Genomic DNA, 57671 nt, shown 5'->3' on the forward strand with positions numbered 1-57671 from the left:
GCTCAGGCGCATAAACCGGCACCCCGGCGCGCTCGCCGACAACCTGGAGCTGGGTCACGGCGTTAGGCCGCTGGAGATCGGCAGCTACAAGCATAGGCGTATGCCCAAGGTCTTTCAGCCAATATCCGAGTTTCCCTGCAAGCGTTGTCTTGCCGGCACCTTGGAGGCCTGCCAGCATGATGATTGTAGGAGGGTTTTTGGCGAAATTAAGGGGGCGGTCTACATTGGCCCCCAGTATTTCGGTCAGCTCATCATTAACGATCGATACTACCTGCTGCGCAGGGTTTAGGGCCTGCGAGACTTCTTCTGCGAGAGCCCTCTCGCGCACCCGCGCAGTAAAGCTTTTGACGACGTCCAGCGAAACGTCAGCGTCAAGAAGCGCACGGCGGATTTCGCGGACCGTACCGTCAATATCTGATTCTGAGAGTTTCCCTTTGGACCGAAGATGCTTGAACGCCCCGGTCAGACGGTCTGTAAGTGAACTAAATGCTGCCATAATCCTTTATTTTAAGATAGAGAGGGGAATTTCTAAAGTTTCCATGCAGGGCCGTGCGGGGTATCTTCAATAATGATACCTGCTTCTGCGAGCATATCGCGAATAGCATCCGCGCGGGTAAAATCCTTGGATTTCCGGGCTTCTTCGCGTTCCCTGAGCTGCGCGGAAACAAGGGCATCCAAAGCCTGTGCAGCCTGTGACGGGGAAGATGCAGGGGAAGGATAAGCTGCCTGCGAAGGAACAGGGGAAGATTCCCGCACGGATGACAGCTGGCCACCGGTGAAGGAAGCAGCGGCTGCAAAACTGTTCCCGCCGGAGAGCCACTGGGGATCCAGAGGGTCTAATCCGAAGGCATCAAGCATAGCCCGCACAGATAGCACCGTATTTTTCAGATCGCTGTTCAGGCTGCCCGGTGTTCCGCTCTCTGACCCCTCCTGGCTGCTGATGCCGGCGGCTGACGCCATGCTGGCCATCAGCGTATTCCCTCTGCGGATCTCGCTGAATATTACTGCGATTGCGCCCGAAACGCTGAAATCGTCATTCATGGCGCGTGTGAAGCTTTCAGGCAAGTCGTCAGCGCCTACGGCAAGCACCTCTTCGCGGGTAGGCCGGACTGCTGCCGCAGCAGCGTGTTCAAGGAAATTCATGATCCGGCTGTATGCGCTTTCGGCTTCCTGCAGTGTTTGAGCGCTCCACTCCAGCATAGACCGGTATTGGACGGCTGCCAGGGCGTACCGGGCGACCCACGGGGTATGGCTGGACAGTATGGATCCGACAGATAAGCCGTTCCCCAGCGATTTGCTCATCTTTTCGCCTTTTTGTGTCACCCATGCAGAATGCATCCAGTGGTGGGCAAATCCCCATCCGGCAGCACGGGACTGTGCCATTTCATTCTCATGATGGGGGAAACGCAGGTCAAGCCCGCCGCCGTGGATATCGAAATCATCGCCCAGATACCGCCTACTCATAGCGGAGCATTCCAGATGCCATCCCGGGCGCCCTGTGCCGAAAGGGGTTTCCCATCGTGCAGTACTGGGGTCTGTATCTTTGGAAGCTTTCCATAAAGCGAAATCACGCGGGTCATGCTTAGCTTCCGACTGATCAGCAGCATCAGCGGGGTTGTATTTATCTTCACCTGAGGCATCTACTGAAGGGCCGAGGGCGTCAGCAACGCGGGCTGCCTCATCAGCTTCCCCTGTCTGCACGCCGCCTTCCTGGTGTGTCAGTGCGCCGTATTCTTTCCACGAGGGTACGTCAAAATATACATTCCCGGAAGGGGTACCGTCAGCGTTAGCGGTTATATAAGCGTGCCCGCGGTCTATGAGCCGTTCAACAAGGCTGACCATATCAGTGATGTGGCCGGTTGCGCGCGGCTCATAAGTGGGCGCAAGGACCCCCAGGGCATTGTAGGCATCTGTGAACTCATCCTCGTAGTAGTGCGCGCGCGCCCACCAGTTCTGGCCTTCTGCGGCCGATCTGTTCAGGATCTTGTCGTCAATATCGGTAACATTGCGTACAAATACGACTTCGTATCCAAGCTTCATCAGCCAGCGGCGGATAACGTCAAAAGCCACACCGGCCCTGAGATGCCCGATATGCGGGGAGCTCTGCACTGTTGCCCCGCACACGTACATAGTGACCTTCCCGGGGACGATAGGTGTAAAATCAACGGTCCCGTGGCGGGCAGTGTCATAGATGCGGATATGCTCCGCTGCCTTCGCGAGTACGGTGTCAGGGTGGATAGTCAAACCATTGGTTGTACTGGCCATAAGCTCAGGGATCCTCTGCTGTTCGTATGTGTGCCGTGCCTCCATCTTTTCCGGGTGCCGGCATCGTGCTGCAGCCGTTGCGGCTGTATACCTGTCTGCTCATACTCTACCTCATGGAGGCAACCTGGCTGATGCCATCCTGTATCCTTAATATTTTCCCTTGTATCCTTTTATTTTTCTGTTACCTTCTCTGCGTATTTCCGAAGATTTTCATCGCAGTGGTGTAATATATCCTGTGCACAATAGAATTATGGGTGAAAGATTATGGGTCGATCTGAAATTATTATTTTTCAGCATGTAGAGTGGGAGAAGCCCGGCCGTATCGCATATGCTTTTGAAGACAGCGGGCTGGGTTATTCGGTCCTTAATATTTCCAAAGAAAAGAAAGCTGATCTCCCGGATATCAGCGGTATTGCAGGGATAGTAATAATGGGCGGCCCTATGGGGGCCAGGGATTTCGATGCATATCCCGGCCTCAGGGATGAAGCCAGGCTTGCGAAAGATGCTGTTTCTGCCGGGATCCCTGTGCTGGGCGTATGCCTGGGGCATCAGATCATCGCAACAGCCCTGGGCGCAAAGCTTAAACCCGCAGGGGCGGCAGAGCTCGGCTTTGCCCCAGTTGATCGCGTTTCGCGCGATGAATGGCTTCCTCTGGGAAAGAAACCGGTCTCGGTCCTGCACTGGCATTCTGATACTGTTGGCTGTCCCGATGGAGGGACTGTGATCGCCTCAACGAAGAAAACGAAAAACCAGGCGTTCCGTTGCGGTTCGGCCCTGGGACTGCAGTTCCATCTCGAGGTTGATACTATGCTTTTTGAGGAATGGCTCAATACCAAGAAAATGACAGGGGACCTTAAAAAATCGCAGATATCGCGCATGAAAGATGATTTTGAGAAGGAATCCCCCGCACTCCAGGTGCTTGCAGATACGGTCTTCTCAGGTTTTGCGGCGCGCTGCACAAGTTTTGCCAGGGACCACGAGTGATGCCGGTTTTTGATATAGGGCTTGAACAGGTTTCCCTGTCATACGCTACAAAAAATATATATGACAATGTGACTGTAGGCGTTAACGAGGGCGACCGTATCGGGATCGTGGGGCGCAACGGTGACGGCAAAACCACCGTGCTCCATCTGCTTTCGGGATCTCAGCAGCCGGATTCAGGGCGTGTTTCTGCGCGGAACGGGCTTTCGCTGGGGATACTTGAACAGTATGACAGCCTGGATGATAACGGTACTGTGCAGCAGGCTGCGCTTGGCGGGCAGGAAGAGTATGAATGGGCGTCCCGGCAGCATACCCGGGAAATAGTTGAAACGCTGCTCAGCGGTATCGGGCTTGACAGCCGGATCGGCAGCCTGTCGGGCGGGCAGCGAAGGCGCGTGGACCTGGCCCGGCTGCTGCTCGGGGACTGGAATATCCTCCTCCTTGACGAGCCCACGAACCATCTTGATATGGCGACTATCCGCTGGCTGGCAGAGCATCTGAAGAACCGGTGGCAGCGTGGTGCCGGGGCGCTTCTGGTGGTCACTCACGACCGATGGTTCCTTGACGATGTCTGTACCCATATGTGGGAGGTCCATGATGGGGGCATTGACCCTTTTGAAGGGGGATACAGCGCATATATCGAGCAGCGGGTGGAGCGGGACCGCCAGGCGGATGCAGCTGAAGCCAGGCGCCGCAATCTTGCCCGCAAAGAACTGGTGTGGCTTGCCAGAGGCGCCCGGGCCCGTTCAACCAAACAGAAGTTCCATGTGAAGGCTGCCCGCGAACTGATCGCTGATGTCCCTGACGCCCGCAACACCCTGCAGCTGAAGCGGATGGCGGTCTCCCGGCTGGGCAAGATGGTCGTTGACCTGGAGGATGTATCAGTAGCGTATCCCGGCAATAATGGCGCGGACGAAGAAACGTCCGGCGGCTTCGGGCATACAGTGCTTGATAATATTACATGGCTTATCGGCCCGGGGGACAGGTTCGGTATCGTAGGCGCCAACGGTGCCGGGAAGTCGACCCTCCTCCGTGTTATTGATGGGTCACTGGAACCTTCCTCCGGGCGTGTCAAAATAGGCAAAACTGTCAAGTTTGCCGTGCTCTCGCAGCGCCTCGATGAGCTGGAGGGGCTGGGGGAGTATACAGTCAACGAAGTGCTGGGCAGATACAGGTCGGTCTATCTGGTTGACGGCAAAGAGACGACGCCGGTGCAGCTTATGGAGAGGCTCGGGTTTGGATCTGCGCAGCTTATGACTCCGGTCAGGGATCTGTCGGGCGGCCAGAAAAGGCGGATGCAGCTTCTGCTGATCCTTCTTGACGAACCGAATGTCCTGATCATGGATGAACCGGGCAATGACCTTGACACGGATATGCTTGCCGTTATGGAGGACCTGCTGGATACCTGGCCCGGCACCCTTATTGTCGTATCCCACGACAGCTATTTGCTGGAGCGGGTCACTGACCAGCAGTTTGCTCTGGATAACGGGAAGATCGTCCATCTCCCGGGCGGTATCAATGATTATTTCGATATGCTTGACCGCTCTGCGGATAATAGCCGCCATCTTGGTGCTTCGGCAGCGGTATCCCGGGAAGCGCCGGGGCAGGATGGGGACCGGGGGAAGGCTTTGCGGGCGGCTAAGCGCGAGGCTTCCAGGCGGGCAGGTTCAATTGAGCGGAAAATCAATAAACTCAATGCTTCCAGAACAGGGATCGAGGACCAGATGGCAGCCTGGGATCCCGGCGACTATGAAGGCCTCAGCAGGCTTAACGTCCAGCTGCACGGGATCGAAGCAGAGATTGCCGCGCTGGAGGAAGAGTGGCTCGGGCTTCAGGAATTTATGGAAGATACGGGTCCGAATTTTAATACGGAGAAATACGGAAATTGAATAAATATACTAAAATAAAGTTCCGGCGCACGACTACTGTAAGAGAGTAATATAGTAGAGCAGAAACACGGTTACAGAAAGCAGGAAGCAGGTACTTATGGCTGATATAAATAGATCTGATACGGCCCAATACGGTCATTCCGGCAGCCCATATCAGGATGCCGTACATATCACTTCTGAGATTGGCCCGCTCCGCAGCGTGATCCTGCGCAGGCCGGGGGCAGAAGTGGAAAACATCACCCCTGATCTGATGGACCGCCTCCTTTTTGACGATATCCCTTACCTTCCCGAGGCGCAGAAAGAACACGACGCTTTTGCACAGACCCTGCGTGATGCCGGTGCGGAAGTCCTCTACCTTGAAGACCTTACGGCACAGGCGCTTGCCGATGATACAGCACGCGGGAAGTTTATCGACCAGATACTGGCTGAATCGCATTATCGGGTAGGGTATGTGCACGACGGGCTGAAACGTTATCTTTTAAGCCTGGAGCCAAGGAAAATGGTTCAGAATATTATGGCGGGTGTGCGCAAAGATGAGATCGACATCAGCATCGCCAGCCTCGAAGAGCTCGCTGAAAACGCGAATTATCCTTTCCTCCTCGAACCTATGCCCAACCTTTATTTTACAAGGGATCCTGCGGCAGTGATCGGCAACGGTGTGCTTATCAACCATATGGCTTTCCACGCGCGGAAGCGCGAGTCCCTTTTTATGGAATATGTGCTTAAATACAATCCGCGTTTTGCCGGGCAGGATATCCCTGTGTGGAGGGGGCGGAAGGTCCATTCCCGTATTGAGGGCGGGGATGTCCTGGTACTGAACGGGCATGTGGTTGCAATCGGCATTTCAGAGCGCACCTCTGCCAATGCAATAGAAGATGTTGCGCGCTCCCTGTTCGGACGTTCCGCGTATGACACGGTGATTGGCATCAATATCCCGCACGGCCATGCTACTATGCATCTGGATACTGTTTTTACAATGATCAACACTGACCAGTTCACTGTCCATCCGTCGATCATGGATTCGGGCGGGCGGATAGATACGTATATTATCCGGCCTTCCGCTCAGGCCGTGCGTGAAGGCAATATCAGCAGCGGCCAGGGCAGCTACGGGGATGGGAGCATCCGGATCACCCATTGCACAGACCTCACCGATGTCCTTAAAACTGTTCTGGGCAAAACTGAAGTAGATCTTATCCCTACAGGCAACGCGGATCCGGTGGTCGCCCCGCGCGAACAGTGGAACGATGCTTCTAACACTTTTGCGGTGGCGCCGGGTGAAGTCGTCACCTATAACCGTAATTATGTGTCGAATGACCTGCTGCGCCGGCATGGGATAACTGTGCATGAAATCGATTCCAGTGAGCTTTCCCGGGGGCGCGGGGGTCCCAGATGCATGACCATGCCTGTTGTCCGGGATGATGTGGCTCAGTAGTGTAATGTGTATGGGGCTCAGCAGTGTACCTCGAATGCGTTACAAGCATGTTTAGAGCTGTTTAGAGCGCGTTTCGTAAGGTTGCGTTTCGTAAGGGTTGGCTATTTGTCCATCATGTAGCGATATCCCTGTCCTGAAGCCTGAAATAAGTAAGCCCTGCTAATCTTGGAGCGGTATAAAACAATAAACAGCAGCGGGCACAGGAGGCCCGGCATAAAAAGCGTGCCGGGTGCCCGGTACGCAGCTGCACTGCAAGGAGATCGGAAATATGGAAACTGCTACAGCATCAGAAAATGTGTTCCAGGGACGGAGCTTTTTGGCATGCAAAGATTTCACCCCTGCGGAGATCATGTATCTCGTAGATTTTGCCCTGCATCTGAAAAGGCTGAAAAAAGACCATATCCCGCACCGATACCTGGAAGGGAAAAATATTGCGCTGCTGTTTGAAAAAACTTCGACACGTACCCGCTCAGCTTTTGTTACTGCCGCCAATGATCTGGGAGCTTTCCCCGAATTTATGGGGGCCGACAGTACCCAGCTGGGGAAAAAGGAGTCTATAGAAGACACCGCGCGTGTGCTGGGGAGTATGTTTGACGGGATAGAATACCGCGGTTTCGCCCATTCCGACGTGGAGGCGCTGGCGCGGAACGCCGGTGTCCCCGTGTGGAATGGGCTGACGGATGAATGGCATCCTACGCAGATGATTGCCGATCTGATGACGGTCAAAGAGAAATTTGGGCGGCTGAAGGGGCTGACGCTCACTTTTGTGGGCGACGGGCGCAACAATATGGCTAACAGCCTTCTTGTCGCCGGTACTATGGCCGGGATAAATGTGAGGATCCTTGCGCCGAAGGAATTGCAGCCTTCCGGGGAAGTTGTCAGCATTGCTGGGCAATTTGCCCGCCAGACGGGAGCCCGGTACCTGGTGACTGATGACATAGATGAAGGGGTACGCGGTGCGAATATTATTTATACAGATGTGTGGGTTTCCATGGGAGAGGACAACTGGGAAGAAAGGATCGGGCTGCTTGCTCCGTATACGGTTACGCTTGATATGATGCGCCGTACAGGGACGCCTGACGGCGAGCTGATCTTTTTGCATTGTCTTCCGGCCTTCCACGATGTCAAAACAGCGTATGGCAAGGAGATTTTTGAGAAATTCGGTATGGCGGAGATGGAAGTTACCGATGAGGTGTTCCGTTCTGATCTCTCGTGGCAGTTTGTGCAGGCTGAGAACCGCATGCATTCTATAAAGGCAATCATGGCAGCAACTTTGGGGAATCTCTTTATTCCCAGTGTTTAAGAAGGTTAACAGGCAGCAACCTGAGGGCCTGCTGTCCGGCAGGCCTGTTCCCTTATTTTTAAAGCTCAGGGGGCCAAAGGTTTCTGGGGCTTTTTTTTGGGGGGGGGGGAGCTTAAAACATGGAGCTTTGGCAGGTGTTACCTTTTCGCTCATCCGCGACCTGTTATCTCTTCGATTATCCTTTAAATTCATCTATTCTTCACCTATTCGTTGGCTCCCTTACCCCTTGAATGCCTATTGTCCTGCTCGTGCTTCATTAGTGATGCAATTCTATCGCTGATTAACATTAGCCTGTCTCCACTTGTCACCGTGGTGCTTCCTCGTATCATTATCCCTACATTAATTTACGGTTCCTTACCTGTCCACTCCTCTCATCTATCCGTTACCCTCCTTCCCTCAACCTCGTCTGTTTGTTGTCCCCTGCCTGCTTATTCCCCATCTGCCCGTTATCCCTCACCCAACACGACAATACATAACGATAAATGGCCTGAACACTCACAGCCATAAACGCATCGTCGAGTTGGGTGAGCACGCACATAGAATAGGTGGTATGACAAGCAACCAGAGTACAGACACCCAGGCGCCATCGCCCGAGGCAGAGGAACTGTTCAATGCCCTTGGGGCAGCGATAACCCCGGATCTTTTCATTGAGGCGCTTACCCACCGGTCTTTCACGAATGAACACCCGGGCGCGCGTAACTATGAACGTCTTGAGTTTCTTGGAGATGCGGTCCTGGAGCTGGTAGCTACGGAAACCTTGTATAAGATGCATCCAGACTATTCAGAAGGGCAAATGTCGCGCATCCGGTCAAAGGCGGTTTCCGAAGAATCTTTATCAGAAATCGCGCGCGATAAACTGCATGCGAGCCAGTTCATCCTTCTGGGCATTGGGGAGCAGCGCGATAATGGGGCGGATAAAGACTCGATCCTCTGCGATATCGTGGAAGCGCTCATTGGCGCAGTTTTCGTTGAATACGGCATTGAGAAAGCGCGGGAGGTCGTCCATAACCTCATTGATGACAATCTCTCGTATTATTCGCACAGAGGCCCTGCACTGGACTGGAAGACAGCGATTGTCGTCAAAGCGCATGAAATGGATCTTGGTGAAGTGTCATACCAGATGGAAATGCGGGGGCCCGAGAATAAACTTGAGTTTACAGCCCATCTGTTTATAGAAAACCCGGCAGGGATCGCGAAGGATACCGGTGAAAAGGATGAAAGCCCAGCTGCCGGAGCCAGCGGATCATCGGAAAATACCGGTCTCAGCCAGCGCCGCGAGCTTGCTGTGGGCCATGGAAGCAGCAAAAGGAAGGCACAGCTTGATGCGGCCGAAAAGGCCTGGCGCATTCTTGATACGCGCTGATATATCACCGATAACAGTACAAGTATTCATAAACTCCCGTAAGCCGTGCTGCACAACGACGTGACACGCTAATGCCCATTGCAATTATTTTAGCTGGCTCACCCCTTAGCCGGCTCACCCAACTCGACGATGCGTTTGTGGATGCGGGCGTTCAGGCCACCCGTTGGTGCGTATCGCCGTGTTGGGTGAGGAAGTAATGGGTACGGGGAGGGGTGAGGAGGGGGAGGGGGTAACGAACAGGAGAGGAGGATGGGAGGAGGGTCACGGATAAGTGTTGGGTAAGTTGGGTAAGGCAGGAGTGGATACAGGGTAAGACAGGGATGGGTACGGAGTGAAGTGGTGAGAAGCAGTAACAGGCAGGTACGGGGGAGTGAGGAAGGGTATCGAACAGATGAGGCGGAGGTGGTAACGGGGCAGGCGTGCGGCAAACAGGCAAACGGCAGCACACGGGAACAGGAAGGCAACAGGGAGAAACACTGGACAAGGACTTTATGTGATGTAGTAATGCGGATAAATGCGTGAGGCGATGTAGAATCAAGAATACAAACAGGATATTAAGGAGTTGAGCCATGACTTATGTTTCACAGTCGGCTGTGCGTAATGCGTTTAATAAGGCCAGTACGGGGATGTTCCAGTTCGCTTATAGGAATGCAGTCAAAAAGTATGTGTTCAATCAGTCGCCTGATGATGCGCACGACCAGATGATCCGTTTTTGCCAGGTGAGCCAGAAAATCCCTCCGCTTATGTGGCTCCTTCAGCAAATGATTGATTATACGGATCCGGTATTAGAAACACGTGTTATGGATATCGATTTCCGTAACCCGTTCGGATTGTCTGCAGGCCTGGATAAAAATGCTGATCTGCCTCTCGTGCTGGAAAAAGCTGGCTTCGGCTTTGAAACGGTCGGATCGACGACTTCCCGCCCGTGCGCAGGGAATCCGCGTCCATGGTTCCACCGTCTGCCTGAGTATGCGTCAATGATGGTCCACGTCGGGCTGGCGAACAGCGGATCGGAAGAGGTCATACACCGTGTTGAGGATGCTTACAGAAAATCTCGGACTATGCGTTTGTCGGTATCAATCGCCCGTACTAATGATGATTCATGTGCGGGTATTGATGAGGGGATTGAGGATTACCGCATTTCGCTTGAGCGTGCAGTGAACCGCACGCATATGGTTGAGGTCAATATTTCATGTCCGAACACCCGGGTGGGCGAACCTTTTACGGAGCCTGAGAACCTCAACAGGCTTTTTGATGAGCTCGATAAGGTGCAGCATGATCAGCCGATCCTTGTAAAGATGCCGCAGGATAAGCCGTGGCCGGAGTTCAGGGATCTTCTTGAGGTGCTTGCTGAACATAATGTGCAGGGCGTGACGATTGCTAATCTGCGTAAGGACCGCAACGGCCTTGAAGTCCCCCCTGAATGGCCCGGCGGATTATCAGGCATGCCGTGCGTCGCCCCGAGCAATGGACTGATTGCCCGCACGTATCGTGATTTTGGCGGTAGGCTTGAGATTGCCGGTGTAGGGGGCGTTTTTACGCCTCAGCAGGCATATGATAAGATCCGCGCGGGCGCAAGCCTCGTGATGTTCATATCTTCGCTTATGTATCGCGGGCCGCAGAATATTACTGTTTTGAAGCGCGGCCTGGCAGACCTGCTTCGTGCAGACGGATATAATTCGGTTTCTGAAGCGGTTGGCGCAGCCGTCCGCTAGCAGGGCTACCGCGTTATCCCATATGCACCGCGGGCATACTGCACCGGATAAGGCGCGTCGTGCCTGTCGAGGCCCAATTTTGCTGCTGCCCTCAGCGGCCAGTAGGGATCACGCAGTGCGGCACGTCCAATCTCGACTGCATCTGCCCGCCCCTGTTCAAGGATCTTTTCTGCCTGCTTCGGCTTGGTGATCAGCCCGACAGCTGTTACGGGAATATCAGCTTTCGCCCGTATCTCCTGGGCAAAAGGCACCTGATAGTTCGGCTTTGCGGGGATTTTTGCCCCTGATATTATGGCGCCTGTAGACACGTCGATCATATCTATGCCATGGTTTTTGAGCACTTTCGCGAGTTCAACGCTTTGGTAGAGGTCCCATCCGCCTTCGACCCAGTCGGTAGCGGACAGGCGCATTACTACAGGAAGGCTGTCTGGCCACACCTCGCGCACTGCATCGGCTACTTCCACGGCGAAGCGGATCCGGTTTGCGAAACTGCCGCCGTATTCGTCTGTGCGGTTGTTGATAAGCGGATCCATGAACTGTGATATGAGGTATCCGTGTGCGCCGTGTATCTCGACCATGTCGAATCCGGCGGCGCGGGCGCGTTCTGCAGCGCTGCGGAACTGTCCGACGACCTGATGTATCTCATCGCTGCTGAGCCCCCGCGATGGTGCAAAGTTCTCGTTGAACGGGGTATCTGTCGCCCCAACGGTTTCCCAGCCGCCGGCCTCAGCGGGTACGCTGGCATTGATGTATCCCAATCCTGAGCAGCCGGATGACCCTTTCCTGCCGGCATGGTTGATCTGTATCGCGGGCACAGCCCCGGCCTGCCGGATCCCGTCAGCGATCCATGACCATGCGCCGATCTGTTCGTCATCCCATAGCCCTGTGTCATACGGGGAAATACGCCCCTCAGGGCTGACGGCAGTAGATTCCGCAATGACCGTTCCGAAGCCGCCCAGCGCCCGCGAAACATAGTGCTGGTAGTGGAATGATGTCGGTTTACCGTCCCGGGCGAATACGGAATACATATCCATTGGCGGGAGCCATATCCGGTTGCGGGATGTTACAGAGCGGATAGAAATTGGCTCGAACAAGTGCGGGCGGGGCTGTTTCCCATCCGGTGCCTTGCCTGCCGGATGCTGCAGCCCCCTGAAGTGTTTGGCTGCGGTTTTAATCCGTTTCGCTTCTTTCAGGGCTTTCCTGTCGATAACTTCGTATGCGTCCTTTGCTGCGCTTTCCGCCAGCCTGAGTTCGCGGTCTATCTTGTTTTTCTTCTTATCCTTTGACATAGCAGAGCCTCTTATTCCATTGGATTTCGCCGTTAACACTGCGGTATCGTATATGCTGTATATGCGTATATACGGACCGCCTGCTATTAATGTACACCAAAATGCCCTGCATTTTCAACGGCGTAGGATTTTCAACGGGGGCAGGTCTGGGACAGAAGATTTCCCGCGCTGTACCCTGTATTGCTTCGGCTATCCCCGTCATTCCAGCTGTTCGGCCGGCTTGGCTGTCCGGTTCCTGCCGTTTTGATTATTCCGGCCCGGCTGTTTCGGTTCTTTAGTTCTGCTTCTCTGGCTGCCCGATCCGGATGTGCCGGCTGCTCCAGGCCTTATCTCAACAGTACAGATCCGTGTTTGGCAAGGATAAGGGTAATAAGGATGATGATCCAGACAGCGTCGGCAAGCAGGTCAATATTCAGCCGGTAATATGTGCGCAGCACCCGGCCGGCAGATGATGAAGGGCTGGGGATGCGCTGGATACAGACCGTGGCATGGGTAAGCGACATGAACTGGACTGTTGTTGCGAACATAAGGCCCAGGCACCATGGGCATAAAGCATTGATAACGTACATTGACTGTGTGAAAAGCCAGTAGGCATACAGCAGTGCTGCGAGCCCGCCAAGCCATGTGCACAGGGCAAACCATCGCGGTACTGCTATGCGCGAAATCCCAAGGACGGCAACCGTTACAAAAACCGATTCGGCTGCTATGCCGAAGAAGGCATTGGGGAAACTCATCCCGGCGAAATGGATGAATTCTGCCTGCCAGCTTTGCGCTACTGTTGAACAGGAGACCGCCGAGCTGATATCGCAGGAAAGCTGCTGATGGGGATGCCGTGCAAGCTGGAGGGTTTCTGCGCTTAAAGCGAAAGAGACAATAAGGGCAGCCAGTGACGACAGCAGCATGATCAGATATGTCCACGCTGCGGTATGCCTCCAGCCCCTGACAGGAGCTGTGCCGGGAGTTGCGGATATCCCGGCGGGCGCCTCTGCGGGTACCCTGGAATTCTCTGATGCATTGGGAGTCCTGGGCTTACCGGATGCACCGGGTGTTCCGGAAGTTCCAAGTATTCCGGGTTTCCCAGGTGCTTTGGGGGATCCCGGCACAGTGTGCCGGCTTCCCGTTGTGGCGTCAGGCGTTGACGCAGCCTTATTATGTGTCGTGCTCATAGCTGTCTCCGTTTTATGGCGGCCGGGTGATATGCCGGACAAAGCCATATCAACTATAGCAGGAGACCGCAGCAGGGATGGCCAGGACAGGAGTTCTCTGCTGCTAGTGCCGGTGGCAGTAATGAGGCAGCTGTTATATGCCCATCATAAGTCTGCTATATGCCTGCGCTGATACATACCTGCAAATTCCCAGTAGCGGCTTAGAATAAGTGTATGACGCGCAATGAATGGGATATGCATTGCCATACTGTGTATTCTGACGGGACTTATTCACCCGAAGAGCTGATTATCCAAGCGAAGGAAAAAGGCCTTGCAGGGGTTGCAATCACAGACCACGACACCACAGCAAGCTGGCAGGATGCTAAAGCTGCGTCGCTCGCATTCGGTTATCCCCTTATCCGGGGGACAGAGATTACCGCAGAATCAGGAAAAACAAGTGTCCACGTACTGGCATACCTGTTCGACTGCGAAGATGAAGCTGCCCTGGGCCTTTTTGCGCAGACGCGCCGGGCACGACAGGAGCGCATCAGGACGATGGTTGACAGGATTGCGCGCGATTATCCGATAACGTGGGAGAGTGTCAGGGCGCAGATCAGGAACGGTGAGGATACTACCGTCGGGCGTCCCCATATTGCGGATGCCCTTGTTGAGGCAGGAGTCTATCCGGACCGTTCTGCGGCGTTTGCAGGGATCATCAATACGCACAGTCCATATTATGTTCCTGTGTTCTCGCCTGATGTAGAGACAGTGGTGTCCACTATGAAACAGGCGGGCGGCGTTGTCGTTATTGCGCATCCCGGGGCTGTTTCGCGCAACCGTTTCCTGCTTTCGGACGGGGAGATCGGGCGCCTCGCGCGCCTTGGGCTTGACGGGCTTGAGGTATACCACCGCGATAATCCCCCTGAGCAGGCCCGCCGCCTCAGTGCCCTCGCAGATCGTTTCGGCCTTCTTGCGACCGGCGGGTCGGACTGGCATGGCAAAGGCAAGCCTAATGAGTTGGGCGAGAACACTACCGGCATTGAAACTGTCGATGAGATCATTTCCCGCAGCGCAATCCGTGTTTTACCCTGAGCCCCTGCAGGGCACTCCGGCTATTGCGGCCTATATCCATCTGATTTGACATCAATACTTCCCTTGTTATACTATTGCGGTAACGTTTTCGCATTGATATTACGAAAAAAATAATAAAAATGCGGGTACGTTTGCATAAAGCGGATGCATATACAGGCAGGATCAGGGATGATCATGGAAAGCATATGCAGCCCGGCACGGCGGCAATTTCCAATACGGTTATTGTTTCGGTGTAATGCACTACAGCATGGCTGCTGAGGGTGTGCTTGGCAGTCAGGATAGCGGATAAAAGGACAGCATAAAAGGGCAGCACAGCAGCAGGATCCGGCAGCGCGTAAAGCGCGGGTTTGGTCCGGATAAGGCCTCAAAGCCGTAGACCCCCTGTTATGCTACTTTAGTTCGAAGGGAGGTGCGATGGCATACGTTACTATCCGTGATGTTGCTCAGCGCTCCGGGACCTCTGTTTCCACAGTGTCCCGCGCATTGAACAACAGAGGTAGGATTTCCCGGGAGACAAAAGCCCTTGTTGAAAAAACTGCCCATGAACTTGGGTATATACCGGATTCCAGGGCTCAGGCAATGCGGTCAACCAGGACCCGGCTTGTCGGGCTGCTTGTCCCCGATATCCGCAACCCATATTTTGCGGATCTGGCGTATGCGATTCAGGATACTTTATTTGATGCGGGCTATTGCACATCAATCGGAACGTCTTCAGAAGACAGCGTAAAGCAGGATGCCTATATCATGAATATGCTTTCACAGCATATCGATGGGGCAATAATCGTCCCCCGCGGCGGCAAAAGCAAGGCGCTCAAAGCCCTTGTCGATATCAGCGTACCAATGGTTTTCGTTGACCGTCATGTGAACGATATGCCCGAGGTCCCTGTTGTAGATTCTGATCCGTCCGAGGGGCTGCTTAAGGCGCTTACGGACCTGCATTCACGGGGTTTCAGGAAGGTTGGGTATATTTCAGGCCCTATTCTCGATTCCCCGACTTTGCAGGAAAGGGAATATGCCTTCCGTTCGGCAGGCCGCGCCCTGTTCGGTGAAGACAATCTTTTTGTGGAATCGACGAGCTTCGGCCATGTTTCATGCCTTTCGGTGATCAGGAAAATGCGCGGTTCCGGTGTCAATGCTTTTATCTTCGGATATTCGCAGGATGCGGTACAGGCAATTTCTGCGCTGGGGTATCAGGGGCTGGCAATAGGCAAAGATATTTCTTTGATCTCTTTCGACGATCTGGAAATGTTCCGTCTTATGACGCCGAATATTTCAGTCATATCCCAGCAGGTGCATGTTATCGGTTCCCTTGGGGCACAGCTGTTCCTGGACATTGTTGAACGCGGCAGGAAGGCCGGTTCCCAAAGGGTGGAAACAGTTTATATCCCCCGGGGTTCCGTTGGAGAAGCACGCTGACCGGTATTAACCGGTATTGAGCTGTACCGGCGTACAGGCCGGCCATTGCTGCCGGTTACCGGCAGGCCTCTTGGAGGGGCCGGTAATGCAACGCTGCACAGCTGGAAGCCCCGGCTGACAGAAATACAGCCTTGATGTGATACAGATATCATCTTTCAAAACAATAGCCCTGCCATTATGAGGATCAGCGTATCGAAGTACTTTAGCGGTGTAATACCGGGGTACCGGCATACGCAAGGCGTGAAAGTGGGTAAGACGATGACTGTCTTCCAAGAAAGTAGCAAAAATGACTCAAATATCCCTTAAAGGGGTTTCCAAAATATTCGGGAACACCACAGTGGTAGATGATGTCTCCCTTACCGTTGAACCGGGTAAAGTACATGTCCTCCTTGGTGAAAATGGTGCTGGAAAATCAACGCTTATCAAAATGATGAGCGGCATTTACCAGCCTGATAAAGGCCATATCGAGGTAGACGGCAAAACTGTCAGGATCCCGGATGTGAACGCGGCCCGTAACCTTGGGATTGCTGTGATCCATCAGGAGCTCAATCTTGTCCCTGAGCTGTCGATCATGGAAAACCTGTTCCTGGGGCATATCCCGGCGACTGCGGGCTTTATCAGCATGGCTCAGATGCGCAGAAAGGCGCGCGCAGCAGTAGAGCGTATAGGGCTGAGTGAGGATATTTCTACCCCGATGGGCGAACTGGGTGTTGCCCGGCAGCAAATGGTCGAAATTGCCAAGGCGCTTATGCAGAATGCCTCAGTACTTATTCTGGATGAGCCTACCGCTGCTTTGACACGCAGGGAATGCGAACAGCTTTTTACGATTATGGAAGAGCTGAAAAAGCAGGACGTGGCCATGGTCTTTATCTCGCACCATCTGGATGAGATAAAACGTATCGGCGATGTTGTTACTGTCCTTCGTGACGGCAAATATATTGATACCGTAAAAGCCGATACCCCTGAAAAAGAGCTTGTCCGCCTTATGGTCGGCAGGAACATCGATAACCAGTTCCCCCATACCGGATATCCGCAGGGGGAAGTCCTGCTGAAAGTCGACGGGTTGACAAGGCAGGGGGCTATAGACAATGTTTCTTTTGAACTCCATGCAGGCGAGGTAGTAGGGCTCGCGGGCCTGGTTGGTGCGGGGAGGACGGAAGTCATCCGGGCAATTTTTGGAGCTGATCGCTACGACTCAGGCTCTGTTTATGTGGAGGGCAGGAAACTGCGTAAAGGGAATATCTCCCGGAGCATTGCCGCGCATGTAGGGCTGATCCCTGAAGACAGGAAGGTACAGGGGCTTATCCTCGAAGCATCTGTAGCGGATAATCTTGGGCTTGTCACTATGCGGCCCTCTTCCAGGCTGGGGTTTGTTGACCAGCGCGGGCAGCGCAAACGTGAGAAAGCAGTCGCCGAACAGCTGCGTATCCGCATGGCGAATATCGACCAGCCGGCGGAATCGCTGTCTGGCGGAAACCAGCAGAAAATCGTATTCGGCAAGTGGACCACCGCGCACGTGAAAATACTCCTGCTCGACGAACCGACCCGAGGGGTCGACGTGGGCGCACGGGTTGAAATATACGAGCTTATCGACGAGATCGTATCGCGCGGAGGCGCAGTGCTTATGGCATCTTCAGACCTCCCCGAGGTCCTCGGCATGTCGGACAGGATCCTTGTTATGAGCAACGGGAAACTCAGCGGGCAGCTGTCCGCCAGTGAGGCCACACAGGAGAAGATCATGGCCCTTGCAGTCTCCCATATGGATAACGGTACCGGCAATTCACATGATAATGATGACACAGAAAAGGAAAATTAAAATGTCTTCTTCCCAAACAGATACGGCACGCACAGGTGGAAGCAATGCCGTCAATGCAGTAAAGCGTTTTGTCGGACGCAACGGTGCCCTTGTCGGGCTGCTGCTTCTGGGTATTGTCCTGAGCTTTATCGCCCCTTCATTTTTAACTGCTACCAACCTGCTCAATGTAGGTATCCAGGCATCAACGATAGCGATACTGGCCTTTGGCGAGACTTTCGTTATTATTGCTGCCGGCATTGACCTGTCGGTCGGCGCTGTTGCAGCGTTCTCAAGTATGATCGCCGCCTACACCGGCGCAATGATGGGTGTGCCTGCATGGCTTACGGTTATTATAGGGATCGTAGTCGGCGGGCTGTTCGGTGCGCTCTCCGGAATTGCAAATGCTTTCCTCAGGCTTCCGTCGTTCATTGCGACCCTGGCAGCAATGTCTGTTGCTAGAGGGCTTACCCTGGTCGTTTCGGACGGGCGTCCGGTATCCACCAGCAGGAATGCCGTGATCAATTTCTTCGGCGCTACATACTGGGGGATCCCTGTGCCTATCGTCATGATGGTCATTATGGGGCTTATCGCATCAATCATCCTGAATTATATGAGTGCCGGACGCTCCGTTTACGCTGTAGGCGGCAATATGGAAGCTTCGCGGCTGTCTGGTATCAAGATCCACGGGACGCAGATCATGGTATTTGTCCTTTCAGGTGTTTTCGCTGCTGTTGCGGGCCTGGTCATTGCAGGAAGGCTCCATTCTGCACAGCCTCAGGCGGCACAGGGATATGAAATGGATGCTATTGCTGCCGTTGTGATTGGCGGCGCATCGCTTTCCGGCGGCAAAGGCAAGATATCGGGGACTTTCGTCGGTGCGATCCTTCTGGCGCTGATCCGCAACGGCCTTAATATCCTCAACGTATCGTCGTTCTGGCAGCAGGTTGTTATCGGCCTTGTCATTGCGCTTGCGGTGAGTATCGATACCTTGCGGCGCAAGCAGGATACCCACTGACAGGGTAGCCTGGAGGCGAAAAACAATCCATACTTCATACCATACGTCATTAATATGCCGTTAATCGCATATAGGAAAGGAAAAACAATGATTAACAAGCACATTAAGAAAATAGCTACTGCTGCGCTGGCAGTTGCATGCACAGCAGGCCTCATGTTCGGCCTTTCGGGGTGCTCGCAGGGGTCTTCCGGAGGGAAGGACAAAGTCACGCTTCTCGTTTCTACGCTGAACAATCCGTTCTTCGTTGATTTGAGGGACGGCGCGCAGGAAGAAGCGAAAAAGCTGGGGGTTGACCTGCAGGTCTCCGATGCGCAGAACGATTCTGCAACACAGCAGAACCAGGCGCAGAACGCCCAGTCGCAGGGTGTCAGGGCGGTGATCATCAATCCTGTTGATTCTGATGCCGCTGCCCCTGCCGTGGCTACGCTCCGCGGTTCCAGTATCCCGGTTGTCAGTGTGGACCGTTCGGTCACCGGTGAGGAAGTCAACGCCCATATCGCATCGGACAATGTTGCGGGCGGCGCACAGGCAGCACGGAAACTTGCTGAAGGTATGGGTAAGAAAGGCAAGGTCATCATCCTCCAGGGCACGCCGGGGGCAGCCTCGACCCGTGACCGCGGCAAGGGGTTCAAGGACGAGATCAGGAAGTATCCTGATATTAAAGTCGTTGCGGAGCAGACCGCAAACTTTGACCGTACAGAAGCCTTGAATGTTACTTCTAACCTCATGCAGTCAAACCCCGACGCTACAGCGGTTTACGCTGAAAATGACGAGATGGCGCTGGGCGCCATCCAGGCTCTGGGTTCCAAAGCCGGGAAGGATGTGCAGGTCTTTGGCTTCGACGGGACTGCTGACGGCCTGAAGGCTGTTGAAAGCGGTACCATGCTGGGGACTATTGCACAGCAGCCGAAAGAGCTGGGAAGGAAAGCCGTGCGTGCTGCATATGACCTTATCCGGAATAAGAAAGTTGAAAAGATACAGTCAATAGCAGTGAAAACAGTAACAAAAGAGAACGTGGCTGATTTCAAATAAAAACAGCTGCGGCCAGCGCATACTGCGCCGGCTGAAGCGGGGCGGAGGCAGCCCCCAAGGTGGTATTTCTCTCTGATACCGGTACCGGTGCGTCCTGAAAGCCGCCCGGGGCTGCCTGTGCCCTCCGTCGAAGCTGTGTAACAGCAGTAACTTAACTATTGAATAAGTATATTGGCCAGTAAGGGGGAAATATATGCTGAAAAAAGGGATTTTGAATGCCCGGCTTGCTGAGGCGCTGGCGGGGCTCCGGCACAAGGACCGTTTTGTGGTCAGCGACTGCGGCCTGCCCGTGCAGCAGGGGATAGAAGTCATTGATCTTGCGGTGGTTTTTGGTGTCCCGCGTTTTGAACAGGTCCTTGACGCGCTTAAAAGCCAGCTGGTGCTTGAAAACGCTGTTATAGCGCAGGAGGCCAGGGATGGGCTGCCTGAAAAATGGATCAGGGAGCGTTTTGACATCCCTGTATCGTATATCCCGCATAATGGGGCGGCAGGGTTCAAAGACAGCCTCAGGGATGCCAGGTTTGTTATCAGGACCGGTGAAACGACATCGTTTGCAAATGTTATATTTCAATGTGGAGTACCTTTTTAAAGATAAGGATCATCATATGGTTTCACAACAGGATGTTGACAGGCTGAAAGCTTTGTTTGCCCGCATTGAAGAGGGCAGTGCAGGCGTATGCGTTATGGGGTCTGCGAATGTGGACTATACCGTTGAGACTGAACGGCTTCCCAAACCCGGGGAAACGGTCAGCGCCGGCCCCCTGCGGATACTTCCCGGCGGCAAGTCTGCCAACCAGGCTGCCTCAGCGGGCAAGGCCGGTGCTGCAGTAACGATGCTGGGCATGGTCGGTACCGACGATAATGGCAGTTTCCTGCTGTCGCAGTTAAGCGATGCCCATGTTGATGTAAGCAAGGTGGAACGGTTCGACGGGCCGAGCGGCTCAACGGTGATTACCGTAGACGCTAAGGGCGAGAATACTATTGTGTATTCTTCAGGATCCAATGCCCACGTATCAGCGGATTATGTGGAAAAGAACCGGGACGCCCTGGATAATACCGCTGTTTTGGGCCTGTGCCTGGAAAGCCCTATAGATGCGGTGATCCGCAGCGCACAGATATGCCATGGGAACGGGGTGCCTGTCCTTCTTAACGATTCGCCTTTCGTTGCAGAGCTTCCCCAGGAACTGGTTGATAATACGGATATCCTTCTGGTTAATGAGCATGAGATGGCTCAGCTCCTCGGGCTTGACATTAACGAGGACGACCTTTCCCCGCAGAGCCCTTACTGGCGGTCTGTTGCTGCAGCCCTGGAAAAGTTCGGCTATACCAGGGCCATCGTTACGCTTGGAAGCCATGGGGCGATAGCTTTTGAGCCGGGAAAGGCAGAATATATCCCCGCTGTAAAGGTTTCTGCGGTCGATACTACCGGCTGCGGGGATTCATTTATGGGAACTATACTTGCCGGGCTGTCCGCCCGGCTCACCCTTGCCGACAGCGCGTGGCTGGCTTCCTATGTTGCGGCTTACGCGGCAACGGGGCTTGGTGCGCAGGCATCTTACGGTACAGCTGCCCAAATAACAGAATTCTTTGCAGCAATGGCCAGGCAGGGATAGGCTATACCAAAAGAAGGCCGGCAGCCTGATATGATCAGTGCATTTGCCGGCCTTCTTTATCCTCTCCTGATCTTCTTTATCCTCCCTGTCTGTGCAGTCATAAAGGGTTTTAGCTGAGTGCCCCGAACCCTACCGGATGGATTGTTTCCGAACCGATAATAACGTAGCCGATCGAGTGGGCAGGGATGATTATTGTGCGGCCTTTTGAGTCCTCAAGCTCAACCATCCCGCCGTGGATGTTGGTTGCGGTGATTTTCTTTGATACATCCTCTGCACTTGCATCGGTATCGAAGGATACCGGACGGTCTACATTCATAATGCCGATTTCAACGTTCATGATTCTCCTTAGCTGTTTTACGGGATATACTGCACGCACAGCGGATCCCGTGTGTATACGTATTATGATGTGTTACTTTACTATATACTAGCTGCATGCAGCGAATGGGACAGCTTTCATAGGGGACTTCATCTGGAAGAAAAATCTGCGGCCCTTGCATCAGGTGTTCTTCGGGTATTCCCCTCCGCAGGATTGTTCCCCATGATAGAGTTTCCTTCGCGGGTACCCCTCCCGTTCAGCGGCTCATCCCGTCTTCAGCAGAGCGCTTCCCCTGACGGGTATCCTCACCGTCTGCCGGGCTCTCCTGCATATGCTGGGCGATAAAGGTTTCTGTGGCAATGCCGTCAGGGCTGTCATCTATCTGGAAAATGCCGCCGCTACTGTCGGCGGTATTGCTGTTACCGGTATCGTCGTTGCCGGCAACGGTACTGCTGTCGCCAGTAGCTTTGATAGCATCGTTAGCGGTATCAGGCTCTTGTACGGAAGCTTCCTGCAGAAGCCGTGCATTAAAGATCTCCTGTTCCCCGGTGTCGTCAGGGTCCCGCGGCGCACTATGATTTTCAAGGCCTTCCTGGATCTTGCCAATATGCGGTATAGCTGCTGTTTCTTCATCATCTGCTGAGGAGGAAAACAGCTGTTCCACGTGGCCATTCCCGCCGTCGGCTGCAGGCGTATCATCCGACGTGGTGAAACGGAAGCCCTGTGAATCTTCAGGTATCGAATTCCACGCAACCTGGTGGTGCTGCAGGCCTTTAGGCGCAGGAGGCTGCCCGTTTCTATTCCCATCTCTGCCCAAAGTGATTGAGCTGTGCGGAGTGCCGCGTGAAGGTGAAGCGGACAGCCCTGCTGCTGTGCTGTCGCTGCTGTCATCGGCGAGAGGGCTTTCGGAGCCCCTGCCGCCATCCCCGGGATCAAAGCTGCTGCCGGCGGGGGTGCGTATCCCTGAATCTGCAACAAAGCGGGAGTATCCGTGCCGGCTGGAAGCCTCCGGAAGAGGGCTTTCCTTGCCAAGGCGGGTATCTTCCTGCATGGGCGCACTGCCGCGGTCAGGGCTGGATCCCTTGTCTGAAGGACCGTGCGGGGCTCCTGGATTGGTACGGTGAGGCTGGCTGCGTGCCCCTGCTTTCACTCCTGACGAGCTGAGCAGGTCGCCTACGGTGAGGGTAGAAGGGTCTGCGGATGGGGAAGAACCTGAAGGGTTGAGCAGGGATATCTCATGCGCCAGAGATTCCACCTGGGACTTGAAGCGCATGATTTTCTGGGTATCTGCGCGTTCCAGGGCCCTGATAAAATCGCCTACCTGGGACATCTGTACCCACAGTCCGGCACGCAGCATGATCATATCATCCATACGCTTGCCCATGATGCGCGCGTATGCTGCGATTACGGAATTGCGGCGCGTGGGGTCAAGCTCAGTAAATATCCATGCCAGATCCCGTGCGGGATCGTTGATCTGCATATCCTCCCAGTGGCGGATGCCTGAAACGCCTGTACTGGTAAAAAGGATATCCCCGTCGCTGAAACCCCCGTGGACCGGGCAGGAGCGGAAATTCCACAGGTTCTCATTGGAAATGATCGAAGTCCAGTTTTTAAGGATCTCCCCGGGGATATGCCCTGCTGCCTTCAGGCTGGTGATCCACTGTTCGAGCTGCTGATGTATCTGCGCAGAGGCATGGGCAGGGTAGTGGGCATTAACAATAAATTTCCCGCGCAGGCGGTGTATTGCGCCAATTGAAGTGCCGGCTGCCGCGCACTGGGCCTCAGTCAGGCCTGACAGCTGAAAAGCATCACCGTTGATATGCGGTGTAATAAGGACGGCTGTATTCCCGGTGGCATCGGTAGGGTCGTCCCCCGGAACGAAGACTTTCAGCTGGTCAAGCTGGAAGCCGAGCGCTGACGGTTCGTGGGTATTGTCAAGCACATAAGCAGCCCGTGCCCGGGCTTTGAGGCGCTCTTTGCCGTCAGCTGTGTCGCAGATGCTGGCGTCATACTCCTCGCCTGCCGTATCGGCCACAACAGCAGTTGTAATATCGTCTTTATCGCCGCTTAAGACGAACTGTTCTGAGCGGCGTGTTGTTGCCACAGTCAATGTGGGCATAGCAGCGGATGCAAGTGCTGCAATTTCGAAGCTGGAACGTTGGCTCACACTTTAACCTTAATACATGGGGGATACTCGGATGAAGTTACCTGAATGTGGATCACTGTGGATAACATACCCCATTTTATTACGTCCTTATGTCTGTCACAATGGAACTATGAAAAACGATATCCTGGCTGGCCTTGATGAGATGCAGAGGTCTGCTGCGCTCGCGTCCGAGGGGCCGGTGCGTATCATAGCCGGTGCCGGGGCGGGGAAAACGCGCACGATCATGCGCCGCATAGCGTATGCATGCGAAAGCAGCCGGGGAAGCATGCAGTGGGATCCCAAGAAAGTGCTTGCTGTTACGTTTTCCACAAAAGCTGCCCAGGAAATGCAGGGAAGGCTGGCACAGCTTGGGGTGCAGGGGGTGCATGCTGCTACTTTCCATTCGGCTGCTTTGCGGCAGCTGCGAAGTGTGTGGCACAGCCTGAGCGATTCCCCCTTCCCGCAGGTCTGTGAGAATACCAAGGACCTTGTGTTCAGGGCGCTTGCCCGTGCCACCGGCACTGATGTTTACCAGGATATAGAGGTCAGTGACGCTCAGGCGGAAATAGACTGGGCAAAGGTAAGTATGGTTGCGCCGTCTGATTACGGTTCGGCATGCCAGGTATCAGGCCGGACTCCGCCACTGGGGCTGGATCCGCCTGTTATGAAACGGGTTATGGAGTGCTACGAAGAGGAGAAGGCTTTCCGCAATGAGATCGATTTTAACGATATCCTGCTTATGCTGTGCCATATCCTCGATGAAGATGCTGAGCAGGCGCGCACAGTACGCGGCGGTATCGGGTGGCTGACAGTCGATGAATACCAGGACGTTTCGCCTCTGCAGCATCGGCTGACGGAGCTGTGGCTTGGTGATAACCGTAATATCTGTGTGGTGGGGGACCCGGCACAGACGATCTATTCGTTTGCCGGCGCAACCAGTTACTATCTTACGGGTTTCGCCCGGGAATTCGGCGGCCTGGCCGCTGACATCGAACTTGCCACAGACTACAGGTCTACTCAGAATATTGTAAAAGAGGCCAATAAGATACTTAAGCATTCTCCAATGCGTGATACTTACCTGCAGCTGGCTTCTGCGCGGGAAACAGGCAAGCGTGTTTCCCGGCGTGTGTATGGGGACGACCGCGATGAAGCCCGCGGGATCGTCAGCAAGATCAAGGACCGGATAAGCCATGGGGTGCGGGCAGAAGATATTGCCGTGCTTATGCGTATCAACAGCCAGGGAATCCTGCTTGCGCGCCTCCTTAACGAGGAAAAGATAGCGTACCGTGTGCGTACAGAATCCGGATGGACAAGCAATGCTTCCCATGACTCCCTTATGAACTCTGACGGCACAGTAGGGCAGGTGAGCCTGTCGACCATCCATGCTGCCAAAGGGCTTGAGTGGAAACATGTGTTTATTATGGGATGCAGCGAAGGGCTGATCCCTTTTTCGTCAAACCAGGAAGATGGGAACCTTGAAGAAGAACGCCGGCTCCTCTATGTGGGCATTACCCGTGCAGAAGATGAGCTGGAAATATCTTATGCACGTGCTGTCCATAAAGATGATGTTGCTGCGTCACGGTACAGCGCTGAGCGGCGGCCCAGCCGGTTCCTGACGTGAATGGGCCTGCACAGGCACACGAACAGGTATGAAATGGTCCCTCCTGGCCTGTGCCGGCTGTTCCGATGGGAGGCTATCCCTTCTTACCCCTGTGTACTGTCAGGACTGGAGGCGGGACCCTGTGTTCCAGATCCGTGAGGATTGCCGGGATCAGTAGAGCTGCCAGGGCCGCTGGAACCGCTGGGATCATCAGGGCCATTAGGGTCGTCAGGCTCACCGGAATTGTCAAGATCGCCGGAACCACCGGAACTGCTGGAACCATCAGGCCCATCCTTTTCAGAGCCGCTGCCTTCACTGTCAAGAAGCTGTTCAAGCTCCTTATCCCAGTCGATCGGCCCGTTCAGATCTATCTGCCCCAGGCCTTTATCCCCTGGACCTTTATCCTTCGGGCCTTCATTCCCCAGACCCCCATCCGGGTATTCCGTGTATGGGATACCATTATCCCCTTCTTTATCCGGCAGAGCTATCCCTTCCTGAGAAGCAGGGGGATCCTGGCTGTCCCGTGCCGGGCTGGATGTATTCGGTGAACCGGGACTATCAGGCTCAGGCGCTGCAGAGTTGCTATCCGGGGAAGGGCGGCCGGCGCCCCTGCCGGACCCTGTATCAGCATCATCTGCGGTGCCGGCAGTGTTATCCTGCGCATCCAATGTGTTCGATGTATCCGGCGTGTCAGAAGGGCTGCTGTCCAAAAGTTCCATAAGGTCATCATTGAATTTCTTCGAATCTGCCGATGACTTCTCAGATAAAGCTGCAAGGGCGTCGTCAGGCATCGTCGGCAGCATATCCGGATGCGACCAGTGCCTGTCCCTTCCTGATGCCTCTTCTGCCAGCGTGATGGTTTCCCAGAGCTCTGCGGCCTCGCGCATCTTTTTAGGCCGCAGCTCAAGCCCCAGCAGGGTCTCAAACGTTTCCTGGGACGGCCCTCCGGCGGCGCGTTCGCGGCGCTGCATTTCGCGCAGCTGGTCAATATGGGGGATATGCGCCATTCCTGCACGCCAGACGATGCAATCCACCCACCCTTCAACAAATGCGAGGAGATTCTCAAGGCTATGCAGGGCCTCGCGCTGTTCGGGAGTATCGCTCATGCCAACTTTGCTCAGATCCACTGCGCCTGCGATAGAATCAGGGTTGACCTCCTGTACCTCACGCAGCTGCTCTTCCATAGCATCCAGATCAATGGTGATACCGCGTGCATACTTGTCGATCAGTGCATCGAACTGCGGCATCAGCCATGGGACGTTGGCGAACAGGCGGGCGTGGGCTTCTTCAACAAGCGCAAGGTAGGCCAGGACTTCGTTATAGCTGAGCTTAAGTTCGTCAGCGTATCTCTCAATATTTTCAGGAATGAGGGTCCCGGCAGGATTATCGAGGAGCGCGATCCCCTGGTCGAAGCCTCCGCAGATATTGCGCGCCAGCCGTCCGCCTGCCTGCCCTATCTGCATTGCATATGATGTATTGCCTAAAATAGTAATCAGCTTGCCCGGATCTTTGAGGTCATCAGGAAGCGGCATAGGGACAGGTCCGGCGAAAACCCCTGCGATCTGCCCGTCTATCTCGCCACCCAGCCGTTCGGAAAATACTGCAGCCATAGCCTTATTCATAGATTCGGCAACAGGGGCGGCAAAGTGAGTCCATTTAGGCATGGCTTTGCCTACCCATTCATCGCATGTGAGGACATCCAGGGTGCCCTCAGGCGGGTCAAAATCCGTGACAGAATCCAGCCACAGGTTTGCTTCCGACGCCGCAGACCTTACCTGCTGGCCGGAAACCGCACTGATCACATGGATTTTTTCGTTTTCCCGGGCGGTATTGTGCGCAATAGATGTCGCCAGTTTAATGTTGATCGGACCGCTGTTGAGCAGCTGGTTTATATCCTGCGCGGATCCCAGGCCGCTCGTACTGAACGCATCCATAAGGGAATGGACCTCCTTGGGATCGGGCAGGCCTCCAGGGGTATTGATGATCTGCTCGCGGATCTCAGGGGGCAGCTGGGAAAGCTGCTGCCACGCCATCTCGCCCTGATAGGGGCCGAAGGAGTCGATCATCCATTGGTGCAGTTCATCTTCTGACATGACATCCGTTCCTTAGCTAGTGTTATTCCGTTGCCGTTATCTCCGTAGGATCAGGGTCTTTGAGCGTCCGCAATATCTGTAAAGCTGCCTGCCGGACAGATATTACCGGACCTGTACCATTTGGCATCTGTGTATCAGACCGCCACTTTACCCTATTATCCTAAATCTTGAGTCTAAGTGTATCAACTTTTAAGAATATTTTTTATTCCTGAGAATAATCTGGACAATCCAGCCAATATAGCTGTTTCAGCTTTCGGGATATCCGGATATACTATGGGGGATATGACAGATCAAACAGAAACAGACAGATCCCGGGCACCGCAGGCCCATCCTGCCGTTCCGCACGCGCCTCGTCATTTTGCTCCCCGATGGCGTTACTATATCGGCATGGTCACAGTGCTGGCCTGTATGGCTCTCCTGTTCCTGCCCTGTTCTGCTTACACCATTGAATTCCCGGGACCGACAGGCAATGTCCTTGGGAAAGTATCCAAGGCTAAAAATGCTAAAGATATGATTTCCATATCAGGCGGCAAAACCTACCGGAGCAAAGGGAAACTCCTCCTGACAACGGTCAGTGCTACAGGCGTCCCGGGGTATCCGGCAACGAATGCGCAGGTCTTGTGGGCGTGGTTCTCCAGGCATACTATCGTTGTCCCGCAGGAAGTTGAGTATCCTGCCAATCAGACGCCGGAAGAGTATCGGAAAGAATCCAGCGAGCAGATGGATCAGGCTCAGGATTCCGCCCAGAATCAGGCCCTATCTTTCCTGAGAAAAAGAGGTGTGGACGTTTCAGGCCTGAAGGTCACAATGAATGTTGATAATATTGGCGGCCCTTCGGCCGGGATGATGTATACGCTCGGCGCCATTTCGAAGCTGACCCCCGAAGATGAGACTGGCGGCAAGGTCATTGCCGGTACGGGGACTATGGAAAAGGACGGCACGATAGGCGCTATTGGCGGGATACAGCTGAAAATGGTCGGCGCCTTGCGCGATGGTGCTGCATGGTTTATAGCCCCCAAAAGCAATTGCCGGCAGGTTGTCGGCAATGTCCCCCAAGGGCTGAGAGTGGTCGCGGTCTCTAACCTTGAAGAAGCGTACAAGGCGCTTGTGGCTATTGGTTCAGGCAAAGGCGGTTCGCTTGAGACGTGCCAGGCGGCAAAGTGACGGAAGGGGCGGGATATATGCCCGTCCTCAGGCCATTTTCCATTATTTCTGATATGCTGAGCCTGTGTCCAATACAACTAACACCGATAACGCTGCAAGTGAATTAGGATTCCAGCCGGGGGATATTGTCCAGGAATGGCTGTGGGATGATGATGTTGACGGCCATATCCGTGATTCTATTGAGGCTCTGACAGGAGAAGACCTCGTTGATGAGGAGTATGATTCGGCCGTTGACGGCGTCATCGTGTGGTGGCGTGACGGTGATGAAGAGGACGAGCTCTCCGATACGATCATGGATGCGGGCGGGCTGATTGCTGGTGACGGGCTATTTTGGATCATCACACCTAAGCCGGGACGTGAGGGTGCTACCAGCGCTAATACAGTCCAGAACGCAGCCAAGACTGCCGGGATGAATGCGGGGACACCAGTCACGCTGAGCCCTGACTGGAACGGTATCCAGCTTCGGGCATTTGGCCGAGGGCGGTAGGCATCTTAGCCGGTGGCCGGCAGGTACCTTCGTGTTCTGTCCCTGTACTTCGTTTCTTTTGATCCGTTGGCCCCTCAGCTATTTGGTTTCAGTTCTTTGATCTGTTGATCTTCTAACCCTTTAACTTTTTCATCCTTCAACCTTTAAAGCTTTTGGTCATTTTGGTTCTTTGATTCTTTAGCCTTTAATCTGTCAACTTTTTGATCTGTTGATCTTCTAATCTTCCACCAGCGCTAGCATTCTAAGCATCCGCGCTAGCCTTCTAATCCATTAGCCCTTTGCTTCCTTCCCCTGTCAGCTCTCTGATTTTCCAGTCCCCTTAATTTAGCCCTTTGATCTGTTGGTCCATTGACCCGTTGATCCATGTAATCGTTTAATCCATCAATCTCTAATCTGTGTTGGTCCATTAACCGTTTAATCCATTGATCCCATTAACTTTCTAATTCGTTAACCCTGTTAACCCTGGGGATTTCTTCCCTCTTGTTCACTACCTGACAAAACTGGGGGCGGGGTGCGAGGGAGGGCTGTGTTATGGCGGATTACGTATGTTGCGCGTGTTGTATCGCGTGTTGTATGCAGCGCGTCTGGCTGCCCTCTATGTGCGGGCCGGCTCACCCAACACGAAAATACGAATACGGCTTCAGCCTGTATACTCATTTTTCGGAAACATAACTTCAAGTTGGGTGAGCTTCGGCCGTTGACCGCGCAAAACTGTTAAATTGGCATTGCTGTTAAGGGATTTCGACTATTAAAACATAAACCCGTCAACTAGACACATCGCTAAGGGATCGCGGATTTTAACGGATTGGCAGTAATGTGGATCGTCTACGAGATGATTCTCCATAGTACAAGTGGTCCGTATGTTCTCCTCCCTCCAGCAGGGCCGACCCTGAGATTTCCTGAACTCAATCCTTCTGATTTGTAATCAGCAGGTCGACGGTTCGAATCCGCCGCGGAGCTCCGCTAATACAACCCAATGTTTTCAGGCGTTGGAGGCGGGTTCGGTCGCCCGACCGATCGGTGGCCGGATTGTTTGTGCGCTCCAAGTGTGCCCCAAAACAGGTAAATCCCCCACCACAACCGGCTGCTTCGGATAATTGTGGTTCAGCAGGTCGCGCATTTAGATCGTACAGTTGGCTCACTAGTGTATCCAGCATTGTGCACCCGGCCGGGATACGGCTCACCCAACTCAGCGATATGAAATGGTATTTGGCATTGTTCACAGGAAGAGGTATTTGCTTCTTCGAGTTGGGTGAGCAGGATGAGGAGGGGATGAGCGGGATGGGGGGGGGGAGGAGGGGAGAGAAGAAGGAAGGGGTGAGGGAGGATTCGATAAGTGAGCTGTTTTTCATATTTGGACGGAAGCGCAGAAAAATCAGGGAATAGGGAGTGGAGAATAAAACGGGTCAAAAGAAAAAGATGAAGATAAAAGATCTAGAAGAACGTGGGCGATGAGGGACTCGAACCCCCGACATCCACCGTGTAAAGGTGGCGCTCTAGCCAGCTGAGCTAATCGCCCGACTCAGGAAAGTCTATCGCACTACACAGACGATGTCCATATGCGACACGCTTTGTGCAGGTTGAGGAGACGAATGAGATATTAAGAGGACAGAAGAAACGGAAGAAGCGGATTGGTGAGAAGGAGGGAGAAGGATGATATGGGGGCGGTAGAGCAAATGAAGGCGACGGGAGAAATGGGTGAGGAGGGCGGAGATATAGGAGATATAAAAGACGGATGTGACGATGAAATGGAGGGGACAAGTGTGACGGTGACGGTGACGATGTGATAGGCAGGGCAGACGGCTGGCCGGTAGTTAATGACGGCGGACAGGAAGCTGGACAGGTCTCAGGTATTGAGAGGTAATGGCACCAGCAGGCTCCCCGACAAGCCTCCCGGCGGGGTTTCGTGGTTGTTCCGTGTATAAATTGAGGAATCCCGGTGCGGTTCCTGAAAAATTTGTAGGCTAAGTATCGGATATTCTTATTTAGAATGCGTAACTCTGTTTATTGTTTATCGGGTCGGGAGGCTTGAATGACTGGTGAGGAACAGGCGAGAGGGAATCGGCTTCCATTAGCCGACAGGAATAAGTGGGGCTATGACATTGATCAGGTTGACGAGTTTTTGGATCGGGCGCATCAGCTGTATGATGCGGCCCAGCCGCAGCTTAATCAGGAAGATATTCAGAATGTCCTTTTTACCCTGGTCCGCGGCGGGTATGATATTGAGGCAGTAGACCGTGCTCTTCTGCGCCTTGAACAGGCGGCTGTGGATAAGCAGACGTCATATGAGATTTCCAGTGAAGGCCGTGTTGCCTGGCGGACGAAAACAGTCCAGCTTGCTCAGACCCTGATGCCGCGTGCGAATGCTGGTAATGGGTACCGTTTCGCTGACGGGCACGGCAAAGAACCGTCCTATGACCGTAAACAGGTTGACAGCTTTGTGGTCAATGCTGTCACGCGCATTTGTGATGAGCTTGGCATTGAGTACCCGCAGGCGGTCAGTTCCAGTAATTTTGATTCGGACGAGGATTTTACCCCGCGTTATGTGTCTACGATCCTGTTTACGCAGCGCAAAGGGGACAGAGGCTATGATGAAGGCCAGGTTGATATGTATGTTAACCGCATTTCCCAGGTGGTTTCGCGTATCGTGTCTTTCCGCAATTTTGAAGGTGTTGATGTTAAGGAGGCGCTGGGCGGCAGTGCAGCTGACGGGGATGCCCTCCGTCCGTATGAAGCCCGCGGGCAGAATGCCCAGTATGAAGATGTCGCTTCTTTGGAAGAATCAGTTTTTGCTGCGCACCAGGCGCAGGGACAGGCGGAGGTTTCCGGCAGCACTACAGATTCAGGTCATTCGGCAGACAGCCCCGCTCCAGCAGTTTCCGACGGCGCCGCCCCTGAAACACTGCATCCGTATGAGGGCGCGATGCCGGTATCTTTTGCCCCCTCGAGCAGCCCGCAGAGAGGTACCGATACACAGCATAAGGCGGGTCCAGGCGAAGAAACGGAGCTGATCACCGATCTTCCGCTTTCGGATGGTTCGGGCGCGGGCCATCCTGAGGGCAATACCGAAGAGGATAATGGAAACGGGGGCAATGCCGGGGAAGCTGATACAGGTGAGGACACTCAGTCCCAGGCGTCGTCCCAGGCAAACGATACCGGTACTTTCGCTCCGCAGGTCCTGCCTTTCCTTTCCGTATCGAATTCCCTCAATACAGCTCCGGACAGTTCCGGGGATAGGGAACAGTAGGGAAAAGCCCGGACAGGCAGAGACAGGATGAGGATTCTGCTTCCCTGCGAGGAAGGGTGATATCCCGTCTGAAGTGTTATAGCATAATGCGGCAGGGAAAGCCGGCATACATAGGTATTCTGCGGCATACTTGATATTGTGCAGCGTGAGGTACCGGTAAGGATAAGACTGCGAGCTTGAAAAAAGGGGGTGCGTATGCCTGCATACAGGGATCAGGGTATTGTCCTGCGCACTATCAAGCTCGGCGAGGCAGACCGAATCGTTACTATCCTTACGGCCAGCCATGGCAAGATCCGCGCAGTAGCCCGCGGCGTCAGACGTACAAAATCTCGTTTCGGTTCAAGGCTTGAACCATTTATGCGCGATGACCTGCTTATCGCCCAGGGCCGCCGCGAGCTTGATACAGTTTCGCAGGCAGTAGTCATTAGTGCGTATGCTCCTGAAATCATCTCGGATTATGACACTTACCTGTCGGCGAATGTTATTGTTGAGACTGCAGACAAGGCAGTTTCTGATCTGCGCGAAACCAGTATTTCCCATACGATGCAGTATCGGCTGCTTGCGGGTGCCCTTGCATCGCTTGCTGCACGGAAGCATAAGCCTGAATTCATAGAAGCCTCATATGTCCTCAGGGCACTCAGCCTTGCGGGGTGGACGCCGCGTCTGGATGCATGTGTGGTCTGCGGCAGGCAGACGGATCTGCGTTATTTTTCGGTTGAATCCGGGGGTGTTATGTGCCCAACGGACCGCATACCTAAAGCCAGGAAGATTTCGCGTGATGCCCTGGATCAGCTGAAAGCGTTGGCTGCAGGCGACTGGAAGGCTTTGGAGGAGCCATCCGCGGAAGGGCCCGCAGAGCATGGCCAATATGTGCATGATGTATCTTCTGTCCGGCACAGCCATGGTAACCGGGATAATGATGCCTGCGGCGAAAGCAGCCCCCCTGATGCACAGGTGAGGTCAATAGTGGAGGAATGGTCGCAATATTATCTTGAACGTCCCATCCGCTCCATGCGCCTGATACATTCATAAATATGAGTTTTGGGGATGTTGATTACACATCGCTGAGTATTCCGGATGCGCCGTTTTCCAACCCTTCGCGGATACCGGACTTTGCCCGTGAGCATACCAGAGTACCGCGCCACGTAGGCGTGATCATGGACGGCAATGGACGCTGGGCGCAGCAGCGCGGGCTTGCCCGTACTGAAGGCCATAAAGCAGCCGAACCAGTCGTATTTGATACCATTGCCGGTGCGATAGAGGCTGGTGTCCGGTATCTGAGCCTGTACACATTCTCGACAGAAAACTGGAAACGCTCGCCTGCCGAGGTCCGCTTCCTTATGGGTTTTTCGCGCGATATTATCCATCGCCGGGTGGCGCAGATGGATGATTGGGGGGTGCGTGTCCGCTGGTCAGGCAGGCGCCCGAAATTGTGGAAATCTGTTATCGATGAGCTTGAGGCCGCTATGGAGCGTACGCAAGATAACACGGTTATTGATGTAGTATTCTGCATCAATTACGGAGGGCGTGCGGAGATCGCTGATGCTGCCGCCGAACTGACGCGTCTCGCAGCTGAGGGGAAAATCAAAGGCGGACGTATCACAGAGAAGATGGTTGCTGAGCACCTGTATAACCCTGACATCCCTGACTGCGATCTGGTGATCAGGACTTCGGGCGAGCAGCGTACAAGCAATTTCCTTCCGTGGGAGGCCGCTTACGCTGAACTGGATTTTGTCCCGGAGCTGTGGCCGGAATGCGGCCGCGAGGTGTTATGGCGTTCGATTGAACGGTATGCCAGCAGGGACAGGCGTTTTGGAGGAGTAAAAGACAGCAGGGGGAAGGCCCGGTGAGCGCCCCGTTATCTGGCCGGACAGCACACCTGATCGCCGGCAGGCCGGGGGCCTGAAAATATCTAAAATTTGAAAATTAAAGAGTACATACTCATAAAATACATACTCGTAAATAGTGGAATACTGATAAGGAGAAAATGATGTCTGCAATTTCCGCACAGCATCTCGTCAAGGATTACGGTGAGGGCAGCAGTGCTGTCCATGCCCTTCGCGATGTCACTATTGATATTGAGGGCGGCAAGTTTACCGTGATCATGGGGCCTTCAGGCTCCGGGAAATCAACCATGCTTCATACGCTTGCCGGCCTGGACAGTGTGACTTCCGGCCGGGTCTGCCTTAACGGCAATGAGATCACGGCAATGAATGATAAGCAGCTTACCCTTCTGCGCCGCAACAAGATAGGTTTCATTTTCCAGAGTTTCAATCTGCTGCCCATGTTCACAGCAGAAAATAATATCCTTATGCCGTTGACGCTTGCAGGCAGGAAAGCTGATAAAGAATGGTTCACTACGCTGGTAAGGACTTTAGGGCTGGAAGGCCGGCTGGGCCACAGGCCTTCGGAGCTTTCCGGCGGGCAGCAGCAGCGTGTGGCTATTGCCCGTGCGCTGATCACGAAGCCGGAAGTTGTGTTTGCTGATGAGCCTACAGGAAACCTTGATACGGTATCCAGCGCGGAAGTGCTTGGTTTCCTGCGCAAGTCTGTTAGTGACCTTGGCCAGACCATCGTCATGGTGACCCATGATGCTGTGGCTGCCTCCTATGCGGATAGGGCAATAGTCTTTGCTGACGGACAGATCGTCGCCGATGTGGCTGATCCGAATGCCGAAATGATGAATGCACTCCTGGTACGCGAGCAGGAGAAAGCAGCTGCTGCACGCCTGGCGCAGTAGCCTGACCGGCAAAGCGGTACGGCAATGGCCTGTTCGGAGCTGGGCGGGGCTGCGGAAGATGTAAAGGAACAACTGTAAAACTGTAAAGGGAACTATTATGTGGTCACTAACATTCCAATTGATGAAGAAAAGCATGAAAATGCTTATCCCGGCAGGTATCGCCATTATGATTGGGACGGCGTTCATAGCCAGTACATTCCTTTTTGGCAATTCGCTTCAGGATGCCGTTGTCCGGCATGATACGGCGGGTTTTGGGAACAGTAACTATTCTGTTGACTATTCTTCTACTGAGGTGGCAAAGTCCCCTAAATACACGATGTCAGATATCCATCTGGATGAGATCAGGAAAATGGAGGGGGTCACGGGCGTTGCTACCATTGTAGGCGGTTCTGCAGCAGTATCCCATAACGGGAAAACAGGTACAGTTGTATTCCTGCAGAACCCATGGGGCACAGCGCGCCAGCCGTTGGACATTATCCGGGGGAAAGCGCCTGACGGCAATAACCAGACCGCCCTTCCCGCGAACCTTGCATCGCGCCTGAATGTGAAGATCGGTGATACAGTGACGCTGAAGTCTGGCGGTGCTTCCGGCAGGGAAAGCAGCCCTTCTGTAGCGGAAGGTACGGCCGATGGGTATACCGTTACCGTGACGGGCCTCACAGATGACCCTGAGCATTTATTCTCCCAGATGGGCGGCTGCGCGCTGCTCTCCGCCAATACCGTCATGCAGATGGATGGGAATACCAGTCTGGATGAGCAGCAGTTCAGCGGTGTTTTTCTCAATATCAGCCCGGACAGGGAACAGGAAACTGTTGAAAAGATCAGCAGGCTCCTGCCTAAATATGTCAGCATAAAATCCCGTGCCCAGGCAGAAAAGGAATCGCTGAACAATAATTCTGTGTCATCGAAGATCATCACTACGTTTCTTCTGGTGTTTGGTGTGCTCGCCATGTTCGTCGCAGCGCTTGTTATTGCCAATACGTTCCAGGTCCTTGTTGCGCAGCGGCGGCGCACTCTGGCTATATTGCGGACAGTTGGCGCGCGCAGAGGCCAGCTGTACCGGTCGGTGATTGCAGAAGCCTTTATCCTGGGGCTGCTGGCATCCTGCTGCGGTGTCCTGCTGAGTATCGCTGTTATGGGCGGGCTGAGCACATCCGGGGCTTTGCGGGGGATGTCAGCAGGAAGCCCGGTCCGCTTCATTTTCAGTTGGACAGCTGCAGCGGTGCCGGTTATTTTTGGTGCAATTATAACAGTATTCGCTGCACTGGGGTCAGCCTATTCCGCAACGCGGGTAACCCCGCTTGAAGCCCTCAGGCCGATAGATACACTTAAAACTAAGAAATCCAGCGCAGTGCGTGCCGTACTCGGCATCCTTATGGTTCTTGGCGGCATAGCAGTATCAGCTATAGCTGCCGTAATAAAGCAGCGGGTCGATTCTTCAGGCGCTTCAGGAAGCGAGACAGCGCAGTATATGATCCTTGCCGCTATGGCCGGCTGCATGCTCGTTTTTGTCGGACTGATCATTACTGCAGTATTCTGGCTTCCCGCAGTGATGAAAGGTGCGGGATACCTGGTGTCGCTAATGGGCCCCTCAGGTGCTGTTGCCCATGGGAATATCCAGAAGAATCCCAGGCGCGTTGCGGCTACAGGCACAGCCCTCCTTATAGGGATCACGCTTGTGGCGACTATCTCCACCGGCGCGGCAAGCGCCAAGGCTACGCTGGGCAACAGCCTCGAGGACAGGTACAGCATTGATATGACGGTTTCCGGCAATGGGATCGATAAAGGGACAGTAAAAAAGATCGCATCCGTCAAGGGTGTGAAGAAAGCAGTCCTTGCGCCTACAGTTACCGGTACGGTACGTGACAGTGCCGGACATAAGGCGTATATCCAGCTTATCGGGGTCAACGGCACGCAGGAGCTGAGGTCTGTTATGCGTGCAGACCTTCCCGACAATGCTGTCACTAAAAAGACTATGCTCCTGCCCAGCAGCCTGACGGATAAAGGGTGGAAAACTGATACAGTGCAGTTTACCCAGGAAAATGATACGGACGGAGGCTCAGAAGGTTCTGCTGGCAGCCCTGCTGCGTCTGCAAAGGGGAATACTGTAACGCTGTCGGCAACCAGTACGCGATTTCAGCGGGTCAATCCGATGTATGCAGCGGTCGGTTTCGTGGATATCAGCTATTTCACAGGCGGCGCGCTGAAAGCAGATGCAGGCGGATACATGGTCCTTGCTTCCCTTGATACTGCTCACGGTGATGCTTCGGAAACTATCAGCAGCGTTAAGGATATCCTGAGCGATACCGGTATGGTCAATGTTATGGGGACTGCTGCCAAACGGCAGGACTGGGAGAGGCGCATCAACCAGCTGATGCTCCTTCTTGTCGGGCTGCTGGCAGTTGCCGTGCTTATTGCGCTGATTGGCGTAGCAAATACCCTGAGCCTGTCGGTTATTGAACGTACGCGGGAATCAGCAACGCTGAGGGCAATCGGCATGACCCGCGGGCAGCTGCGGGCATCCCTTGCCTTTGAGGCGCTTCTGCTGGCGCTGGTCGGAGGGCTCCTCGGCATCGTCCTGGGGACGCTTTTCGGATGGCTGGGATCCTATATGGTGTTCAGCGGCATAGGAAGGATGGAGTATCCTGTCAGCTGGGGCATGGATGCTCTCGTCCTTGTGATATCAGCTGCTGCAGCACTCCTTGCGAGTGTACTTCCGGCCCGCAGGGCAGTATCAACGCCGCCTGTGGAGGCGCTGGCTGAGGCCTAGTGCCGGCTATATCCTTCTTCTGTCAGGACGCCCGCTCTGTGCGTAACGCTTTGCGGGCGTTTTGCTGTGGTTATAGTCATGTGCTATGGCTAGTTGCCGTACGCCCGGCACCAATCAATTCCGCCGGCACCCGCGCCCTTCAGCGGGTTTCGCTGCAGCCCTCCGGCAGGACTTACGGCTTCCCGGGTAGAATAAAAGCTATGGCAGCGATTACAGAAGAAAAAGGCCCCAACCGCAATAAGGATGCTGCGGCAGATAGCATGCATGAGATCACATGCCCCCACTGCGGGCATGCATTTACTGTCAATGAAGATGAGTACCAGAAGCTTCTTGCACAGATACGCGGCAAAGAATTCGACAGGGAGCTCAGTGCAAGCCTCCAGCGGGAAATTGGCAGGCTGGAGACTGAGCACAGGCTTGACCTGGAGAAAAAGCTCCACACGAAACAGTCCGATTTTGATAAGCAGATCTCAGAGCGCGACAGGGAACTGTCAGGGCTCCAGGCCAGGTTAGATAAATCGGAATCTGAACGGGATGCAGCTTTATCAGAGGTGCGGAATGAAAAAGATAAGCAGATCGAGTCGTTGAAGTCACAGCTTGATAAACTTTCTATTGAGAAAGATTCAGAGCGTGACAGGCAGCTGTCTGCGCTGCAGTCGGAGCTGGATAAAAAGGTTATGGCGCTGCAGGCCAGCCTGGACAAAGCGGAGTCTGTAAAAGATGCAGCGCTGGCTGAAGCCCGCAGCGAGAAAGACCGGGAGATCGAATCTCTCAAGTCGCAGCTTGAAAAGATATCCCTTGAAAAAGACAGTGAAAAGGACAAAGAGCTGCTGCAGCTGAGGCAGAAGCTGACTGAGGAATCAGCCAAATCTGAACGGCAGTTCTCCGAAACGAAATCGCAGCTGGAAAAACAGCTTTTCCAGGCCCAGTCAGACCTGCAAGTGGAAAAGCAGAAGCAGGAAGCCGAACTGGCAAAACAGCATTCAGCCCTGACAGAGCAGAGGTCCCAGTATGAAGCGCAGCTCAAAGCGGCGCAGGAGCAGGTGGAATTCTATAAGGATTTCAAGGCATCCCAGTCTACGAAAGCTGTTGGTGAAGACCTGGAGCAGTACTGCTATAACGAATTCAATAAACTGCGGGGCGCTGCTTTCAAGGATGTCTATTTTGAGAAGGACAATGCTGTTTCTTCAACAGGGTCGAAAGGCGACTTTATCTACCGCGAGAAAGATGCTGACGGCAATGAAGTGCTGTCCATCATGTTTGAGATGAAAAATGAGATGGATGCAACGGCAAAATCCCAGAAGCATAAAAATTCCGATTTCTTCAAGGAGCTTGATAAAGACAGGTGCGAGAAGGGGTGCGAGTATGCTGTACTGGTAACTATGCTGGAAGCTGACAACGAATTCTATAATGCCGGCATAGTTGATGTGAGCTATATGAAACCGTCATATACCAAAATGTATGCTGTGCGCCCCCAGTTCTTCATAACGGTCATAGGGCTCCTGAGGGATGCTGCGTACAGTTCGGCGGGCCTCAGGCGGCAGCTGGAAGAGGCAAGAAACCAGAATATCGATATCACTAATTTTGAAGAAGAGCTCGATAACTTCAAAGACGCTTTCGGCAAGAATTACCGGTCGTATAAACGGAACTATGACGAGGCGATAAAGCAGATAGATAATGCTATCAAACGCATGGAAGCTGTCAAAAGCGCCCTGACGACCAGCGAGAACCAGCTGCGCCTGGCAAACAATAAACTGGATGATGTCGAAGTGAAGAAGCTTATCAAGGATAACCCTACGATGCAGGCCAGGTTTGCTGAACTTGAGGATAAGGGGGATAGGGGAGGCAGGCCTCCCAGACAGATCAGCGGATAACAGCCTGCCTGCCGGCGGACGGCATTTATCCACAGCATGCGCAGCAATTTGTACATTCATATTTGTCATGAGTATAGTAGGAAAACAGACAGAACTGACAGAACTGATAGAACAGGAGAGTCGATATGATAAGCATGGTTCCCCCATATGCCTGGCCGAGATCAATAGCAGATTTAAGGGACAGCAGCCTTAACCCGGATTCCTTCACGCCGGTTGATGGAACGGGGTATACCCCGACAGGCCTGGATATGGGCGACCCTCGGATGGCCGGCGTCTTTGAGCTGGGGCTGCGCATTGCAGATACGATGGAAAAGCGTGTGGCTGTGATGGAAGCGATCCGGCAATCGGTGTACGGTTTCCGTGGCATCCCGGCAGCGTATGCCTGGCCGCAGTCCGCGGAGCAGCTCCGTTCCCGCGGGCTTTACCCTGATACCTTTACCCCTATATCCGATATGTGGCGGACACCTTCAGGCCTTGATCTGGCAGATCCCCGTGCAGCAGAAGTATTAAGGCTTTCCGAAGAGGCTGCTGCGCTGTTCGACCAGCGGGCGGCGCTTATGGAACAGATACGTGGAAGCAGTGCAACAGCTGCCGCGGTTCCTGTATATGGCGAACAGCCGTACAGGCAGTTTTCTGAGGCTGCGCCGGCCGGGAAGGGCGCGGCATCATCTGTGCCTCGGGAGGCAGATACGGATGTTGCAGGTGCAGATGGCGCAGGTACAGATATTGCTTCTCAGGCTTCACATGCTGCTGTACCTTTATCATTGGATATCCACGGACAGGCTGCCTCTGTCCATGAAGCTGGACCTGTGCGGCCTGTGCAGAATGGGAATGATCAGGAAGCCCCTGCCCCTTCACCGGCTGCCTCCGGTCCGGTGCCTTATGGGCAGCCTGTCCAGGGCGGCACGCCTGTGCAGGATATGCCTGTCCAAACCCTCCCTGCGCAGCTCGCCGCTGTATCCGTACCGGATGGGCGCTTTGGGCAGATGCGGCCGCAGAATGAAGCTGCCAGCCCTCAGCGCAGGATCCAGATACTCCTGCTGTCGCTCGGCATAGGCCTTGTTGCGCTTGCTGCCATTGTTTTTGCTGGCTTTGCATACGCTCAGATGGATAACGGTATGAGGGCTGTTGCCATCGGGGTACTTGGCATCATTTCCCTGCTGTGCTCGGTGGCACTCTCACGCAGGGTCAAGGTGACATCTGAAGGGCTTGGATACCTTGGGGCCGCCATCCTGGTGATTGATGCATTCTTTATGAACGCTGCGGGCGTCATACCTTCACCGGCACTGCTGAAGAATTATTTTGGGCTTTATCTTGTTGCAGCTGCCGCAGTATTGGGGCTGTTTGAGATACTGGCCAGGATATCCAGGAACACTGTATCAAGTATCACTATATGCATGATGGGCGTTATCACTGCCGGCCTTATATTCCTTCCAACCGGGTTCGACGTCAGGATGGAAATAGCCCTGCTTGTGCTGCAGGCCTGTGCATCTGTGCCGTCGATAGCCTTTATGGTTGCGCACCGCTACGGCTTCAAATCCAGAAGCGATTATCGGCTTATCCATTCCGCGGTCACCGTGCTGATGTTCTGCAGCATAACCTATGAAGTGCTCGTTTCCCTTCCCAGTGTATTCACGCTGTTCTTCTTCCCGCAGTCCCGCGGTTTCGGGCCATCGTATGCTGTCGATTCAGGCGGCTGGAGCCTTGCTGTAGCAGCAGCCATATTTGCTGCTGTGGCGTTTATTTCGCTCTGGTTCGTGAAACTGACGCATATTTTCCTGTTTGCTGTTACCTCCCTGATCCTCAATCTGATGGCGTTACCCGGTTCCGGTGCGTTCCTGGATATCGTCATCATGGCCGTGGCATTCCTGTGGATAGCTCTGGGAGCCAGAGCGATCAACGGATACAACGCATATCGGCAGATCAGGATAGCACGGCAGCGGGCAGCTGCAGGCAGCCCCGCATCGCCATCCGCTCCGACAGGGGAAGGGGCAGCAGTTACCGATGATTCCGCGAGGGCTCTGGGACTTGTCACGCGGAATAAATTCGATTATGTATCAGTGCAGGTTTCCCGGATACTCGTCCCGATCCTGGCGGTTATCAGCATGCTTCGGTCTGAAAATATTTTATGGGTAAAAATCATATACACAGTTATTTTCATTGCTGCTGCTGCACTGTGGCGCCTTGTCCTTGTAAGTTCAGCCGACCGCGTTTCCCGTATCATGAGCAGCGTATCGTCCACGGTCATTGTTCTGATGGTGTGCAATACCATCCAGTACGCATCTGCAGAGGGTGTGAGGCCTCCAGCTGACTGGGGGATGTGTGTATTTGCGTGTGCGGTTGGCATTGCGTATGTGCTTCTCAGTATCCTCCGCAAGGGTGACAGGCTTGAAGCATTTGATGCTTCCATCCTCCGCCAGCTGTCCCGGCAGGCTGCCCGGCCTGGTATGCCTGCGGCATACGGATATAATGCAGCACCCAGCCCTGCCCAGGAAGCAGGCCAGGCTGCATACCGACAGTGGCTGCGTACCCGGAATCCGGGACGGACAGGGATAATAATGGATAATGTTGAGCACTGCACACTGCTGTATACGTTCGTATGCACCCTCAGCCTTGAGATAATTTCCCACTTACCGCTGTGGGGCGGTGTAAACCTTATTGTCCTTTATGCGGTTTTTGCGGCAGTCGTCATTGTTGCTGCTGTATCAGGGACACGGCTGGTGGACCTGCAGCCACCTGATATAGCCAGTTCTATGCTGTACTCGGCGATGATCCTGTGCGGGGCCTATTTTATTGCCAATATCAGCACTATACATTCTGCCTTTACTTTCTATGAGCTGCCTGTTATAGCGGCAGCCATACTGCTGTTTATCAGCGGCAGTGTGAAAATGGCCAGGGATGCCCGGGTCCGCAGCTGGCGTGCCCTTGGCCTTGCGAGTTTGCTGGCAGTAGTCCCTTCCATACTGATAGCCTTTTTCCGGAGTACTTCTATTACCAGATCTGTGTGCGTCCTGCTCATATGTGTAGCGCTTGTTGTTATTGGCGCCGTGAAGAAGTGGCAGGCTCCGCTGTCGGTGGGCGCGGTATGCCTCGTTATCCATGTGCTGACCGTGTCATGGGGTTATATCGCGGCATTCAGCCGGAATTACTGGTGGGTCTGGCTTGCGCTTGCAGGCGTGATACTTATTATCACTGCTGCACGGTTCGAGTATGTCAAGAAAGTCAAAAAAGCATATGAAATGCTGCGTTAGCCGGTGACACAGGCAGCTGCTGATCCCGTAACCCATACGGGGTTCGCCTGCTCATCAGCCAGGTACCGTTGCTGGATGAAGGCGGGAGGCACTACTGGAAGGTAGCGGCGGATACGGCTGACTAAGCAGTTACCTGCTCCGCTGCGCTGCTCCCGGTATCACTGTCGAGATCTGCGGCGGGCTGGCTCCCGTCAGCGGCCAGGTTTCCCGGCCATGTTTGATTGCTTTCCTCAATGAAGCTGTCATATTCTTTGAAAGCCTCAGGCTTTGCCTTCAGCTTGTACAGATGGACTGCCAGCCCTATAACAGCGCCGGCGACTGCCGGAAGAAGCCACGACAGGCCATAATCCGCCAGCGGGAGCAAGTCCCGTATCCGTGCAATAAACAGGGCAAAGCTGCTTTTGCTGACAGTGTCCGGGAAAGAAACGACCATATCCATGAGGGCCGGGATCGCAGTAAACCCCACGACCCAGCCGTAAACCGCCCTGTCACGCTTGAAAAGCGGTGAGCAGACTGAAAGCAGTATAAGCACCATGGCGAAGGGGTACAGCAGCATAAGCACAGGCGTTGACCAGGCTATAATAGTATCCAGGCCAAAGTTGGCGATGATGAATGACAGGATGCAGCACAGTGCAAGCCATGTATGGTAGCTGACCCTGGGGAAGTGGTTATGGAAATCCTGGGCAAAAGCGGCAACGAGCCCTACCGCTGTAGTCAGGCATGTTACTACGATAAGCGCGGCCAGCAATGCCTGCCCTGCCTTCCCGGCATATGCCTGGACGATCTGTGAGAATACGATGCCCCCATTGGACGACATCGTGAAACGCCCAAGCGACATAGAACCCATTGCTATGAGGAGTATGTAGATCACAGCAACGGCAAACATGGCGATAGTGCCTGATTTGGCTGTAACAGAAGCAACATTCTTTTCGTGCCGCACGCCCATCAGCCGTATCGTGGTCACGACGGTTACGCCGAACGCGAGCCCGGCAAGCACGTCCATCGTATTGTACCCTTCAAGCAGGCCGTTCGTAAAAGCACCGGAAATATAATGCGCATCCTGCGGCGATTTGCCGAAAGAGCTCCCCAGCGGGCTGATAAATGCCATAAAGAAGACTATGAAAAGGAGGATAAGGAACAGCGGGTTCAGCACTTTCCCGATATTCGACAATATGCTGTTCTCCTTATAGCTCAGGAGGAAGGCGAAGATAAAGAAGAGCGCAGAAAAAATAAGCAGAGCAGCAGTCCGGTATGACGACGGTATAAAGGGTTCGATACCTACGGTGAAAGAGACTGTTGCTGTACGGGGTGTCCCGAAGAAGGGCCCTATAGTTGCGTGGATAAGCACCATGAAAACGATTGCAAAAGCAGGGCCCAGAGGCCTGCCGATATCGTATACGCCTTTAGAGCGGGTAACGGCTATCGCCAGTACTGACAGCAGAGGCAGGACTACACCGGTGATCAGGAATCCCGCTCCTGCAATAGCCCAGTTTTTGCCTGCAAGCTGCCCCAGATGCAGCGGGAAGATCAGGTTCCCTGCACCGAAAAACAGGCCAAACAGCATAGATGCTACTACAAGGTAGTCAACCAGGCGCAGTTTCTTTTCATGTGTGCGGTCCATATGCTCTCCTTAAGCGAAGCGGCAGGGTGTTTGTGGTTGTTCACTATATGCAAAAGGTGTGTATAAAATGTGCGTGCGTGTTCCGGCTGTCTCGCAGTTCGAGACAGGGAAGGCGTGCGGCAGACAGAGGTATCAATGGTCATATGCCCCTCTTCCCGGGATACCGGGGCTCTTTTATGCAGGAATAAATATCGGGAAGTATGTGTTACAGCTGATGCTATAGTAATAGCGTCAGCATCGATCCGTTATCAGCGGGGAGCTTTCGGAAGAACGGGACAGGCATATGCCCGCCCTCATTAGACCCGACGGGAGAGGCCCGATATAGCCCGCCACAAGTGGACAGGCCCGAAGCGCGCAGTTCCAGGTCCTGTCAAACGAGGTGGTACCGCGGTATCGCGCATGTGAAAACCACAGCCTGCATATCGTCCTCGTATAACACAGCAGTATTACGAGGAGCCTTTTTATGAGTGAGCAGAACAGTGTCAGGCATGTGTATCCGAAAGCTTCTGCCGGCAGTACAGATGGCAGTGTACAGCCGGTCACACCCAGCCCGAGTTTCCCCAAAATGGAGGAAGCAGTACTGCGTTACTGGGATGCTGACGGCACTTTCAGAAAATCAGTAGAGCAGCGCCCTTCCGGGGATAACTCTTCTAATGAATTCGTCTTTTTTGACGGCCCCCCCTTTGCTAATGGGCTGCCTCACTATGGCCATCTTCTTACCGGATATGCAAAAGATGTGATCCCGCGTTACCAGACTATGAAAGGCCGTCGGGTCAACCGTGTCTTTGGGTGGGATACCCACGGCCTTCCTGCGGAGCTTGAAGCCGAAAAAGAACTTGGCATAGAAGATAAAAGCCAGATCGATGAAATGGGACTTGCCCGGTTTAATGAGGCATGCCGCACATCTGTCCTGAAATATACGGATGAGTGGAAAGATTATGTCCACCGCCAGGCGCGCTGGGTAGACTTTGAGCACGGGTATAAGACCCTGGATACCACGTATATGGAGTCTGTGATCTGGGCTTTTAAGAAACTGTACGATAAAGGCCTGGCATATAAGGGGTACCGTGTCCTCCCTTATTGCCCGAAGGATGAGACCCCGCTGAGCAACCATGAGCTGCGTATGGATGCTGATGTTTACCAGGACCGTCAGGATACATCCGTTACTGTAGCAGTAAAATTCCGTGATGAAGATGCGTATGCCGTTTTCTGGACGACTACCCCGTGGACAGTCCCCGGGAATTTATCGATAGTTGTGGGGCCGGATATCGAGTACAGCGAGATTGAACCTGTTTCGGGCGAATTCGCCGGTAAAAAACTGTATTTCGCTACAGCCCTCCTCCCGCGGTATGCTAAAGAGATCGGCGACGATTACACAGTGGTCCGTACGCTGAAAGGTTCCGACCTTGAAGGCAGGCGGTACTATCCTGTTTTCCCGTATCTTGCGGACGGCTCGGCGACAAGCCAGGATGGTGCATCCGGTGAAGACCCCCATGCATTCACTATCTATACAGCGGATTATGTAGATGTTACCGAAGGTACCGGCCTGGTCCATCAGGCTGTTTATGGCGAAGACGATATCAATACCCTTAACGCCCATCAGGTGCGTACCGTGGATTACCTTGATGATGCATGCCGTTTCAATTCCATTGTCCCGGACTATGAAGGGATCCGTGTATTTGAGGCGAATAAGCAGATAATCCGTGATATGCGCAATAATACAGGTGCGCTGGCCGGTGTGGAGGAAGACCGCCGAGCGCTGCTGGTGCAGGAGAAATCGTATGTGCACAGTTATCCGCATTGCTGGCGATGCGGCACGCCGCTGATCTATAAACCGGTATCAAGCTGGTTCGTAGCGGTGACGAAGTTCAAAGACCGCCTGCTCAACCATAACGAAGGGATCAACTGGATCCCCGGCAATGTCAAGGACGGGCAGTTCGGCAAATGGCTGTCGAATGCGCGCGACTGGTCCATCTCACGCAACCGGTACTGGGGTTCCCCCATCCCGGTGTGGGTCTCGGATGACCCCCGGTACCCGCGTGTGGATGTATACGGTTCCCTGGAAGAGCTGAAACAGGATTTCGGTATGTATCCGACGGATGACAAGGGGGAAGTGAACCTGCACCGTCCATGGGTCGATGAGCTTACACGCCCCAATCCTGATGATCCGACGGGAAAATCTGTTATGCGGCGGATCCCTGATGTCCTTGACTGCTGGTTTGAATCAGGGTCCATGCCTTTTGCCCAGTTCCACTATCCGTTTGAAAACCGTGAATATTTTGAGCAGCATTTCCCCGGGGACTATGTTGTGGAATATATCGGGCAGACCCGCGGATGGTTCTATACCCTCCACGTTATGGCAACAGCACTGTTTGACAGCGCGGCATTCAAAAATGTGATCTGCCACGGCATAGTGCTTGGCGATGACGGGCAGAAAATGAGCAAGCATCTGCGTAATTATCCGGATGTCAACGGTGTTTTCAATGAATACGGTTCTGACGCCATGCGCTGGTTCCTTATGTGCTCGCCGATCCTGCGAGGAGGCAACCTTATCGTTACGTCGGACGGCATCCGTGATACCGTCCGCCAGATCATGCTGCCGCTGTGGAGCACGTATTATTTCTTCACCCTGTATGCGAACGCTGCCAACGGAGGGAAAGGGTTTGAAGCCCATCAGCTGGATGTGCAGGATATCGTGCACCTTCCCGAGATGGACCGGTACCTGCTTGCCCGTACGCGCAACCTTGTTGCCGATGTCCAGAAAAGCCTGGACAGTTTTGCTATTTCAGATGCATGCGACGCTGTTGCAGATTATATCGACGGGCTCACTAACTGGTATATCCGCAACTCGCGTGACAGGTTCTGGAACGAGGATCCGCAGGCGTTCAATACGCTGTACACGGCACTCGAGGTCCTGTGCCGCGTGATCGCCCCTCTGGCCCCTATGGAAGCGGAGACAATCTGGCGCGGGCTTACAGGCGGGGAATCTGTCCATCTGACCGACTGGCCGTATCTTGACGGTACTGGCCTTGGCAGCATCCTCCGCCGGGATGACGGGCTGGTTTCAGCAATGGACAAGGTGCGTGAGATAGTTTCCGGCACTCTTTCCCTCCGTAAAGCCCGTCAGATCCGCGTCCGCCAGCCGCTTTCCACACTGAGTGTGCTCGTATCCGACGTTGATGCGGTCAGCCCGTATGCTGATCTCATCAAGTCAGAGCTTAACGTTAAGGAAGTGCGGTTCAGTACCCTGGAGGCTGCAGCCGGGAATGGGCTCCGTATTATCAGTGAGCTGAAGGTCAATGCACGCGCAGCAGGTCCGCGCCTCGGCAGGCAGGTACAGTCTGTGATCAAGGCTTCCAAATCAGGGGACTGGCATAAGGCTTCTGACGGCGGTGTGGCGGTGGATACCCCAGACGGTGAGATACCTCTGGAACAGGGGGAATACGAACTGGTAAACCGTGTGGAGGAGACCGGGGGGAATGCCTCTAATCCTGCCGGCACCCCGGGGCAGGGCGAAGCTTATGCCTCGGCAGCCCTTCCCGCCGGAGGGTTCGTGATCCTTGATACCCGGCTTACCAATGACCTCGTGGCAGAAGGCTATGCCCGGGATACTATCCGGGTAGTCCAGGATGCCAGGAAAGAGGCCGGTCTGGATATTTCTGACCGTATTTCTCTGAAGCTTGCTGTCCCCGCTGCCCATGCAGGCCAGGTAAAGCAGTTTGAAAGCCTTATCTGTTCGGAGACCCTCGCGACACGTTTTGCTGTGGAAATTTCTGACAGCGAGGCTGTGGAAGCTTCTGTCAGCAAGGCATAGGCGGCATGGCGGGAGGCGTGCAGGATAAGTATTGCAAAGGTTCACTAAAGCGCCGTTGCTTAAGTGAACACTTCCATCTTAACTGACGCGCCTCCCATCTGATAAGTACATTATTCGTTGAGTTTAATTGGAAAAACTGGGATTTGGGACAATATACAAAACGCCCGGGGGCTGCGGAAATGGGAAATCAGGGTGCCGCGGATGGTAATACTAAGGTATGATATAAGCAGTTTTCTGTCCAGGGAGGAAATATGGTTACTGAGATAGCCCTTAAACGTGTTTATGATGATGCTGATGATGCTGACGGGTTCCGTATCCTTGTTGACAGGCTGTGGCCGCGGGGGATATCGAAGGACAAAGCCCGTGTTGATCTGTGGCTGAAAGATATAGCCCCTACCAATGAACTGAGGAAATCATGGGGGCATGACCCTGATACTTTTGATGATTTTACTGCCCGGTACCGTGCGCAGCTGGAAGCCAATACCAGTGCGGTCGGAGAGCTTATTGACACGATCAGGGAACAGTCTTCGCGTGCAGTGCCACGTATTACTTTTGTATACGGCGCGAAAAGCCCTGTGTATAATCAGGCATGTGTGCTGCGGGATTACCTGTTTGCTCCCGCATCTGCTTCATCACAGCTGAACAGGCTGGAAGCTGCCGGTATTACAGGTATCAGTGAAGCGTGATGCTTCCGGGGCTTAGCGGGGGGCGTCCCCATGGAGGAGGCTTTCCGCCAGCAGCCCCGTTGCCTTATCTTTGCAGGAATTTTCCAGGGTGACCGTGCCTGTATAGCTTTCCGGCCTGTCTGACTGTATCCCAAGCTCCCTGAGGACAGTACCGAGATGATGGGATGTCCCCGGATTACCGTCAATAACAGCCACATGCCCGGGAAGCATCTCTTCAAAGTAGCTCCGGTAAAAAACGAAATGGGTGCAGCCGAGCACTATAGAGTCAAGGGTTTCTGCATCAAATGGGGCAAGATATCCTGAGATGGCGTCCCGCACCCGTGCGCGGTCATTGAGCTGCCCCGATTCCACGATAGTGACCAGATCAGGGCAGGGCTGGGTGTGTATGGTGCTTTTCCCTTTGACCTGAGCGATAAGGTCTGCGAACTTCTGCCCTTTCAGTGTCAGTTCGGTTGCAAGGACCAGGATATTTTGAAGGCTGCCGCCGCCCCTGTCGCATGCTACTTTTACCGCAGGCTCCATGCCGATAACCGGGATATCATATGTGTGGCGCATATCGCCTGCACCGGCGCTCGTTGCGGTGTTGCAGGCAATAACTATAGCCTTAGCGCCTTTTGCGATAAGATGGTCTGCCGCCGAGAAACTGAGCTCTTCCACTTCGCCGGCAGGACGGGTGCCGTAGGGCGCGTTGGCGCTGTCCCCGAAAAAGATGATATCTTCGTTGGGCATATCCTTATGGATCTGCCGGACGACTGATATCCCTCCCATACCGGAATCGAAAACTCCTATTGGTGCGTTGCTGCCCAACTGGACCACCCCTTTCGTTGTGTGCAGTACGGTTATTATTTATTATCAACAGCTGTATCCCGGGCGCAGGCCTGCAGCAGACAATTATCCTATGAATTCCTGGATCTGTGCGATCTGTTTAAGCCCGTCATCGTACATGTCAAAAAGCCCCTGCCGTGTTTTCTTCAGGGTATCGAGCCCGTGGAGGTCGTCAGGCGCAAGGATAAGCACTTCGCCCTTTTCCTCGTACTGTTTAGCAAGGCTTATCTGGCTATTGTACAGCTTATATCTGTTGAGGACCCGTTCTGCAGCCGCAGGGTACTGGCGTTTAAGGAGCCTCCCGGGTATCCTGTCATGCGCCGGCTCGCGGAGCACATCCTTCTGGCGGGTAAGGACAAGGACGACTTTGGTGCATCCGTCTTCAAAAGCCTTTTCCACGGGGACAGGGTCCGCGATCCCGCCGTCAAAGTAGGGGACACCATTGATTATATAGGGGGCATTTGCCGCCGGCACACAGCTGGAGGCTTTGAAAATATCATAATTATCCTGGCTGATATCGTCTTTGGTGAAGTAATGCGGTTCGCCCGTGTTTGCATTGCATGCGACTACAGTAAGCGTGGCGGGGTTATCCCTCAGCGCTTCATAGTCAAGGGGATATTCCCCGTCATGGTTTGAAAGTCCGCTGTAAATATAGTCAAGGTTGATAAAATCGCGCTGGCTGAGCATATTGTGGAAGCTGGCATACTGGCTTCGGAAGGAATACTCGGTGTAGAACCGGAGATTCCTGCGGTACTGGCCTGACAGATAGCTTGCCATATCTGCGCTCCCTGCAGATACGCCGTAGCAGCGGTCAAAATGGATATTATGCTCTAGGCAGGCATCGAGCACCCCAGTACCGAAGATAGAACGGAACCCTCCGCCGACATCAATCACGCCTACCGTGGCAGACGCATCTTCTGCGGAGGGGGAGCCCTGTACCGCAGGCATACTGTCTGCACGTACCTGCCGCTGCCTGTCCATATCCATATCCGTATCCATCAAATAAATAAGCCTGCCGTTTCTCTTTCCGCAGGCCTCAGCCCATAAGGCTGGGGTCAGGCTGCCCGTAATTGGGGTCATCAGGGATATTGGCGGCTTTGACGTAATCGTTCATGAAACTGGTCAGTATAGGCAGAGTATACGCGCCATACCATGTATCGTATGTACGGCCGCCAACCGTCCTTCTGGTGAACGAGACCGGCCTTTCCATATTTCCCATAGTGGTATAGGCGGCAACGCCATTGGTGAAGATAACCGAATCCATATACTTGTCTTCTGCTGTCCCTGTTTTTGCAAAAGTCTTGCGTCCGCCGGCCAGCTGGGCATCCTTCGCAACTCCCTGAGTGACATCCTTATTGAGGATATAGGCGGTCGTCTGGGCAACTTCCTTGGAAATAGCCTGCTTGCAGCCTGCACTCGGGACCGCAAGCTCGCGGCCGTTCTTGGTGACCTTCGTTATGGCGATAGGGTCGCAGCGCACGCCATTCGCAGCTATGGTTGCATAGACGTTAGCCATGGTCAGCGGGGAGGCGTTGAGTGCGCCGATGATCATAGGGACCTGCATCTGCTTTTCAAGGTCGCTTTCGTTGATTGCAGAATTATGGTAGCCAAGGGTCTGTGCTGTCTTTGTGATAGCGCACAGGCCGATCTTCTGGGCCATTGCTGCCTGTGTGGTGTTATGCGACATGATCAGGCCATTATATGGCGTTTCAGGGTTGACTGTCCCGCCCCCTGAATTCTGGACGCTCCATACACCCGATTTTACCGGGGCACATGGGAACGTCTTCAGGGGATAAGCGGTAGAAGTGCGCAGGGATTCCATAGCTTTATGCCCGTTGGACAGCCAGGAAACCATGTTGATAGGTTTGAAAGTGGAGCCGGTCTGTACACCTATGCCTCCGCCGTCTATCTGGTCAACAGCATAGTTGATGGCGGTACTTGTACCCCCGGCATTAGTCTCAACACTATATGTACGGTTTTGCGCTATGGCAAGGACTTTTCCGGTACCCGGCTGGACAGCTGCCATAACAGCCTCGAACCCTGACTTGTCGTCTTCGGGCACTACTTTGCGCACGGCCGCATTCGCCGCATCCTCGGCATTGACATCCATAGTGGTGACGATATTCAGCCCTCCTGCGTACAGGAGCCTGCGCCGTTCTGTACGTGTTTTCCCAAAGGCAGGGGAGTTCAGTATGCGGTGGACCACATAGTCACAGAAGTATGCTGCACCGCCTGCGGCCTGGCAGCCGACGCGGATATCTTTGATTTTAAGGACGCTCTGAAGGGGGACAGCTTTGTATTTTGCAGCCTCCTGCTGTGAGATGAAACGGCTGCGCACCATGAGGTCCAGCACGATATTACGCTGTTCCTGGGCATTCTGGACATTAACGGTAGGATCGTATTTCGTAGGGTTTTTGGTGATGGACGCTATTGTTGCCGCTTCGCCGGCATCAAGGTCAGCGGCGCTTTTGGAAAAGTAATGCTGTGCTGCCGTTTCCACGCCAAATGTATTGACCCCGAACTGGGCTATATTCAGATAGCCCTGGAGGATGTCTGCTTTGGAATATTTTTTCTCGATCTGGAGGGCCAGGAGCATTTCCCGTATTTTACGGGCGATGGTATCTTCCTGGGCATGGTACGCTTCAATAGGGTCATTATCTGCCTGGGCCTGGGCTATAAGCATATTTTTGACGTACTGCTGTGTCAGAGTGGATCCGCCCTGGGTCCCGCCGCCCTTATGCACATAGGTCTGCAGGAAGGCCCTTAAAATACCTGTAGGGTCGACCCCGGAATGTTCGAAGAACCGGCGGTCTTCGCGCGCTACCACTGCCTGCTGCATGACCTTGGATACTTTGCTCAGGGGGACGTTGATACGGTTCTGGTCGTAGAACGTAGCGATCAGGGTCGTGCCGTCCGAAGCATACATGCGTGACTGCTGAGGCAGGTCAGACAGGCTGAACGTAACATTATCCGTGGTAGAGAGTGTGGGTGTCAGCTTTTTGACTGTATCCGAAGCCATAAGGGCTCCGGGCAGCAGGAAACCAGAAGCGATGATTCCGCCTGCGACGCAGAAAATGATATAGGCCAAAATAAGCGTAGTGATACGTTTAAAATCTTTTTTGGGTTTTTCGGCTGGCATACTTCTATTCTAAGGATAAGTATCTACCAGGGCAAGGCGGTTCGCAGGCCATTCACACGGTCCGCATAAGCAGGGTCCGGCTGTGCTGGGCTGGGGATCAGTGCTGGGAACGCAATATCAGCTTCCCCGGGCTGTAGATGATGATAGCCCGTCCGTCGCGTGCGATCCAGCCGCGGTTCGTAAAATCCATAAGGGCTTTGTTGACTGTTTCGCGGGATGTGCCTACAAGCTGTGCAAGTTCTCCCTGGGTAAGGTCATGGGGGACCAGGAGCCCTTTTTCCGTAGGCTCGCCGAAACGGCGGGCAAGGTCTATAAGCGTTTTTGCCAGGCGTGCGGGGACGTCCATGAAAACGAAGTCGCTTATACGCTCATTGTTGCGGCGCATGCGGCGCGCCAGCACCTGCAGCATGCTGACTGCCACACCGGGATGGTCATTGAGCCATTTCAGGAGGGATTCATGCGAGAGCGAGACGCCGGCCGTACTGTCCTGCATTGCCACAGCAGAAGCGGTACGCGGCCCTCCCAGGGGATCGAAAACGGGGATTTCGCCGAGTACTTCCCCCGGGCCGTGGATGCTCAGGAGCTGTATCCGTCCGTCATGCGATTCGCGGATCAGCTTGACGCGGCCACTTTCAAGGATGAACATACGGTTGTCGGTAGCACCTTCGCGGAAAATGAAATCGCCTTTGTTGAAAACCCACTGATGCAGATGCGGGATCAGCTGGTCTACTTCTGAAGGCTTGACGTGTTTGAAAAGGGCAGTGTGGAGCAGGATTATTTCAGGATCGATATTGGTGTGAGCCCTGTGCAGCTCTGGAGTATCCATCTGAATTCCTGTTCTACGTGCCGCCATTGCGCATATCTGCAAGCTGACACCACTATACTATGCATATGCGATGACCGGCCCTATAATGGGTGGTGATGGATCGTACTACTGATATTAGTGATTCTTATAGGCCGCGGACGGTTATCGTTATGCCTACATATAACGAAAAGGATAACCTCCCGCATACTCTTGAGGGTATATTCCGGTATTGCCCGTATGCCCATATCCTTGTGGTGGATGATTCGTCCCCGGATGGTACAGGGCAGCTGGCAGAAAAAATGGCGCAGCAGGACAGGCGCATCTTCGTTATCCACAGATCCATCAAGCGCGGGCTGGGGCCGGCATATATCGCGGGTTTTGAATGGGCGCTCCTGCACGATTACGAGATCGTCTGTGAAATGGATATGGACGGCTCTCACCGCCCTGAAGACCTTAAGCGCGTGCTTAACGGGCTCAGCTCCCATCCTGAGGCTGACCTGTGCATAGGCTCGCGCAGGGTGCCGGGCGGCGGTACTGAGAACTGGCCGTGGTACCGCGACGCTATTTCCAGATGCGGCTCTGCATATGCCCGCATTGCGCTGGGGCTCTCTACCCGGGATGCTACTGCCGGTTTCAGGGCATACCGCGCTGCTGCCCTGCAGCGCCTGCACCTTGATAAGATACAGGCGAACGGGTATGTTTTCCAGGTAGATATGACCCGGCGTGTGGAGTACTCCGGAGGGAAGGTCGTTGAAATCCCGATCCTGTTTGTTGAGCGTACCCGGGGCAGGTCAAAGATGGATACAGGTATAGTTATTGAGGCCATGTGGCGTGTTACTGCGTGGGGGATATCCAGGCTTTTTGGTGTGCGCCGCATACCCGGCAGCAACCGTCTCCGGTAACCCTTTGCTCCCATATCCCTGCATCTTTTATGTGCGTATGATTCGGTATTCTTTCGTTTTTGTGCGATAATGTCCGTATGATCCCGACACAGCGCCAGCAGTCCATACTTTCTGAACTCCATGAGAAGGGCGCTGTGCGCGTCAGTGAACTGTCCATACAGCTTGGCGTGTCTCCCATGACTGTCCGGAGGGATATAGAAGACCTTGCCGGGAAAGGGCTGCTGAAGCGTGTGCATGGAGGGGCTGTGTCTGCCAGCACCCTTCTGGCCGAGCCGCTGTTTTCTGTAAAATCACGCATGGAAACAGCTGTCAAACAGGCGATAGCGGCAAAGGCTGTGGAGTATGTGGCGCCTGGTGATGTTATTGCTGTCGGGGGAGGGAGCACGACTTATGCTTTTGCGCAATGCCTTCTGGAAAGCAAACGCTGCGAAGGGGTGACTATCCTGACGAATTCCATACCTGTTGCGCAGCTTGCCCATTCTGCCGATGCGTCCGGCTCTGTTGAAGTGATCATGACAGGCGGGGCCGTTACCCGGTCCAATTCGCTGGTCGGCCCTATTGCCGATAAAGTTATCCGGGGCTTGAGGGTAAATACCCTGTTTACAGGTGCCCACTCGGTTTCGCTTCCCCGCGGGTTCCTTACCCCCAATTCGCTGGAAGCTGCTACCAACTCTGCTTTGATATCTATTGCTGACCTGTGCATCGCCCTGGTGGACCACACAAAGTGGGACAGTACGTCGCTGTCGCTTTTTGCTGATTTTTCACAGATAGATACTGTTATTACCGATTCGGCGCTGAGCGGGCCGCGCCGGAAGCAGACGCGCAGCCTGGTGAAGCATCTTGTGGCTGTCTGAAATCGTCTGAACAGGGCGGCTGCATTCCGAGAAGCCGGTTATTTATGTTAGAAAGTGTTCGATTCTAACAAAAACGAACAAAATCTAACATTACTGATACCATAAATCATGAAGGCATGACATACAACAGCAGAGCAGGTAAACAGCGCCTGTAAACACTGCGGGGACAGGGCTATGAGCAGTCCTGCAGAAGCAGCAAAAGGAGCATGATGGCTACATTTATGCACTATACGCCGGGGGAATATGCACAGGGGCATATCCGCATCACCGGGACAGAGCTGTCTGACGGGCGGCAGTTCTTTTATCTGGATGATACCCCCGAGTATGTCTCAGGGGAGAAGGTGCGCGAGCTCAGAGACCCCAGGGAACTTGCCAACCGTTTCGAACCCGGCGTTGACGGCGAGGGGAACCCCATACCGGTGCAGGCGCCTCAGATGCGCCGGGACCCGCTGACCGGGGACTGGATACCTATGGCGACTGCGCGCATGAACCGCCCGATCACGGCCGGGCCCGGGGCTACTGCCACCGGGAATCCCCTTGCTGCCCGGAATCCGGGTGACCCCTATCAGGATGGCGAGGTGCCGGATACGGATTATGACGTAGTGGTTTTTGAAAACCGTTTCCCATCAATGAACCGTATTCCGGGAGTGAAGGATGAAACGGTGTATGTGGACGGCAACCCGTTATGGCCCCAGCGACCGGCCGTAGGGCGGTGCGAAGTAGTATGCTTCGATCCGAAAGAGGACTCCCTTCCCGCTGACCTTCCTGTTTCCCGGCTTCGCACCGTAGTAGAAGCGTGGGCTTTCAGGACAGCTGAAATATCGGCGATGGAGGGTATTGAGCAGATATTCCCCTTTGAAAACCATGGGCAGGAGATCGGCGTATCGCTGGCGCATCCCCACGGGCAGATATACTGTTTCCCGTTTGTGGCCCCGCGCCTTGAACAGGAGCTTCAGCATACGGAAGCCTACCGCAGCAGAACAGGGGGCAACCTTCTGCGCGATATCCTTAAAGGGGAAGTCGATGCGGGCGGGCGTATCGTCATGCGCAACAGCACGTGGATCGCCTATGTCCCCGCTGCTGCCCGGTGGCCTCTGGAAGTGCATGTGCAGCCAGTACGGGACGGCATATTTACCCTTGACCAGCTCAATGATAATGAACGCTGGGGGCTGGCACAGATGTATTCTGCGCTCCTTAAGCGCGGCAACATGTTTTTTGATACAGGCAATGGCGAAGGCATGGATCTGCCTTATATTGCCGCATGGCACCAGGCCCCTGTCCGCGACAGGCGCCGCAGCAGCTATCGCCTTAACCTACAGTTCTTCTCCTTCCGCCGTGCTGCTAATAAGATCAAGTATCTGGCCGGTTCTGAATCCGGTATGGCTGCATGGATATCTGATACGACGCCTGAAAAAATTGCTGCGCGCTTCCACGAGCTTGGTGATACGGATATTGATAAATAACAGCCGGAAGTCAGCGGCATGCTGCGGGCAGGCTCCGGTGCAGCAGTACTGATATAGATATGGACCATGAAGGGAAATTATGATAGCACAGGACAGGGATATAAGATTCATTGAGGCGATAACAGACGCCGACGGCGCGCATAAGGCGCGGGAGCTGTTCAGCCGCACGTTTGGATATGAACCGTCAGGCGTGTGGGCAGCGCCGGGACGGGTCAATCTGATCGGGGAGCATACGGATTACAATGCAGGCCTGTGCCTCCCGATTGCTTTGCCGCATCGCACTTTTATTGCGCTGGCTCCCAGACGGGATACGCGTGTGCGTACAGTGTCTGCCGTCAGGCAGGATTCTGTAGCGGAAGCTGAACTTGAGGGGCTTAATGCCGGGGGAGTGGCAGGATGGGCTGCCTATCCGGCAGGTGTGGCATGGGCTATGCGTGAACATGGCATGGCTGTCAGAGGTTTTGATGCGGCATTTGTATCATGTGTCCCTTTGGGGTCGGGGCTGAGCTCTTCCGCCGCTATGACATGT

The 57671-nt window shown here is 54.1% G+C and carries 43 protein-coding genes and 1 tRNA gene (2 of these 44 only partly in view); 31 read left to right on the top strand and 13 right to left on the bottom strand.

All coding sequences use genetic code 11. The annotated features are described in order from the left end of the window. Together ffh and cysS are read right to left on the bottom strand one after the other, a co-directional pair. Window positions 1-496 carry the 5' end (the start) of a signal recognition particle protein gene (ffh, locus tag HMPREF9156_RS0100855; protein WP_007148051.1) on the bottom strand. It extends 1133 nt beyond the left edge of the window, so only the first 496 of its 1629 coding nucleotides appear in the window; it begins with the start codon at window positions 494-496; the stop codon falls past the left edge of the window. Between the two features lie 32 nt (window positions 497-528). Further along, window positions 529-2265, bottom strand: coding sequence for a cysteine--tRNA ligase (cysS, locus tag HMPREF9156_RS0100860; RefSeq protein WP_029246293.1), 1737 nt, complete (start codon window positions 2263-2265; stop codon window positions 529-531). Window positions 2266-2529: 264 nt separating this feature from the next. Here cysS and HMPREF9156_RS0100865 point away from each other — a divergent pair, with 264 nt between their 5' ends. The 6 genes from HMPREF9156_RS0100865 (at window position 2530) to HMPREF9156_RS0100895 (ending at window position 10948) form a co-directional block, all read left to right on the top strand. Continuing rightward, window positions 2530-3249 (top strand): type 1 glutamine amidotransferase, encoded by a 720-nt coding sequence (locus HMPREF9156_RS0100865; RefSeq protein WP_007148053.1) that lies wholly within the window; start codon window positions 2530-2532, stop codon window positions 3247-3249. Next, window positions 3249-5135, top strand: a complete 1887-nt coding sequence (locus HMPREF9156_RS0100870) for an ABC-F family ATP-binding cassette domain-containing protein (protein WP_007148054.1) — start codon at window positions 3249-3251, stop codon at window positions 5133-5135. The genes HMPREF9156_RS0100865 and HMPREF9156_RS0100870 overlap by 1 nt, the downstream gene beginning before the upstream one ends. 97 nt (window positions 5136-5232) lie before the next feature. Further along, entirely contained in the window at window positions 5233-6567 is a 1335-nt protein-coding gene (gene arcA / locus HMPREF9156_RS0100875) for an arginine deiminase (protein WP_007148055.1), read from the top strand. Window positions 6568-6835: 268 nt separating this feature from the next. Further along, on the top strand, window positions 6836-7870 hold the full coding sequence (argF, locus tag HMPREF9156_RS0100880) for an ornithine carbamoyltransferase (RefSeq protein ID WP_007148056.1): 1035 nt from the start codon (window positions 6836-6838) through the stop codon (window positions 7868-7870). A 550-nt stretch (window positions 7871-8420) separates the two neighbouring features. Next, window positions 8421-9233, top strand: a complete 813-nt coding sequence (gene rnc / locus HMPREF9156_RS0100890) for a ribonuclease III (protein WP_007148057.1) — start codon at window positions 8421-8423, stop codon at window positions 9231-9233. A 569-nt stretch (window positions 9234-9802) separates the two neighbouring features. Then, window positions 9803-10948, top strand: a complete 1146-nt coding sequence (locus tag HMPREF9156_RS0100895; RefSeq protein ID WP_007148058.1) for a quinone-dependent dihydroorotate dehydrogenase — start codon at window positions 9803-9805, stop codon at window positions 10946-10948. A 5-nt stretch (window positions 10949-10953) separates the two neighbouring features. Here HMPREF9156_RS0100895 and HMPREF9156_RS0100900 read toward each other — a convergent pair whose 3' ends face one another. Further along, a complete protein-coding gene (locus tag HMPREF9156_RS0100900) occupies window positions 10954-12237 on the bottom strand; it encodes an NADH:flavin oxidoreductase/NADH oxidase (protein ID WP_007148059.1) in 1284 nt (427 codons plus the stop codon). Window positions 12238-12563: 326 nt separating this feature from the next. Next, on the bottom strand, window positions 12564-13208 hold the full coding sequence (locus HMPREF9156_RS0100910; RefSeq protein WP_029246295.1) for a vitamin K epoxide reductase family protein: 645 nt from the start codon (window positions 13206-13208) through the stop codon (window positions 12564-12566). Between the two features lie 408 nt (window positions 13209-13616). On the opposite strand from HMPREF9156_RS0100910, the gene HMPREF9156_RS0100920 reads away from it, so the two are divergent. From HMPREF9156_RS0100920 to HMPREF9156_RS0100955, 7 genes are all read left to right on the top strand, one after another. Beyond that, complete coding sequence (locus tag HMPREF9156_RS0100920; protein WP_007148061.1) at window positions 13617-14474, top strand: PHP domain-containing protein; 858 nt, start codon at window positions 13617-13619, stop codon at window positions 14472-14474. 414 nt (window positions 14475-14888) lie between these two features. Next, entirely contained in the window at window positions 14889-15890 is a 1002-nt protein-coding gene (locus HMPREF9156_RS0100930; protein WP_007148062.1) for a LacI family DNA-binding transcriptional regulator, read from the top strand. A gap of 286 nt (window positions 15891-16176) precedes the next feature. Next, a complete protein-coding gene (locus HMPREF9156_RS0100935) occupies window positions 16177-17706 on the top strand; it encodes a sugar ABC transporter ATP-binding protein (protein WP_007148063.1) in 1530 nt (509 codons plus the stop codon). 1 nt (window position 17707) lies between these two features. Further along, window positions 17708-18700 carry an ABC transporter permease gene (locus HMPREF9156_RS0100940; protein WP_007148064.1) on the top strand — a complete coding sequence of 331 codons (993 nt, stop codon included), beginning with the start codon at window positions 17708-17710 and terminating at the stop codon, window positions 18698-18700. Window positions 18701-18787: 87 nt separating this feature from the next. Continuing rightward, the gene (locus HMPREF9156_RS0100945) at window positions 18788-19732 is read left to right on the top strand and encodes a D-ribose ABC transporter substrate-binding protein (RefSeq protein ID WP_007148065.1); all 945 of its coding nucleotides are present in this window, start codon (window positions 18788-18790) and stop codon (window positions 19730-19732) included. A 193-nt stretch (window positions 19733-19925) separates the two neighbouring features. Then, the gene (rbsD, locus tag HMPREF9156_RS0100950) at window positions 19926-20321 is read left to right on the top strand and encodes a D-ribose pyranase (RefSeq protein ID WP_007148066.1); all 396 of its coding nucleotides are present in this window, start codon (window positions 19926-19928) and stop codon (window positions 20319-20321) included. 16 nt (window positions 20322-20337) lie between these two features. After that, complete coding sequence (locus tag HMPREF9156_RS0100955; RefSeq protein WP_007148067.1) at window positions 20338-21345, top strand: ribokinase; 1008 nt, start codon at window positions 20338-20340, stop codon at window positions 21343-21345. Window positions 21346-21454: 109 nt separating this feature from the next. Here the strand turns inward: HMPREF9156_RS0100955 and HMPREF9156_RS0100960 are convergent, their stop codons facing one another. Both HMPREF9156_RS0100960 and HMPREF9156_RS0100965 read right to left on the bottom strand, forming a co-directional pair. Beyond that, window positions 21455-21682 carry a DUF3107 domain-containing protein gene (locus HMPREF9156_RS0100960; RefSeq protein ID WP_007148068.1) on the bottom strand — a complete coding sequence of 76 codons (228 nt, stop codon included), beginning with the start codon at window positions 21680-21682 and terminating at the stop codon, window positions 21455-21457. Window positions 21683-21917: 235 nt separating this feature from the next. Next, on the bottom strand, window positions 21918-23828 hold the full coding sequence (locus HMPREF9156_RS0100965) for a phosphotransferase (RefSeq protein WP_007148069.1): 1911 nt from the start codon (window positions 23826-23828) through the stop codon (window positions 21918-21920). A gap of 109 nt (window positions 23829-23937) precedes the next feature. Here HMPREF9156_RS0100965 and HMPREF9156_RS0100970 point away from each other — a divergent pair, with 109 nt between their 5' ends. Next, entirely contained in the window at window positions 23938-25428 is a 1491-nt protein-coding gene (locus HMPREF9156_RS0100970) for an ATP-dependent helicase (RefSeq protein ID WP_017147362.1), read from the top strand. Window positions 25429-25511: 83 nt separating this feature from the next. Here HMPREF9156_RS0100970 and HMPREF9156_RS0100975 read toward each other — a convergent pair whose 3' ends face one another. After that, on the bottom strand, window positions 25512-27500 hold the full coding sequence (locus HMPREF9156_RS0100975; RefSeq protein ID WP_007148071.1) for a zinc-dependent metalloprotease: 1989 nt from the start codon (window positions 27498-27500) through the stop codon (window positions 25512-25514). Window positions 27501-27773: 273 nt separating this feature from the next. Here HMPREF9156_RS0100975 and HMPREF9156_RS0100980 point away from each other — a divergent pair, with 273 nt between their 5' ends. The 3 genes from HMPREF9156_RS0100980 (at window position 27774) to HMPREF9156_RS0100995 (ending at window position 30537) form a co-directional block, all read left to right on the top strand. Beyond that, window positions 27774-28664 (top strand): YlbL family protein, encoded by an 891-nt coding sequence (locus HMPREF9156_RS0100980; RefSeq protein ID WP_007148072.1) that lies wholly within the window; start codon window positions 27774-27776, stop codon window positions 28662-28664. Between the two features lie 64 nt (window positions 28665-28728). After that, complete coding sequence (locus tag HMPREF9156_RS0100985) at window positions 28729-29151, top strand: DUF3052 domain-containing protein (RefSeq protein ID WP_007148073.1); 423 nt, start codon at window positions 28729-28731, stop codon at window positions 29149-29151. Window positions 29152-30348: 1197 nt separating this feature from the next. After that, the gene (locus HMPREF9156_RS0100995; protein ID WP_155998886.1) at window positions 30349-30537 is read left to right on the top strand and encodes a hypothetical protein; all 189 of its coding nucleotides are present in this window, start codon (window positions 30349-30351) and stop codon (window positions 30535-30537) included. A gap of 59 nt (window positions 30538-30596) precedes the next feature. Here the strand turns inward: HMPREF9156_RS0100995 and HMPREF9156_RS0101000 are convergent. Beyond that, window positions 30597-30670: transfer RNA gene (locus HMPREF9156_RS0101000), tRNA-Val, on the bottom strand. Between the two features lie 139 nt (window positions 30671-30809). Here HMPREF9156_RS0101000 and HMPREF9156_RS07310 point away from each other — a divergent pair. From HMPREF9156_RS07310 to HMPREF9156_RS0101045, 8 genes are all read left to right on the top strand, one after another. Continuing rightward, window positions 30810-30938 carry a hypothetical protein gene (locus HMPREF9156_RS07310; protein WP_007148074.1) on the top strand — a complete coding sequence of 43 codons (129 nt, stop codon included), beginning with the start codon at window positions 30810-30812 and terminating at the stop codon, window positions 30936-30938. A 245-nt stretch (window positions 30939-31183) separates the two neighbouring features. Continuing rightward, window positions 31184-32398 carry a DivIVA domain-containing protein gene (locus tag HMPREF9156_RS0101015; RefSeq protein WP_007148075.1) on the top strand — a complete coding sequence of 405 codons (1215 nt, stop codon included), beginning with the start codon at window positions 31184-31186 and terminating at the stop codon, window positions 32396-32398. A gap of 195 nt (window positions 32399-32593) precedes the next feature. Then, on the top strand, window positions 32594-33430 hold the full coding sequence (gene recO / locus HMPREF9156_RS0101020) for a DNA repair protein RecO (protein ID WP_007148076.1): 837 nt from the start codon (window positions 32594-32596) through the stop codon (window positions 33428-33430). A 2-nt stretch (window positions 33431-33432) separates the two neighbouring features. Continuing rightward, complete coding sequence (locus tag HMPREF9156_RS0101025; RefSeq protein WP_007148077.1) at window positions 33433-34248, top strand: isoprenyl transferase; 816 nt, start codon at window positions 33433-33435, stop codon at window positions 34246-34248. A 140-nt stretch (window positions 34249-34388) separates the two neighbouring features. Continuing rightward, complete coding sequence (locus HMPREF9156_RS0101030; RefSeq protein WP_007148078.1) at window positions 34389-35138, top strand: ABC transporter ATP-binding protein; 750 nt, start codon at window positions 34389-34391, stop codon at window positions 35136-35138. Between the two features lie 97 nt (window positions 35139-35235). Then, window positions 35236-37908: an ABC transporter permease gene (locus tag HMPREF9156_RS0101035; RefSeq protein WP_007148079.1), complete on the top strand. Its 2673-nt coding sequence runs from the start codon at window positions 35236-35238 to the stop codon at window positions 37906-37908. A gap of 200 nt (window positions 37909-38108) precedes the next feature. After that, window positions 38109-39782 carry a DUF2130 domain-containing protein gene (locus tag HMPREF9156_RS0101040; protein ID WP_017147366.1) on the top strand — a complete coding sequence of 558 codons (1674 nt, stop codon included), beginning with the start codon at window positions 38109-38111 and terminating at the stop codon, window positions 39780-39782. A gap of 125 nt (window positions 39783-39907) precedes the next feature. After that, entirely contained in the window at window positions 39908-43033 is a 3126-nt protein-coding gene (locus HMPREF9156_RS0101045) for a type IV pilus assembly protein FimV (protein ID WP_007148081.1), read from the top strand. A gap of 121 nt (window positions 43034-43154) precedes the next feature. Here HMPREF9156_RS0101045 and brnQ read toward each other — a convergent pair whose 3' ends face one another. Next, window positions 43155-44654, bottom strand: a complete 1500-nt coding sequence (brnQ, locus tag HMPREF9156_RS0101050; RefSeq protein ID WP_007148082.1) for a branched-chain amino acid transport system II carrier protein — start codon at window positions 44652-44654, stop codon at window positions 43155-43157. 463 nt (window positions 44655-45117) lie between these two features. Here brnQ and ileS point away from each other — a divergent pair, with 463 nt between their 5' ends. After that, window positions 45118-48468, top strand: a complete 3351-nt coding sequence (gene ileS, locus HMPREF9156_RS0101055) for an isoleucine--tRNA ligase (protein WP_007148083.1) — start codon at window positions 45118-45120, stop codon at window positions 48466-48468. Window positions 48469-48719: 251 nt separating this feature from the next. Then, window positions 48720-49154: a DUF488 domain-containing protein gene (locus HMPREF9156_RS0101060; RefSeq protein WP_007148084.1), complete on the top strand. Its 435-nt coding sequence runs from the start codon at window positions 48720-48722 to the stop codon at window positions 49152-49154. Window positions 49155-49166: 12 nt separating this feature from the next. On the opposite strand, the gene murI is transcribed toward HMPREF9156_RS0101060, so the two are convergent. The 4 genes from murI to HMPREF9156_RS0101080 form a co-directional block, all read right to left on the bottom strand. Beyond that, window positions 49167-49961 (bottom strand): glutamate racemase, encoded by a 795-nt coding sequence (murI, locus tag HMPREF9156_RS0101065; protein ID WP_029246297.1) that lies wholly within the window; start codon window positions 49959-49961, stop codon window positions 49167-49169. Between the two features lie 84 nt (window positions 49962-50045). Beyond that, window positions 50046-50978, bottom strand: a complete 933-nt coding sequence (locus HMPREF9156_RS0101070; protein ID WP_017147367.1) for a patatin-like phospholipase family protein — start codon at window positions 50976-50978, stop codon at window positions 50046-50048. Between the two features lie 37 nt (window positions 50979-51015). Beyond that, window positions 51016-53118: a transglycosylase domain-containing protein gene (locus tag HMPREF9156_RS0101075; RefSeq protein ID WP_007148087.1), complete on the bottom strand. Its 2103-nt coding sequence runs from the start codon at window positions 53116-53118 to the stop codon at window positions 51016-51018. A gap of 97 nt (window positions 53119-53215) precedes the next feature. After that, window positions 53216-53944, bottom strand: coding sequence for a Crp/Fnr family transcriptional regulator (locus tag HMPREF9156_RS0101080; protein ID WP_007148088.1), 729 nt, complete (start codon window positions 53942-53944; stop codon window positions 53216-53218). A 95-nt stretch (window positions 53945-54039) separates the two neighbouring features. Between HMPREF9156_RS0101080 and HMPREF9156_RS0101085 the strand changes: the two genes are divergently transcribed. The 4 genes from HMPREF9156_RS0101085 to galK all read left to right on the top strand — a co-directional run. Beyond that, the gene (locus tag HMPREF9156_RS0101085; protein WP_007148089.1) at window positions 54040-54825 is read left to right on the top strand and encodes a polyprenol monophosphomannose synthase; all 786 of its coding nucleotides are present in this window, start codon (window positions 54040-54042) and stop codon (window positions 54823-54825) included. Window positions 54826-54884: 59 nt separating this feature from the next. Then, on the top strand, window positions 54885-55679 hold the full coding sequence (locus HMPREF9156_RS0101090; RefSeq protein ID WP_231198103.1) for a DeoR/GlpR family DNA-binding transcription regulator: 795 nt from the start codon (window positions 54885-54887) through the stop codon (window positions 55677-55679). Window positions 55680-55888: 209 nt separating this feature from the next. After that, complete coding sequence (gene galT, locus HMPREF9156_RS0101095) at window positions 55889-57142, top strand: galactose-1-phosphate uridylyltransferase (RefSeq protein ID WP_007148091.1); 1254 nt, start codon at window positions 55889-55891, stop codon at window positions 57140-57142. 79 nt (window positions 57143-57221) lie between these two features. After that, window positions 57222-57671: the 5' portion of a galactokinase gene (galK, locus tag HMPREF9156_RS0101100; protein ID WP_007148092.1), read on the top strand. The gene runs 825 nt beyond the window's last position; the window shows 450 of its 1275 coding nt (coding positions 1-450); it begins with the start codon at window positions 57222-57224; its stop codon lies off the right edge, out of view.

This window comes from Scardovia wiggsiae F0424 (assembly GCF_000269605.1).
Taxonomy (GTDB): domain Bacteria; phylum Actinomycetota; class Actinomycetes; order Actinomycetales; family Bifidobacteriaceae; genus Scardovia; species Scardovia wiggsiae.

What these genes read in the sequence shown, in the direction of transcription:
- HMPREF9156_RS0101075 (WP_007148087.1), bottom strand. Translation starts at nt 53,118, where the DNA reads ATGCCAGCCGAAAAACCCAAAAAAGATTTTAAACGTATCACTACGCTT.
- HMPREF9156_RS0100870 (WP_007148054.1), top strand. Translation starts at nt 3,249, where the DNA reads ATGCCGGTTTTTGATATAGGGCTTGAACAGGTTTCCCTGTCATACGCT.
- HMPREF9156_RS0101045 (WP_007148081.1), top strand. Translation starts at nt 39,908, where the DNA reads ATGATAAGCATGGTTCCCCCATATGCCTGGCCGAGATCAATAGCAGAT.
- HMPREF9156_RS0101070 (WP_017147367.1), bottom strand. Translation starts at nt 50,978, where the DNA reads ATGGATACGGATATGGATATGGACAGGCAGCGGCAGGTACGTGCAGAC.
- HMPREF9156_RS0101080 (WP_007148088.1), bottom strand. Translation starts at nt 53,944, where the DNA reads ATGGATACTCCAGAGCTGCACAGGGCTCACACCAATATCGATCCTGAA.
- HMPREF9156_RS0100975 (WP_007148071.1), bottom strand. Translation starts at nt 27,500, where the DNA reads ATGTCAGAAGATGAACTGCACCAATGGATGATCGACTCCTTCGGCCCC.
- HMPREF9156_RS0100865 (WP_007148053.1), top strand. Translation starts at nt 2,530, where the DNA reads ATGGGTCGATCTGAAATTATTATTTTTCAGCATGTAGAGTGGGAGAAG.
- galT (WP_007148091.1), top strand. Translation starts at nt 55,889, where the DNA reads ATGGCTACATTTATGCACTATACGCCGGGGGAATATGCACAGGGGCAT.
- HMPREF9156_RS0100945 (WP_007148065.1), top strand. Translation starts at nt 18,788, where the DNA reads ATGATTAACAAGCACATTAAGAAAATAGCTACTGCTGCGCTGGCAGTT.
- argF (WP_007148056.1), top strand. Translation starts at nt 6,836, where the DNA reads ATGGAAACTGCTACAGCATCAGAAAATGTGTTCCAGGGACGGAGCTTT.
- HMPREF9156_RS0100995 (WP_155998886.1), top strand. Translation starts at nt 30,349, where the DNA reads ATGAAATGGTATTTGGCATTGTTCACAGGAAGAGGTATTTGCTTCTTC.
- ileS (WP_007148083.1), top strand. Translation starts at nt 45,118, where the DNA reads ATGAGTGAGCAGAACAGTGTCAGGCATGTGTATCCGAAAGCTTCTGCC.
- HMPREF9156_RS0100940 (WP_007148064.1), top strand. Translation starts at nt 17,708, where the DNA reads ATGTCTTCTTCCCAAACAGATACGGCACGCACAGGTGGAAGCAATGCC.
- HMPREF9156_RS0100920 (WP_007148061.1), top strand. Translation starts at nt 13,617, where the DNA reads ATGACGCGCAATGAATGGGATATGCATTGCCATACTGTGTATTCTGAC.
- rnc (WP_007148057.1), top strand. Translation starts at nt 8,421, where the DNA reads ATGACAAGCAACCAGAGTACAGACACCCAGGCGCCATCGCCCGAGGCA.
- HMPREF9156_RS0101060 (WP_007148084.1), top strand. Translation starts at nt 48,720, where the DNA reads ATGGTTACTGAGATAGCCCTTAAACGTGTTTATGATGATGCTGATGAT.
- HMPREF9156_RS0100980 (WP_007148072.1), top strand. Translation starts at nt 27,774, where the DNA reads ATGGGGGATATGACAGATCAAACAGAAACAGACAGATCCCGGGCACCG.
- HMPREF9156_RS0101040 (WP_017147366.1), top strand. Translation starts at nt 38,109, where the DNA reads ATGGCAGCGATTACAGAAGAAAAAGGCCCCAACCGCAATAAGGATGCT.
- brnQ (WP_007148082.1), bottom strand. Translation starts at nt 44,654, where the DNA reads ATGGACCGCACACATGAAAAGAAACTGCGCCTGGTTGACTACCTTGTA.
- HMPREF9156_RS0101085 (WP_007148089.1), top strand. Translation starts at nt 54,040, where the DNA reads ATGGATCGTACTACTGATATTAGTGATTCTTATAGGCCGCGGACGGTT.
- arcA (WP_007148055.1), top strand. Translation starts at nt 5,233, where the DNA reads ATGGCTGATATAAATAGATCTGATACGGCCCAATACGGTCATTCCGGC.
- HMPREF9156_RS0100900 (WP_007148059.1), bottom strand. Translation starts at nt 12,237, where the DNA reads ATGTCAAAGGATAAGAAGAAAAACAAGATAGACCGCGAACTCAGGCTG.
- HMPREF9156_RS0100960 (WP_007148068.1), bottom strand. Translation starts at nt 21,682, where the DNA reads ATGAACGTTGAAATCGGCATTATGAATGTAGACCGTCCGGTATCCTTC.
- HMPREF9156_RS07310 (WP_007148074.1), top strand. Translation starts at nt 30,810, where the DNA reads ATGGGGGCGGTAGAGCAAATGAAGGCGACGGGAGAAATGGGTGAGGAG.
- HMPREF9156_RS0101015 (WP_007148075.1), top strand. Translation starts at nt 31,184, where the DNA reads ATGACTGGTGAGGAACAGGCGAGAGGGAATCGGCTTCCATTAGCCGAC.
- HMPREF9156_RS0101030 (WP_007148078.1), top strand. Translation starts at nt 34,389, where the DNA reads ATGTCTGCAATTTCCGCACAGCATCTCGTCAAGGATTACGGTGAGGGC.
- HMPREF9156_RS0100955 (WP_007148067.1), top strand. Translation starts at nt 20,338, where the DNA reads ATGGTTTCACAACAGGATGTTGACAGGCTGAAAGCTTTGTTTGCCCGC.
- HMPREF9156_RS0100895 (WP_007148058.1), top strand. Translation starts at nt 9,803, where the DNA reads ATGACTTATGTTTCACAGTCGGCTGTGCGTAATGCGTTTAATAAGGCC.
- HMPREF9156_RS0101035 (WP_007148079.1), top strand. Translation starts at nt 35,236, where the DNA reads ATGTGGTCACTAACATTCCAATTGATGAAGAAAAGCATGAAAATGCTT.
- HMPREF9156_RS0100930 (WP_007148062.1), top strand. Translation starts at nt 14,889, where the DNA reads ATGGCATACGTTACTATCCGTGATGTTGCTCAGCGCTCCGGGACCTCT.
- rbsD (WP_007148066.1), top strand. Translation starts at nt 19,926, where the DNA reads ATGCTGAAAAAAGGGATTTTGAATGCCCGGCTTGCTGAGGCGCTGGCG.
- recO (WP_007148076.1), top strand. Translation starts at nt 32,594, where the DNA reads ATGCCTGCATACAGGGATCAGGGTATTGTCCTGCGCACTATCAAGCTC.
- cysS (WP_029246293.1), bottom strand. Translation starts at nt 2,265, where the DNA reads ATGGCCAGTACAACCAATGGTTTGACTATCCACCCTGACACCGTACTC.
- HMPREF9156_RS0101025 (WP_007148077.1), top strand. Translation starts at nt 33,433, where the DNA reads ATGAGTTTTGGGGATGTTGATTACACATCGCTGAGTATTCCGGATGCG.
- HMPREF9156_RS0100935 (WP_007148063.1), top strand. Translation starts at nt 16,177, where the DNA reads ATGACTCAAATATCCCTTAAAGGGGTTTCCAAAATATTCGGGAACACC.
- HMPREF9156_RS0100970 (WP_017147362.1), top strand. Translation starts at nt 23,938, where the DNA reads ATGAAAAACGATATCCTGGCTGGCCTTGATGAGATGCAGAGGTCTGCT.